The organism is Streptomyces sp. NPDC006743 (assembly GCF_040703815.1).
In the GTDB taxonomy this organism is placed as follows: Bacteria; Actinomycetota; Actinomycetes; order Streptomycetales; family Streptomycetaceae; genus Streptomyces.
In genome coordinates this window covers 115,344-157,043 of record NZ_JBEYJA010000016.1, presented here as the reverse complement: position 1 = coordinate 157,043, position 41,700 = coordinate 115,344, and the positions used below count along the sequence as shown (strand labels likewise).

Below are 41,700 nucleotides of genomic sequence, written 5' to 3'. Positions count from 1 at the left end.
GCCGACAGCCCCCACAGGGCCACGAGCAGTCCCGGCGCGGTGTGCCGGGGCTGGAGCAGCAGGACGGGCACCACGCACACCAGGTGTGCGGGCTCAGCCGTGCGTCTTGGCCAGGAGTTCGAGGACCTCGGCCGTGGTGCCCGTCTCGCCCAGCCGCGGGAAGATCCGCTGCACGCTGGAGCGGTGCGCCTCCGCGTCCAGGTCCGCCATGGCGTCCGTCGCCAGGGTGACATGGTAGCCGTGCTCGTGGGCGGCGCGCGCGGTGGACTCCACCCCGATGCTGGTGGCGATCCCGGTCAGCACGATCTGCGTCACCCCGCGGCGGCGCAGCTGCACATCGAGGTCCGTGCCGTGGAAGGCGCCCCAGTTGTGCTTGGTGACGGTGATGTCACCGGGGTGGCCGGCCAGTTCGGGCACGATCACGTCCCAGCCCTCGGGACGGCTGCCGCCGCCCGCGGCGGCCTCCGTACGGCCGGGCACGGCGTCCGCGAAGTCGGCGGCGAAGGAGACCCGGACGAGGACGACGGGCAGGTCACGGGCGCGGAACGCCTCGGCCAGCTCGACGCTGCGGGCGACCACTTCGGGTCCGGTGTGGGGCGCGGTCGGCGCGGCGGCGATGCCCGCCTGGAGGTCGATCACCACGAGGGCGGTACGGGGGTCGAGGGCGGTGAGTGCCATGGGGTGCGGGCCTTTCAGGGCTTGCGGAACTGTCAGGGCTTTCGGGAGGTCAGGCGGGACAGCGACCGGTCCGGCACGCTGCTCACCAGGAGCAGCACCGATCCGGCGACCATGAAGAGGGCCAGGCCGTGCAGCCCGCCCGTGTCGGCGCGGTGCGGGAAGTACCCCGCGGTGGCCGCGGAGGCCCCCAGCGCGCCGAGGTACATGAAGGTGCGCAGCAGCCCGGCGGCGGAGGCGATCCGGGCGGGATCGGCCTGCCGGTACAGCGCGTTCTGGTTGGCGAGCCCGATCAGGCCCTGGGGTATGCCCATCACGACCCCGGCGAGCAGCAGCAGCCACAGCGGGCTGCGGGCGCCGACGAGCAGCAGGACGGCACAGGCGGCGACCTGTACGGCCGCGCCGGCGACGAGCTTGGCGCGGACGGCCTCGCGGCGGCCGGTCAGGGTGGAGACGACGAGCGCGGTACCGGACAGCGGCAGCAGCACCAGCCCCGCCGTGGAGGCGCTGAGCCCGCGCCCCTCCTCCAGCCACTGCGTGTAGCCGTACATGAAGGCGTACGTGGTGGTGTAGCCCAGCAACTGGCGGACGTACGTGGTCAGCAGCGGCACGTTGCCGCCCAGCACCCGCAGGTCGACGAAGGGCTCGGCGGCCCGCAGCTCCCGCACCGCGAAGGCGGCACCGGCCGCGACGGCGAGCACCGGCAGGTACCAGTGGTCCGCCCGCGGCTGCATCAGGAACAGCATCAGCGACACGAGCGTGCCGGCGAACAGGACCATGCCGGGCAGGTCGACGTCCCGCCGCCTCCGCCCGCCGTGCGTGGTCCGCACGGCGCTGGTCTCCCGCGTCCGGCTGATCCCCGGCGCCCCGCTCGTCTCCCGCGTCCCGCCGGTCTTCTCCGCCCGGGCCGGCCCGGGTTCGCGGGGCAGGCGCAGGGCACCGAGGACCAGGCAGGCCGCGGACAGCGGCACGTTGACGGTGAATACGGTCCGCCAGCCGCCGGCGCCGATGAGCAGACCGCCGAGGGCCGGGCCGATCACGGCCACCGTCTGGTTGGCGACGGCGAGCGCGGTCAGGACGCCCGCCGGGCTGCCCCGCCCCGTGCGCTCGGCCTCGCGCCGGGTGAGCTGCATGGACGCCGGATACGCCGCGGAGGTGCCCAGACCGAGCAGCACCCGCGCCCCGACGAGCGCGCCGAGCGACGGCGCGAGCGCTCCCAGCAGGCCCGCCACCCCGACCAGGGCCGTACCGGCGAGGTAGAGGCGGCGGGGGCCGTACATGTCCACCAGCCGGCCGATGACGGGCTATCCGACGGCGGTCGCCAGGTAGAGCGCGGAGACCAGCCAGACGGTCCGCGCCGGGGGCGCCCCGAAGGCGGCGCCGATCGGGACCAGGGCCACCGCGATCATCGACGAGTTGACCGGGTTCAGCACCGAACCGAGGATCATCGGGGCGATCAGCCGGCGGTCGAAGGCGTCGGGGGCCGGGCCCGCCGTCGCGCGGTCGCCGCCCGGCCGGCCGACGAGTCTGGACCTCACGACCGCGTCAGCCGTTCCATCAGCGTGAACGCCTCGAGGAGGGTCTGCCGCTCGGATTCGGTGAACCGGTCCTCCATGGCGCGGGTGAGCCACTCCTCGCGGATCTGCCGGTCGCCCTCGATGCGCTCGCGGCCGCCCTCCGTCAGGGTGACGAGCTGGCGGCGGCCGTCGTCGGGGTCGGGGCGGCGCCGGATGAGCCCGCGCTGCTCCAGGGCGGCGAGCGTCGTGGCCATCGACTGCGGACGGACCCCCTCGGCGGAGGCGAGGGCGCTCGCCGTGGCGGCGCCGTGCTTGCCGACCAGGGTGAGCGCCGACACCTGGGACGGCGTCAGGTCCTCGTCCTGCGCGACCTCGCGGATCCGCCGCCGCAGCCGGCTGAACACCACCCGCAGGTCGCGTGCGGCCCGCGCGGCGGAGGCGGAGACGCCCGCGGGTACTTCTTCGCTGCGCTGCTGCTCCATGCCGCCACAGTAGAATCCAGCAGGTGGAACTGTCCAGTCTGGACTGAACAGTTCCACCTGTCGACCGGCTGGGGCGGGGCGGGCGGCCGGGGAGGGGGGAGGCCGGGCCGTGCGCAGTACGCTGACGAGGTGCGTCTGCTCCTGATGTCGGACACCCACCTCCCCAAGCGCGCCCGGGAGCTGCCCGGCGAGCTGCTCGCCGAACTCCCGCGCGCCGACGCCGTCCTGCACGCCGGGGACTGGGTCGACACCGCCACCCTCGACCTGCTGGAGAGCCGCAGCCGCCGGCTGATCGGTGTGTACGGCAACAACGACGGCCCCGAGCTGCGCGCGAGGCTTCCCGAGGTGGCCCGCGCCGAGCTGGGCGGGCTGCGGTTCGGCGCCGTCCACGAGACCGGGCCCGCCCAGGGCCGCGAGGCCCGCTGCGCCGCCCGCTTCCCCGACCTGGACGTGCTGGTCTTCGGGCACAGCCACATCCCCTGGGACACCACGGCGCCCTCCGGGCTGCGGCTGCTCAACCCGGGGTCCCCGACCGACCGGCGCCGCCAGCCCCACTGCACCTACATGACCGCCACGGTCGCCGACGGCCGCCTCACCGAGGTCGAGCTGCACCGCCTGCCGCCGCGCCGGACCGGGTGAGCGGGGCGGCGGCGCGGGACGGCGAAGGCACCGGGCCCGACAGCGGCCGCCGGACCGGGTGACGCGGGCCGCCCGAACGGCCCGTGCCGGGCCCCGGCCTGAGCGGAACGGCCCGCTCCGGGTGGTACTGGTGGCCCCATGGCCGACCTTCCGCCCGCACCGGTGCGCCGAGCCGTGCGGCCCGCCCGCCGGACGGGCTCACCGCGCACCGTCCTCCTCGTCATGTGCACCGGCTACTTCCTGGTGCTGCTCGACGTCACCGTGGTCAACGTGGCGCTGCCCCGGATCGGCGCGGCCCTGGGCACCGGCGTCGCCGGGCTCCAGTGGGTGGTGGACGGGTACGCGCTCGCGCTCGCCTGCCTGATGCTCACCAGTGGCACCGCGGGCGACCGCTACGGGCACCGGCGGGTCGTCCTCGCCGGGTTCGCCGTCTTCGGGGCCGGTTCCCTGGCCTGCGGCCTCGCCCCCGGCGTGCCGGTGCTCGTCGTGGCCCGGATCGTCCAGGGCGTGGGCGCCGCGCTGCTGCTGCCCGGCACGCTGGCCGTGGTCGGCCGTGCCTTTCCCGAGGACGCCGCCCGCGCGCGGGCGATCGGACTGTGGGCGGGCGTCGGCAGTCTCGCCCTGCCCGCCGGTCCGCTGCTCGGCGGCGTGCTCGTCGACGGCCTCGGCTGGCGCGCCGTCTTCCTGGTCAACGTGCCGATCGTGCTCGTGGCCCTGGTGCGGTCCGCCCGGGTCCTGGACGAGAGCCGCGAGAGCGCGGCCCCGCCGCTCGACCTGCCCGGCATGCTGCTCGGCGCTCTGCTGCTGTGCGCGACGACGTACGCGTTCATCCAGGGCGGCCGCTCCGGCCCCGGCGCGCCGCGGGTGGCCGCGGCCGCGGTGATCGCCCTGTTCGCCCTGGCCGCCCTCGGCATCGCCGAGACCCGGCGCGGTGAGAGCGCCATGCTCCCGACCGCCCTGCTGCGGCGGCCCGCCTTCGCCGCGGCCAACACCGCCGCCGGAATCATGAACCTGGGCACACTCGGCACCCTGTTCGTGCTGACGCTCTTCCTCCAGACCGTCCAGGGCCGCTCCGCCCTCCAGGCCGGGCTGGTCCTGCTCCCGCTGTTCGCGCCGCTCGCGGTGATCGCCCCCTTCGGCGGCCGGATCACCAGCCGGACCGGAGCGCGGCTGCCCGCGGCGGCCGGTCTGCTCTGCGCCGCCGTGGGGCTCGCGCTGCTGGCCCGTGCCGCACCGCACTCGTCCTTCCCGGTGCTGCTGCCGGCGCTGCTGCTGTGGGGCGTGGGCCTGGGCGTGCTGACCCTGGCCGTCGTGGCGGCCGCCGTCGCCTCCGTGCCGGGGGAGCGTTCCGGACTCGCCTCGGCCGTCAACAACACCGCCCGTCAGACCGGGGGCGCGATCGGTATCGCGGTGGCCGGGGCGGTCGCCGGGCAGCCCGACGACGCGGACCGTTTCCTGTCCGGCCTCCACGCGGTGGCGCTCGGCTCGGCGTGCCTGTACGCGGCGTCCGTCGTCCTCGTGCTGGCCCTGCTGCCCGGGGTGGCACACGGGAGGGCGGCCCCCTGAGAGGGGGGCCGCCCCGAGGTCACACTTCCCTTTCTCGTTTCCGAATTCTCGGCGAGATCCGGGCCGCTCCGTGCGCGAAAGCGGCCCGGCAGCTGCGAGTACGCGCTGTCACGGACCTCCTTCCAGAGGGGTGTGTGCAGCACATGTGCCACAGAGGCGTGCACGCCTCATCCGTTGTGAGCCGCCTACCCCGTTCGGCAGGGATGAACCCCGCAATCCAGAAAATTCCGGCTGTCCCGGAAATGACGGAAAAGGGGAGGCCAGGCATGGGTTGTGGGTGGCGCGTGTGTCCTGTCAGCAGCCGCGCCCGCGTCGCAGCCGCCGTACGCCCAGGACGAGCAGCGCCACGGCCACGGCCGCCCCGGCGGCGACCGGAGCGGCGCGCCTGGCGACCGGCAGGGCCGCCGCGCGCAGCAGGTCGACCGGCTCGTCGCCCGCCGCGGCCGGCGCGGGGGTGGCCGGCGGGACGCGGTCGCCGGGGGCGGTGCCGCCGCCGCTGTCCGGCGCGGCTGCGGCGTGGCCGGGCTCCGGTCCCGGGCCGCTGGGAGTGGGGCCGGGACCGGGGGGAGCGGGGCTGGGAGCGGTGGCGGGGAGGGGCCCGGCGTCCGCCGTCCCCGGCGGCGCCGCGGCCAGCCGTCCCGCCAGGCAGTCCGCGAACCGGCCCACGAGCCGGTCACCCACCTCCGCCAGCACCCCGCGCCCGAACTGCGCGGGCCGCCCGGTCACGGTCAGCTCCGTCCGGACGGAGACCTCCGTGACACCGTCGTGCTCGCGCAGCGTGCCCGTGACGGTGGCCCGCGCCGTGCCCTGCCCCCGGGTCTCCCGGCCGCCGGCGACCAGCACCAGGCGGTGGGCCGTCTCGTCCTGCTCCTCGAAGACCGCCGTCCCCTTGTACGTCACCGTGACCGGCCCCAGCCGCACCTTGACCGAGCCGGTGACGGTCCTGCCGTCGTACGCCTCCACCACCGCCCCCGGCAGGCACGGCGCGACGCGCTCGATGTCGAGGAGCGCCCGCCAGGCGTCGTCGACGGGGACGGGCACGGTGAACCCGTGGTGCAGTTCCATGTCTTCCTCCTCGTGTGCGGGTCCTGCGGGGCGCGTCCGGGCTCAGAGCCGCGAACAGAACGGGCGCCCCGGCTCGCGACGCCCGGCACGCCCGCCCGCGGCGTTGCCGGAAGGCCCCGACAGCTCCGCCGCAAGGACCGTCCGGCGCCTTGCGCTCGCTCGCGCCGGACGCCGCGAGCCGATCGGACTCCCCTTCTGTTCGCGGCTCTCAGGCGGAACCGTTCGTGTGGATGGCTCCCGCCGTCGCGGTCAGCGGGGTCCCGGTGCCGCCCCAGCGCAGCGAGATGATCTCGGCCGCGACGGACACCGCCACCTCCTCGGGTGTACGGGCCCCGAGGTCGAGGCCGACCGGGGAACGCAACCGGGCCAGCTCGGCCTCGGTCACACCGGCCTCCAGCAGACGCTGCACCCGGTCGTGGTGGGTGCGGCGGCTGCCCATGGCACCGATGTAGGCGGCGGGCCGGCGCAGTGCCTCCTCCAGCAGGGGCACGTCGAACTTCGGGTCGTGCGTCAGGACGCAGATCACCGTGCGCTCGTCGGTGCCGGTCGCGTGCAGGTAGCGGTGCGGCCAGTCCGCGACCACCTCGACGGCGTCGGGGAACCGCTTCGGCGTGGCGAAGACCGGGCGGGCGTCGCACACCGTGACCCGGTAGCCGAGGAAGGCACCGATCCGGGCGACCGCGGCCGCGTAGTCGATCGCGCCGAAGACCAGCATCCGCGGGGGCGGCGCGAAGGAGTGCAGGAACACCGAGACCGCGTCCTCGCGGCGCTCGCCGCGCGGCCCGTAGTGGCGCGTCCCCGTGGCACCGAGGGCGAGTTCGCCGCGGGCGTCGGCGGTGACCGCCACGTCCAGGCCGGGCTCGCCCAGCGTCCCCGCCACCGTGTCCGGCCACACGGCGAGGGTCGCCCCGCGCGGCGCTGGCCCGTCGGTCACGGTCGCCATGGTCACCGGCTCGCCCGCGGCGACCGACGCCGCGACGGCACCGAAGGCGGGGTCCGACTCGACCGTCACGGGCCTGACCAGCACACCGATCTCACCCCCGCAGGTGAGGCCGACCGCGAACGCGTCCTCGTCGCTGTAACCGAACGCCGCCAGGCGTGCCTCGCCGCTCGCGACGACCTCCTGCGCCAGGTCGAAGACCGCGCCCTCCACACAGCCGCCGGACACGCTTCCCACCACCTCGTCGTCCGGTCCCACGGCCATCGCCGCACCCGGATCGCGCGGAGCGCTGCGGCTCACCGTCACCACGGTGGCGAGTCCGAACGGCACGCGCGCCGCGTACCACCGTTCGAGCACCGGAAAGATGTCACGCACGCTTCCGTTCCTCCCTGTACCGGTGTTGCCCGCCGCCCCCCGGCCCTCGCGCGGGGCTGTCCGGCGCGCGGCCCGGCGCGGGACGTGCCGCACGGCCCACGGCGTCCGCGGCGGTCAGCGCCCCGCAGGACCGCGGGCCGTCGGCCGTCGCCTGATGGCCCGCCGGCCCGCGGGCACCGTCCGCGCCGTCCTCCGGGCCGCCCCCCGAAGCGTCCGCGCCGCCTGGTTCCGGGCCGCCCGGATCCGCGCCGCGCACCACCGCGGCCAGCCGTTCCAGGGCGGCCAGGCTGTGGCCCTCGACGAAGGCGTCCACGCTCGGCAGCGCCGCCGCCATGCCGGCGGCGAGGGGTGCGTAACCGGGGCGGCCCTTGCGCGGGTTGGCCCACACCACCCGGTGGGCCAGCCGGTGCAGGCGGCACATCTGCTCGGCGAGCAGGTGCGGATCACCCCGCTCCCAGCCGTCGGACAGGAGCACCACGACGGCCCCGCGGGCCATGCCGCGCCGGCCGAAGCGGTCCAGGAACTCCCGCAGCAGCTCGCCCAGCCGCGTGCCCCCGCGCCAGTCGGGCACCGCCTCGGCGACCGCCGCCATCGCCAGGTCCGGGTCGCGGTGCGACAGCTCCCGGGTCACCCGGGTCAGCCGGGTGCCGACGGTGAACACCTCCGTGCGCCGGCCCCGGGCCGCCGCGTGCGCGAACCGCAGCAGAGCGTCCGCGTACGGCGCCATGGAGCCGCTGACGTCGACGAGCAGCACCACCCGCCGGGGCCGCTCCACCCGTGCGTACCGGCGCAGCAGAGCGGGCTCGCCGCCGCGCCGCAGCATCTCCCGCACGGTGCGGTGCGGATCGACCGCCCCGTGGCGGGCCGGCCGCCGCCGGGCGGTGCGCCGTGACCGGCCGCGCAGCGCGAACGCCGCCAGCAGCCGGCGCACCTGCGCGCGTTCGGCGGCGTCGAGCCCGGCGAAGTCACGGTGGCGCAGCACCTCCGCGGAACTGGCGAGCGAGGCGACGGGCGGGCCGTGCCGCCGCTCGTCCGTGTCGTCCTCGCGCCGCCCGGCGGACGCCTGCCGCACCAGGGGGCGCAGCCGGGGCGGCGCAGCGGTCCGCACGGACCCGCGCGGCGGCTGCCCGTCGGCGGCGCCGAAGTACGCGCCGAACACCCGCTCGTACCGCTCCAGGTCGTCCAGGTCCCCGCACAGCGTCAGCCGGCCCGCCCAGTAGACGTCCGCCCGCATCCCCGGGCGCAGCGCGTCCACCGCCCGCAGGAAGGCGTGGACCCGTTCGCTGCTCACCGCCACCCCGGCCGCGCGCAGTGCCCGCGCGAAGCCGAGCAGCACCGCGTCCGCGCCCGGCGCCCCGGTCACCTCGCCGGCGCGGTCGCCGCCACCGGGACGGCCGTCACCGCCGGGCCGGCTCCCGCCGCCCGGGCCGGCTCCGCCCGCCCCCGCGCCCCTTGCGTTCCCCGTCACGCCGGCCCCGCTCCCCGGGGTCCCAGGATCGCCGCGAAGTCCAGGCCGCGCGCGCGGTGCGTGTCCTCGCGGTACTTCAGGACCGAGCCCAAGGTGGCCACCGCCAGTTCGGCGTCGACCTCGTCCGCGCCCAGCGCGTCCAGGGCACGCGCCCAGTCCAGGGTCTCCGCGACGCCCGGGGGTTTGAGGAGGTCCTCGGCGCGCAGCGCCTGCACCAGGGCGGTCACCTGCTCCGCGAGGCGTGCCGACACCCCCGGCAGCCGGCGGCGCACGATGGCCAGTTCACGGGCGAAGCCGGGATGGTCGAACCAGTGGTACAGGCAGCGCCGCTTGAGCGCGTCGTGCACCTCACGGGTGCGGTTGGACGTCAGGACCACCACCGGCGGCACCTCCGCCCGCAGCGTGCCCAGCTCGGGGATCGTCACCTGGTACTCCGACAGCACCTCCAGCAGGAACGCCTCGAACTCGTCGTCGGCCCGGTCGATCTCGTCGACCAGCAGCACCGACGGCTGGGTCTGCAGCGCCCGCAGCAGCGGCCGGGCGACCAGGAACCGCCGGTCGTACAGCTCGCGCTCCAGCCGGTCGGCGTCCCTGACACCGGCGGCCTCGGCCGCCCGCAGGTGCAGCAGCTGCCGGGGGAAGTCCCAGTCGTACAGGGCCTGTGAGGCGTCGATGCCCTCGTGGCACTGCAACCGGATCAGCGGCGCGTGGAGCGCTTGGGCGAGGGCGGTGGCGAGCGCGGTCTTGCCGACGCCCGCGTCCCCCTCGCAGAAGACCGGCCGGTGCAGGCGCAGCGCCAGGAAGCAGGCGACGGCGAGCCCGTCGTCGACGAGGTAGCCGGTCTGCTCCAGGCGGGCGCGCGCCTGCTCGGGGCTGTCGATGGGGGTGATCGGCGCTCACCTCGTCCCGGTGGCGGCCAGGACCGCCCGCTCGGTGAGGACCCGGGCCAGGTGCGCCCGGTACTCGGGTGAGGCGGAGGCGTCCCGGGAGGGCCGGGTGCCGTCGGCCGCCGACCGGGCCGCCCGCGCCACCGCGCCGGCGTCCCCGGCGCCCCTCAGCGCCTCCTCGGTGGCCGCGGCCCGCAGCGGGGTCGCGCCCATGTTGGTCAGAGCGATCCGTGCCTCGGCGATGTGCCCGCCGTCGCTGCGGACGAGCGCGGCCACGCCGACCATCGCCCAGGACTGGGCGACCCGGTGGAACTTCTCGTACCGGAAGCCCCAGCCCTCGCGCCCGGGCACCCGCACCTCGGCCAGCACCTCGTCGGGCGCGAGGGCGGTCTGCAGGTAGTCGGCGAAGAAGTCGCGCGCCGGGATCGTGCGCCGGCCGCCCGGCCCCACGGCGACGAGTTCGGCGTCCAGCGCCAGGGCCACCGCGGGCAGGTCGCCGGCCGGGTCGGCGTGGGCGAGGGAGCCGCCGAGGGTGCCCCGGTGGCGTACGGCGGGGTCGGCGACCGTCTCGGTGGCCTGGGCCAGCAGCCCGGCGTACCGGCGCACCAGCGGGTCGTGGGCCACCTCGTGATGGGTGGTCAGCGCGCCGATGACGAGCGTGCCGTCCTCCTCGCGGACCCCGCGCAGTCCCGGGATCCGTCCGACGTCGACGACCAGTTCGGGGAAGGCCAGGCGCAGTCTGAGCAGCGGCAGCAGGCTCTGCCCGCCCGCCAGGACCTTGGCGTCCTCGCCCGCGTCGGCGAGGACGCGCACGGCCTCGTCGAGCGTGGCGGGCCGGACGTAGTCGAACGCGGGGGGAATCATGCCGAGGCCTCCTCGTGCGCCGTCCCGGACGGCCGCGCGCCCCGGACCGCCTCCCAGACCCTCTCCGGTGTGCAGGGCATCGGCACGTCGTGCACGCCCAGCGGGCGCAGCGCGTCCACGATCGCGTTGACGACGGCCGGGGTGGACGCGATCGTGCCGGCCTCGCCGACGCCCTTGACACCCAGCGGGTTGGAGGCCGCGGGCGTCTCGGTGCGGTCGGTCACGAAGTCGGGCAGGTCCGCCGCCGAGGGGATCAGGTAGTCGGCCATGGTGCCGGAGACCAGGTTGCCCTCGGTGTCGTACACCGCCTCCTCGTACAGCGCCTGCGCGATGCCCTGGGCGAGGCCGCCGTGCACCTGGCCCTCGACGATCACCGGGTTGATCACCCGGCCGACGTCGTCGACGCAGACGTAGGACCGGATGCGGGTCCGCCCGGTCTCGGTGTCGACCTCGACCGCGCACAGGTGGGTGCCGTGCGGGTAGGAGAAGTTCTCCGGATCGAGCACGTGTTCGGCGTTCAGGGTGGGTTCCATGCCTTCGGGCACGTCGTGCGAGGTGAACGTCGCGAAGGCGACCTCCTGGATGGTGCGGCGCGCGTCCGGTGAGCCCTTCACCGAGAACACGCCGCCCCTGAACTCCAGGTCGCCCTCGTCGGCCTCCAGCAGGTGGGCGGCGACCCTGCGCGCCTTGTCCACCACCTTCTCGGCCGCCCGGTGCACGGCCGCCCCGCCCACGACCAGCGACCGCGAGCCGTAGGTGTCCATGCCCTGCGGGGCCACCAGCGTGTCGCCGTGCACCACCTCCACGTCCTCGAAGGGCACGCCCAGCACGTCCGCGGCGATCTGGCTCCAGCAGGTCACGTGCCCCTGCCCGTGCGGGCTGGTCCCGGTGACCACCTCGACCTTGCCGGTGGGCAGCATGCGGATGCTCGCCGCCTCCCAGCCGCCCGCCGAATAGTTCAGGTCGCGCAGCACCCGGCTCGGCGCCAGCCCGCACATCTCGGTGTACGTGGACACGCCGATGCCCAGGCGCACGGGGTCGCCGCGCCCGTGGCGCTCGGCCTGCTCCGCGCGCAGCTCCTCGTACCCGAACAGGGCGAGCGCCTTCTCGGTGGCCGCCTCGTAGTCGCCGCTGTCGTAGGTCAGACCCGCGATCGAGGTGTACGGGAACTCCTCGTGCCGGATCCAGTTGCGGCGGCGCACCTCGATCGGGTCCAGGCCGACCTCCGCGGCGAGTTCGTCCATGGCCCGCTCGATGGCGTACGTGGCCTCGGGGCGTCCGGCGCCCCGGTACGCGTCGGTCGGGGTGCGGGTGGTGAACACGCCGGTGCAGTCGAACGCGTAGGAGCCCACCTTGTAGATCGCCGGGTACATGAACGCGCCCAGGATGGGGATGCCGGGGGTGACCAGCATCAGGTAGGCGCCCATGTCGGCGAGGAGGCGGACCTTGAGGCCGAGCAGCCTGCCCTCGCGGGTCGCGGCGAGCTCGATGTCCTGGATCATGCCGCGGCCGTGGTGGGTGGCCAGGTAGCCCTCGGAACGCGACTCGGTCCACTTCACCGGCCGGCCCAGCTCGCGCGCGACGGCCAGCGCGACGGCCTCCTCGCCGTACACCTGGAGTTTGGAGCCGAAGCCGCCGCCCACGTCCGGGGCGACCACGCGCAGCTTGTGCTCGGGGACGCCGGTGACCACGGAGAGCATGATCCGCAGGATGTGCGGGATCTGGGTCGCGGAGTACACCGTGTACTCGCCGGTGGCGGCGAGCGGGGTGACGACGACGGCGCGCGGCTCCATGGCATTGGGGATGAGCCGCTGCTGGCGGTAGCGGCGCGCGAGGACCACGTCCGCGCGCTCGCGGACCGACTCGAAGTCCTCGCCCGCGCGCAGCGTCCAGTCGTAGGCGCGGTTGGTGCCCTCGCCGGCGTGGACCAGCGGGGCGCCCTCGGCGAGCGCGGCCTCCAGGTCCAGGACGGGCGGCAGCGGCTCGTAGTCCACCTCGACGGCCTCCAGCGCGTCGGCGGCCGCGTACCGGTCGCGGGCCACCACGACCGCCACCGGGTCACCGGCGTGCCGGACCTCGTCCAGGGCGAGCGGGGGGTGGTCGGGATGCACCATGTCCTCGGTGACCGGCCAGGCGCAGGGCAGCGAGCCCAGACCGCCGGCGAGGTCGCGGCCGGTGAACGCGGCCACCACGCCGGGGCGTTCGAGGGCGGCCGAGACGTCGACGCGTGCGATGCGCGCGTGGGCCATGGGGCTGCGCAGGAACGCCAGGTGCAGCAGCCCGGTGACGGAGATGTTGTCGGTCCAGGTGGTCTGGCCCGTGATCAGCCGCGCGTCCTCCTTGCGCAGCCGGGCCCGGCCGACCTCCCGCTCGACGGCCTGGCCGGTCATGCCGTCACCTCCCGCGCACGCGCGGAGCCGGCGTCCCCGGCCTCGGCGGCGGCGAGCACCGCGCGGACGATGTTCTGGTAGCCGGTGCACCGGCACAGGTTGCCCTCCAGCGCCTTGCGCACCTGCTCGCCCGTCGGGTGCGGGTTCTCACGCAGCAGATCACGCGCCGCCATGATCATTCCCGGGGTGCAGTAGCCGCACTGGAGGGCGTGCCGCTCGTGGAAGGCGCGCTGCAACGGCGTCCACTCGCCGTCCTTCGCCAGTCCCTGGACGGTGGTGACCTCGCCGCCGTCCGCCTGGACGGCCAGCACCGTGCAGCTCTTCACGCTCATGCCGTCCAGCTCGACCGTGCAGGCGCCGCAGTTCGAGGTGTCGCAGCCGATCGGCGTACCGGTCAGGCCGAGCCGGTCACGCAGGTGGTGCACCAGAAGCAGACGGGGTTCGACCTCGTCCTCGTACGTCGTGCCGTCCACCGTGACCGAGATGTGGGTCATGGGCCCTCCAGAGACCGAATGGGCGTACGTGAGGGAAATCAGCGACCAGCGTGATGTACGTCACTCTATGGCCGGGCTGCGGACAGGGCGAGTGCTGCGACGCGCTTCACCGGACGCCGCGACGGCGCCCGGGTCCTCCGCACGGCCCCAAAAGCCGTTGCCGCCACGCGCCCGTCTCTGCTGCACTGCCTGCGACCCGGTCCACCGAACCGTCACCAGCGAGGAGCACCGATGCGCGCTGCGTCCATGTCCACCCCGGAAACCGCCCGACCCCCTCACAAGGACATGACGCCCCGTGCACTTGCTCAACCTCGGCATCCTCGCGCACGTCGACGCGGGTAAGACCAGCCTCACCGAGCGGCTGCTGCACTCCGCCGGAGTGATCGACGAGATCGGCAGCGTCGACTCCGGCAGCACCCGGACCGACACCCTCGCGCTGGAGCGGCAGCGCGGCATCACCATCAGATCCGCCGTCGTCTCCTTCCCGCTCGACGACGTCACCGTCAACCTCATCGACACCCCCGGCCACCCCGACTTCATCGCCGAGGTCGAGCGGGTGCTCGGCGTGCTGGACGGAGCGGTCCTGGTCGTCTCCGCCGTCGAAGGCGTGCAGGCGCAGACCCGCGTACTGCTGCGCACCCTGCGGCGGCTGCGCATCCCGACCCTGCTCTTCGTCAACAAGATCGACCGCCGCGGCGCCCGCGAGGACGACGTGCTGCGGGCGATCGTGCGGCGCCTGACCCCGGCCGTCGTGCCCATGGGCCGCACCCGGCGGACCGGCACCCGCGAGGCCCGCTTCGTCCCCGGCATCGGCCCGGCCGCCGCCGACGTCCTCGCCGACCACGACGACGACCTGCTGGCCGCCTACGTCACGGACGGACTCGGCCCCGGCCGGGTGCGCGCGGCGCTCGCCGACCAGACCCGGCGGGCCCTCGTGCACCCCGTCTACTTCGGCTCCGCCATCACCGGCGCCGGCGTGGACGCGCTCATCGGCGGCATCAGGGAACTCCTGCCCGCCGCCGGCGGTGACCCCGACGGGCCGCTGTCAGCCACCGTGTTCAAGGTCGAGCGGGGACCCGCGGGGGAGCAGACGGCGTACGCGCGCGTGTTCTCCGGCACGCTCCGCGTCCGCGACCGCGTCCCCCACGGCGAGGCCCGCACCGAGGGCCGGATCACCGCACTCGCCGTCTTCGACCACGGCACCGACGTCCGCGTCGACGCCGTGCCCGCCGGCCGCATCGCACGGCTGTGGGGGCTGACCGGCATCCGCGTCGGCGACGCCGTCGGCGAACCCCGCGAGGCCCACGGCCGCTTCTTCGCGCCCCCGACCCTGGAGACCGTCGTCGTGCCGGCCCCCGGAACCGACCGCGGCACCCTGCACCTCGCGCTCACCCGGCTCGCCGAGCAGGACCCGCTGATCGGGCTGCGCCACGACGAGGCGCGGCGGGAGATCTCCGTGTCGCTGTACGGAGAGGTCCAGAAGGAGGTCGTGCAGGCCACTCTGGCCGCCGACTTCGGGCTGGACGTCACTTTCCGGGAGACCACACCGCTGTGCGTCGAACGTCCGGTGGGGACGGGAGCGGCGGTGGAGTACAACAAGAAGGACGCCAACCCCTTCCTCGCCACGGTCGGCCTGCGCGTGGACCCCGCGCCGGCCGGCTCCGGTGTGGACTTCCGCCTCGAGGTCGAGCTGGGCTCGATGCCGTACGCCTTCTTCAAGGCGGTCGAGGACACCGTGCGCGAGAGCCTCGGACAGGGCCCGCACGGCTGGCAGGTCACCGACTGCACGGTGACCATGACCCACTGCGGCTACTCGCCCCGGCAGAGCCACGCCCACCAGGGCTTCGACAAGAGCATGTCGAGCACCGGCGCCGACTTCCGCGGCCTGACCCCGCTGGTGCTCATGGCGGCCCTGCGCCGCGCCCGCACGCTCGTCCACGAACCGATGCACCGCTTCCGTGCCGAGGTACCCGCGGACACCCTCGGCGCTCTCCTGCCGGCGCTGGCCGCACTGCGCGCGGTGCCCCGCACCACCCGCACCCACGGTCCGCTCTGCGTCCTGGAGGGTGAGGTGCCCGCCGCCCGGGTGCACACGCTGGAGCAGCGGCTGCCCGGCCTGACCCGGGGCGAGGGCGAACTGGAGAGCGCCTTCGACCACTACGCCCCGGTGCGCGGGGACGCCGTTCCCGAGCGGCCGCGCACCGACCACAACCCGCTGGACCGCAAGGAGTACCTGCTGAACCTGACCCGCCGCGTCGGCGGCCGGGACCGTTGCTGACCCTCCCGGCGGGCGCGGCGCCGGCGGGCCGCCCTCGTGGCGGACACCGGGAGGCGGCCCGCCCTCGCGCAGAGACAGGGGGCCGCCCTCGCGCGACAACACGGAGGCCTGCCCGTGTGCGGGACGCGGAGTGGCGGCCCTGCCCGTGCGGCGGACACGGGACGGCGGCCCGCCCTCGCGCCGGGCGAGGGACGGTTGACCCTGCCCCTACGTCAGGCTTCAGTCTGTACGCCGACGAAAGGGCAGGTGAATGAGCTACTCCGTGGGCCAGGTGTCGGCGTTCGCCGGGGTGACGGTGCGCACGCTGCACCACTACGACCGGGCGGGGCTGCTGTCGCCGGGCGGCCGCAGCCACGCCGGATACCGGCTGTACGACGACGCCGACCTGGCACGACTCCAGCAGATCCTCTTCTACCGCGAACTCGGCTTCTCCCTCGACGAGATCGCCGACATCCTCAAGGACCCGCAGGCCAACGCGCTGGAGCACCTGCGCGCACGGCAGCGCGCGCTGGGTGAGGAGATCGCCCGGCTGCGGCGGCTGGCCGAGGTGGCCGAGCGCGCCATCGAGGTCCAGCAGACCGGCGTGTCCCTCACCCCCGAGGAACGCTTCGACGTCTTCGGCGAGATCACCTTCGACCTCAGCTACGCCACCGAGGCCCAGCTGAAGTGGGCCGACTCGGACGGACAGCGGGAGTCGATGGCCCGGGCCGCCGCGCACAGCAAGGAGGACTGGCGGCAGCTCATGCGCGAGGCCGCCGCCTGGCGCGCGGAACTGCTCGCCGCCTTCGACGACGGCGAGAGGGCCGACGGGGAACGGGCCATGGACCTCGCCGAGGAGCACCGCCTGCACATCTCCCGCTGGTTCACCTCGTGTCCGCCCGCCATGCACCGGCGCATCGCGGACGACATCGTCGCCGACCCGCGCGCCTTCGCCCTCGTCGTCCCGCCCTCCCAGCAGCGTCCCGGCCTCGCCGCCTACCTGGGCAAGGCCGTGCACGCCAACGCGGCCCGCCGCACCGGACCCGGGGAGAACCGATGAGGATCCTGATCGCCGCGGCCGGGTCGCGGGGCGACGTCGACCCCTACACGGGCCTGGGCGCCGCGCTGCGCCGGGCCGGACACGAGGTCGCCCTGGCCGCACCGGACCCCTTCGCGCCGCTGGTCCGCCGCGCCGGCCTGGAGTTCCGCGCTCTGCCCGCCCGCCCCGAGGCCCGGGGCGATGTCGCGGGCCGGCGGGGGCTGATGCGCAGCGCCGCCGCGTTCGTCACCGGGCTCGCGCGGGGCTTCGCCGACGTGGTGGACGACGGCACCGACCTGCTCGTGCTGTCCACCACCACCGCCCCGCTCGGCTGGCACCTCGCGGAAGCCGCGGGCATCCCGAGCCTCGACACGCACCTCCAGCCCACCACGCCGACCGGCGACTTCCCGCCCGTTGTCGGCGGCACCCGCTCCCTGGGCCGTCTCGGCAACCGCGCCGCGGGACGCGTCGGGCTGCGGGTGGCCGACCGCCTCTACACCGAGGCGGTCGCCGGGCTGCGGCGCGACCTCGGCCTGCCCCCGCTCGGCCCCGCCGCCGCGCGCCGCCGCCGGGAGGCCGCGGGCCTGGAGGTCCTGCACGGCTTCAGCGAGCACGTCGTCCCCCGCCCGGCCGACTGGCGCGCGGGCCTGGAGGTCGTCGGCAACTGGTGGCCGTACCTCGACCCGGAGGCGCGGCTGCCCGCGGACCTGGAGGACTTCCTCACGGCCGGGCCGCGACCGGTGTTCGTCGGGTTCGGCTCCATGGCGGGCGGTGACGGCCGGCGGCTGACCGAGCTGACCCTGCGCGCCCTGCGCCGAGCGGGGCTGCGCGGCGTCCTCCAGGCCGGCAGCGCGGGGCTCGACGCCGCCGGGGACGACGTCCTGACCGTCGGCGAGGTGCCGCACGCGCTGCTCTTCCCGCGCGTCGCCGCCGTGGTGCACCACGCGGGCGCGGGCACCTCGGCGGCGGCACTGCGTGCCGGGGTGCCCTCCGTTCCGGTGCCGGTGGCCGCCGACCAGCCCTTCTGGGCCGCCCGGCTGGCCGCGCTCGGCGCCGCCCCCCGGCCCGTGCCGTACGCGGCGCTGACCGCCGAACGACTGGCCGACGCCCTCGGCCGCGCCGTGGGTGACCCGGGGCACGCACGCGCCGCGGCCACCGTCGCCCGCCACCTCGCGGCCGAGGACGCGGTGCCCCGCACCGTCCGGACGATCGAACACCTGGCCGCCCACGCGGGCCGGTGACCAGGCGGGCCCGGCGCCACGTCCGGGCTGCCGTCTGCGCGGGTCGCTGGGCGGACGCTTCGCACCTGTGCCGTCGGTGGCCGTCGGCGTCCTGGCGGTTGCGGTGCCGCGGCGCTTGGGCTGCCGTCTGTGGGGGCCGGTGGGCGGACCTGCGACGTCTGTGCCGCCGGCGTCCCGGCGGTCCCGGTGATCCCTCCGATCGTCGGGTGTGCCGGCCGGTCGTCAGGGGGCGGGCCCGTCAGCGTGCCAGCCGGTCGACCGCCTCCAGGACCGGGCCGACGCCGTCCTCCGCGCGGATGCGGGCGCCCAGGCGCTCCGCGCGCCGCCGGTGCGCGGTCTCCCGGGTGGCCCGGGTGAGGGCCGCGGCCAGGCCGTCCGCGGTGACGGCGCGCAGCGGGACCGCGCACGGGGCCACCCCGAGGGAGACGAGGCGCTCGGCCCAGAAGCCCTCGTCGAACTGGACCGGCAGCGGCACCGCCGGAACCCCGGCGCGCAGCCCGGCCGCGGTCGTGCCCGCTCCCGCGTGGTGCACCACGGCGGCCGTCCGCGGGAACAGCGCCGCGTGCGGCACCTCACCGATCGTCAGCATGTCCTCGCCCGCCGCCGCGAGCCCGCCCCAGCCCCGCTGCACCACCCCGCGCAGCCCGGCCAGGCGCAGCGCCCGCACGATGGTCGCGCTCAGCCGGGCGGGGTCGGGCACGGTGGCGCTGCCCAGCCCGACGAAGACCGGCGGCGGCCCCGCGTCCAGGAACTCCCGCACCCGCGCCGGAAGCCGGTCGTCGCGGTCGTACGGCCACCAGTAGCCGCACACCCGCAGCCCGGGCCGCCAGTCACGCGGCCGGGGCACCACCAGCGGGCTGAAACCGTGGAACACCGGCAGCCGCAGCCCCGCCCGGATCCGGCGGGTGGTGCCCAGACGGGCGGGCGGCAGCCCCAGCCGGGCCCGGACGGTCGGCACGGCCGCCGAGAAGACCCGTTCCATCGCGAGGTTCACCCCGTGGCCCGCGAGGCGGTTCACCGCCGCCCCCCACTGGCCGCCGCCGAGCAGCGGCGGCGCGAACTCGCGGGTCGGGGAGAGCGGTTGCAGGTGCGTGCCCATGCTGGGCAGGCCCAGCGCCTCGGCGATGGCGTGCCCGACCGGCCCCAGCGACCCCGACAGCAGCAGGACGTCGCTCTTCTCCGCGGCGGCGACCAGGTCGTCCGTCATCCGGGCGAGCGCCGCCCGGACCAGACCCACGGCCCGCAGCATCTTGCCCGCGTCCGTCGCGCTGCGGTGCAGCCCCCGCCCGCGCGTGGACTCCAGTTCGGCCCGCGGGTCCACCGGAAGCGGGTGGAAACCGAGGCCCGAGCCCGCGACCAGCGGCTCGAAGCACGCGTGGGTGACCACCGTGACCGCATGGCCCGCGCGGGCCAGGCCGTGCCCCAGTCCGGTGAAGGGGGCCACGTCTCCCCGGGAACCCGCCGTCATGATCGTTACGCGCACGTCGGCCAGTATGGCCGCGCGGCCGCCCGCCACCGGCGAACGACCCGTCCATGTCGGCGCGCCCACCCGCGCAGCCGCAGGGGCACCACCGGCGCGCTCGGGCGCCCGGCCGTCCCCCGTGAGCCCCCCGAGCCGTCGGGCGGCGGCCCGGCGTCTCGGGACGCCCGGACGACCGCTCAGACCCCGAGCTGCCGGGCTCAGACCCCGAGCTGCCGGGCGGCGGCGTCCACGGTCTGCTCCAGGAGCGTCGCGATGGTCATCGGGCCGACCCCGCCCGGCACCGGCGTGATCAGCGAGGCGCGCTCCGCCGCGGAGTCGAAGTCCACGTCCCCGACGTTGCCCGCGTTGTAGCCCGCGTCGATGACCACCGCGCCCGGCTTGACGTCCTCGCCGCGCACCAGCCGCGGCCTGCCCACCGCCGCCACGACGATGTCCGCCTCCCGCACCACCGACGACAGTTCCCGGGTCCGCGAGTGGCAGTACGTCACCGTCGCGTCCCGGGCCAGCAGCAGCATGCCCACCGGCTTGCCGAGGATCGCGCTGCGCCCGACCACCACCGCCCGCTTCCCGGCCGGATCCACCTCGTAGGCGTCCAGCAGCCGCAGGATCCCGCCGGGAGTGCAGGAGACGAACCCGGGCAGCCCGAAGCTCATCGTGGCGAACGAGGCGAAGGTGACGCCGTCGACGTCCTTCTCGGGCGCGACGGCCTCGAACGCGGCCCGCTCGTCGATGTGGTCGCCGACGGGGTGCTGCAGCAGGATGCCGTGCACCGACGGGTCCGCCGACAGCGACCTCAGCGTGCCGACCAGCTCGTCGGTGCCGGTCGTCGCGGGCAGCTCCACGTGCCGGGAGGCGATGCCCGCCGTGCGGCACCGGTTCTGCTTCATCCGGACGTAGGTGACGGAGGCGGGGTCCTCGCCCACCAGCACCGTCGCCAGACACGGCGGGGTGCCCGTGCGGGAGGTGATCTCGGCGGCCTTCCGCGCGCTCTCGCCGACGATGCGCCGGGCGAGCGCGGTGCCGTCCATGAGGCGGGCCTGGGACATGTCCACTCCTGAGCGTGCGACGGATCGCCCAGGCGCGCGGCTGTGACTTCGGCTGGGGCCGCTCCCCGGTGGTGCTCCACCTCAGCGCCAGTCACGGCCCGGCCCCACCCTATGCCAGGAGGGACCGGGAGACGGCGGGGGAGGCCGGGCGGCGCCGCCGACCGCACCGGGGGCGCGGACCCTCACCGGCGGCGGCCGTGGCGAGCGCGCGGGGTACGCGGGGTACGACGCGGAGCGCGCGCCACCGGCGTACGGGTACGGTGCCGGGCCGCGCGCAGCAGCGACCGCAGCAGGACCGCCGGCACGGACCTGGCCGCCGTGCCGGCCGTGCCGGCCGGGCCCGCCCGGCGAAGCAGCGGGGAACGCGCCTGCCCCAGTCCGCCCCGGGCCGAAAAGGACCAGGTCAGCCGGGAGCTGACCTGGAACCTCGCGGTCCTCCTCGTCACTCGTCCCATGCCTGGATCATGATCTGGTCGGTGATCTTGCCGTCGCGCAGCGAGACCATGGACTCGGCGAGCACCCGGACGCCGTCCGGATACGCGCAGGACTCGGCGTACGCCGCGCGGTCGCCCTGGACGACGCACTGCTCCAGCCGGTGCGTCATGTCGCGGCCGTAGACGTCCTCCAGCATCGAGCCGATCTCCGCACGCCCTCTGAGGACCTTGGGGTGGCTCGGCTGGGAGTCGCGGTCCACGATGCGGATCTCGGCGTCGTCCGCGTAGAGCGACAGCAGAGTGGACGCCGTGTGCCCTTCGATGCCCCGGCGCAGCGCACCGGTGTCGAAGACGGGACCTGCCGTGGTCGCCATGGTGGCCTCCTAGGAGGAGCCCCGGGGCTCCGGGGGCCCCGGAACAGCGGCCCTTCACGGGCCTCTCCTTCGAGCGTCCTCCGGCCCGCCGCCCCCGGCAAGCGCGGCCGCCCACGCGAGGCCGGTCACTTTGCCCGCCCCGGCATCACCGCGCGCGGACGGCCGCTCGCCCTGACGGGTGAGCGGTGGCCGGGGCCCGTGTCCGGCCGGGGCCCGGCGGCGTTGCTGAGGGCATGATCTCCACTCGACGTATCGTCGCCGTCGCCTCTCTCGCCGTCTCGGTCGCGGGACTCGCCGCCCTGCCCGCGAGCGCCGCCGACTCGGCCGTACCGGTGGTCGGCCGGGCGGTCCCCACCGGTCTGCTCGACTCCCTCGGCCGTACCGGCATCCCCGCCGGCCGGCAGGACGAGGTGCCCCCGGTCTCCGAGCAGCTCTCCTCGCTCCACCACGTCAAGGACCTCAACCAGCTCAGCCGGCTGAACGCGGTCACCGGTCTCGTCTCCCCGCTGTTCGGACTGGTCCCCGCGGTCCAGTACTGAGCCACGGCACTGGGCCACGCGCCCGGTGTGCGGCGACCGGGTGGCGGCGGCACCGGACCGTGTGCCGCCGCCGACCGCGCACGGCGTAGGGTCGCAGGGACGGACGACGGCCGACGGAAGGGACCACCACCATGGCGCAGGAAGTGCGCGGCGTGATCGCACCCGGGAAGAACGAACCCGTACGGGTCGAGACGATCGTCGTGCCGGACCCCGGGCCCCAGGAGGCCGTCGTACGGGTCCAGGCCTGCGGCGTGTGCCACACCGACCTGCACTACAAACAGGGCGGCATCAACGACGAGTTCCCCTTCCTGCTCGGCCACGAGGCCGCGGGCATCGTGGAGTCGGTGGGCGAGGGCGTCACCGATGTCGCACCCGGCGACTTCGTCGTCCTCAACTGGCGTGCCGTGTGCGGCGCCTGCCGTGCCTGTCTGCGCGGGCGGCCCTGGTACTGCTTCGACACCCACAACGCGCGCCAGCGGATGACCCTCACCGACGGCACCGAACTCTCCCCGGCCCTCGGCATCGGCGCCTTCGCGGAGAAGACCCTGGTGGCGGCGGGACAGTGCACCAAGGTGGACCCGGCCGTCTCCCCGGCGGTGGCCGGACTGCTCGGCTGCGGGGTGATGGCCGGCATCGGCGCCGCCATCAACACCGGCAACGTCGGCCGCGGCGACTCGGTGGCCGTGATCGGCTGCGGCGGCGTCGGGGACGCGGCCGTCGCCGGGGCCCGCCTGGCGGGGGCCGCGAAGGTGATCGCCGTCGACATCGACGACCGCAAGCTGGAGACCGCCCGCACCATGGGCGCCACGCACACCGTCAACTCCGAGGACCACGACCCGGTCGCCGCGATCCGCGACCTCACCGGCGGTTTCGGCGCCGACGTCGTCATCGAGGCGGTCGGCCGCCCGGAGACCTACCGGCAGGCGTTCTACGCCCGCGACCTGGCCGGCACCGTCGTCCTGGTCGGCGTGCCCACCCCGGAGATGAAGCTGAAGCTGCCGCTGCTCGACGTCTTCGGGCGCGGCGGCGCGCTGAAGTCGAGCTGGTACGGCGACTGCCTGCCCTCCCGGGACTTCCCGATGCTCATCGACCTGCACCTGCAAGGGCGCCTGCCGCTGGACAAGTTCGTCTCCGAGACCATCCGGCTCGACGAGGTGGAGCAGGCGTTCGAGCGGATGCACCGCGGCGACGTGCTGCGCTCGGTGGTGGTGTTCTGATGACGGCCCGTATCGAACGCCTCGTCACCAGCGGGCAGTTCACCCTCGACGGCGGCACCTGGGACGTCGAGAACAACGTGTGGATCGTCGGCGACGACCACGAGGCGATCGTCATCGACGCAGCCCACGACGCCGAGGCCATCGCCGCCGCCCTCGGCGAGCGCCGGCTCACCGCGATCGTCTGCACCCACGCCCACAACGACCACGTGAACGCCGCCCCGGCCCTCGCGGACCTCACCGGCGCGATGATCTGGCTGCACCGCGACGACCTGCCGCTGTGGAGGATGACCCACCCCGGCCGGGAGCCCGACGAGCACCTGCTCGACGGGCAGGTCATCGAGACGGCCGGAGCCGATCTGAAGGTCCTGCACACGCCCGGCCACGCGCCGGGCGCGGTCTGCCTCCACGACCCGGGTCTCGGCGTCGTCTTCACCGGCGACACCCTCTTCCAGGGCGGCCCGGGCGCCACCGGCCGGTCCTACTCCCACTTCCCGACGATCATCGACTCCATCCGCGACCGCCTCCTCACGCTGCCGCCCGGGACGAAGGTCCTCACCGGCCACGGCGAGGGCACCACCATCGGCGCGGAGGTCCCGCACCTGCAGGAGTGGATCGACCGCGGGCACTGACACGCCCGGCACCGCCCCGGGTGAACCCGCGCCGAATGGCGACAGGAGATGTCCGGCTTCCACGCGACCCTCGACGAGCACACCGCACACGAGAGTCACGAGAAACACAGGAGGCCGGACATGTCACGTCCACTGGAGGGCAGGGTCGCGCTCGTCGCGGGCGCCACCCGGGGAGCGGGCCGCGGCATCGCGGTGGAACTCGGCGCCGCCGGGGCCACCGTCTACGTCAGCGGGCGCACCACCCGCGCCCACCGCTCGGAGTACGACCGCCCCGAGACCGTCGAGGACACCGCCGACCTGGTCACCGAGGCCGGCGGGCACGGCATCGCCGTCCCCACCGACCACCTGGACCACGGCCGGGTGCGCGCCCTCGTCGACCGCATCGCCCGCGAACAGGGCCGCCTCGACGTCCTCGTCAACGACATCTGGGGCGGCGAGAAACTCTTCGAGTGGGACACCCCCGTGTGGGAGCACGACCTGGACAACGGCCTCAGACTGCTCCGGCTCGCCGTGGAGACGCACGCCGTCACCAGCCACCACGCCCTGCCGCTGCTGCTGCGCCGGCCCGGCGGCCTCGTCGTCGAGATGACCGACGGCACCGCCGAGTACAACCGGGACACCTACCGGGTCAACTTCTTCTACGACCTCGCCAAGGCGTCCGTCCTGCGGATGGCCTTCGCCCTCGGTCACGAACTCGGGCCGCGCGGCGCCACCGCGGTCGCGCTGACGCCCGGCTGGATGCGCTCGGAACTGATGCTCGACCAGTTCAAGGTGTCCGAGGAGAACTGGCGCGACGCCCTGGAGCACGTGCCGCACTTCGCCATCTCCGAGACGCCGCGTTACGTGGGCCGCGCCGTCGCCGCCCTGGCCGCCGATCCCGGCGTGGCCCGCTGGAACGGACGGTCCCTGTCCAGCGGGGCCCTCGCCCGGGAGTACGGCTTCACCGACCTGGACGGCAGCCGCCCCGACGCCTGGCGCTACCTCGCGGAGGTCCAGGACGCGGGCAGACCGGCGGACCCGACCGGCTACCGCTGACCTGCGGCGGGCCGCCCCGTCACCGGCCGCCGGCCGTCGCCGGCGGCTGCGCCGCGGTCACCGGCCAGCGGGCCGAGTGACCCGGCGGCAGCGCGAGATCGGCCCGTACGGACGCGTAGTACTCCTGGCGCGCGGCGCGCTGGCGCTCCAGCAGTTCCTGCCACGCCTCGGGTTCGCGCCGCTCCTCGCGCAGGAACCGTTCCATCTCCATGACCACCAGGACCCAGCCCCGCGCCTTCTCCACGACCTGCGGGCTGCCCAGCATGATCAGTGCCTCACCGGCGGGATCGCGGGCGAGGACGGCCTCCGTCAGCAGCGGCTCGGCGTCGGAGAGGGGCAGCGGATGCGGGTGCGGGTCGTTGCCGAGGTGGGAGGCCACCCGGTAGGTCAGCGTGACCGACGTCTTCAGCGACCGGGCGTAGTCCGAGTACACCGCCAGGCGCCGCTCCTCCCAGCGCGTCGCGCGCTCCCGTTCGGACCGGACGCGGTCGCTGCGCACGACCGCCAGGTACGAGCCGAGCGCGCCGATCACGACGCCTATGAGTGCGGGGAGTTGCTGCATGAACGCGGACATGCGGTGCACGCTATCTGCCGGGCCGGGCGTGGGGGCAGTAGGTTCTGGCCCATGACGGACACGAGGCGTTTCGAGGGGCACGGGGTGCTCGTCACCGGTGCGGCGCGCGGCATCGGCGCGGCCGTCGCGCGGCGGCTGGCGCAGGAGGGGGCGCGGGTCCTGGCCACCGACGCGGACGGGGCCGGGGCGGAGAGGACCGCGGCGGCCCTGGGTGAACAGGGGCTCACCGTCCGGGCGTCGGCGTGCGACGTGGCGGACCGGGCCGCGGTGGAGGCGGCCGTGGCCCACGCGGTGGACGCCTTCGGAGCGCTCGACGTCCTCGTGACCTGCGCGGCCCGCTGCACGCCCGACACCCCGCTCTTCGAGGACGGCACGGACGAGGCGTGGGAGCGCGACCTCGACGTCACCCTGAGCGGCGTCCACCGCTGCTGGCGCGCCGCGCTGCCCCACCTGGCCGCCTCCGGCCGGGGCGCGATCGTGGGCATCGGCTCGGTCAACAGCCTCCAGGACTTCGGCAATCACGCCTACAGCGCGGCCAAGGCGGGCCTGGTCTCGCTCACCCGCACCCTCGCCGGGCACGCCGCCGGGCGCGGGGTCCGCGTCAACCTGGTGGTGCCCGGCACCGTCCGCACCTCGGCCTGGGAGGGCCGGGAGGACGAGCTGGAGCGGGTCCGCGGCCTGTACCCGCTGGGCCGGGTCGGTGAACCGGAGGACATCGCCGCCGCCGTCGCCTTCCTCGCCTCGCGCGACGCGGCCTGGATCACCGGCACCACCCTGACCGTCGACGGCGGCCTCACCGCGGTCAACACCGGCTTCCACACGGCACTGCGCGCACCCCGCCGCACCGGCTGATCCCCCGTCGAGTGTCACCGTTTCGTCTCGAAGTGAGCCGCTTCACAACCGGAACGTCCGCCCGGCGGTCTAGGTGTCCGACACCACGGACACACAAGAACCGAGGGGGAAGCCCGCCATGAGGCACATGGCCAGACGAGGAGCCGTCGTGCTCGGCGTCACCGGACTGGTGGCGCCGCTCGCGCTCGCGCTCGGCACGGCTCCGGCACAGGCGGCGACGAGCTGCACGACGTCGACCGGGCCGTACCAGAAGAAGGTCGAGAAGTTCCTCGGCCGTCCCGTCGACGGCCGGCAGTCGGCCGCCGACTGCAAGGCGATCAAGGCCTTCCAGAGCAAGCACGGCATCACTCCCACCATCGGGTACGCGGGCCCGGTCACCTGGGGCGTGATGGATCTCATGAACAAGCAGAAGGCCGTCGGGAAGAACCCGAACAAGGACGGCAGGTGCCCGACCGACAAGGGCCGCATAGCCTGCGTGAACCTCACGCTCCAGCTCAGCTGGATCCAGGACGGCAAGCGGCTCGTGTACGGTCCCGTGCCGGTGCGCACCGGACGGGACAAGTACGAGACCCGCACCGGCCTGAAGAAGATCTACTGGCGGCACATCGACCACGTCTCGACGCTCTACCACGTGAAGATGCCCTACAGCCAGTTCTTCGACGGCGGCCAGGCGTTCCACTCGGTGGGCGTGAGCATGTGGAACCCGCCGGGCTCGCACGGCTGCGTCAACATGACGTCGAAGGACGCCAAGAAGTACTGGTCGCTGCTGCGGAAGGGCGACGACGTCTTCGTCTACGGCCGCAAGCCCGGCACCTGAGAAACGGTGCGGGACGGGCGGGCCGGCTCCGGCCGACGTGATGAGCAACACGGTCCGGTATGTCCGAATCGATCCCGCTTACTCACAACGCCTTCACGTCCAGCGGCATATGCTTCACAGCATGTCCACCACTGTTGAAGCCGCCTCCGAGCGATCGGCCGCGGAGGTCAACGAGGAGATCCGTGCCCTGTGGCGCCGGTCGGGCGGGACACTGACCACCGAGCAGCGCGAGGAGTACCAGCGCCTCGTCCTGGAGTGGGCCATGGCCGCTCCGGACTCGGACCAGGCGGCCTGACCCGCCGCCCGTCCCGGCCGGTGCCCTCGGGCCCACCGGGCACCGGCCCCCCTCCGCGACCTGCCTTTCCGTCCCTCCCCGCCCCGGCCGTCCGCGCCGGGGCGCCTCTGTCTCACCTCCCGCCCCGGCCGCCGTGCCGGGGCGCTCTGTCCTGCCTCCGCTCCCGGCGCGGGCGCGCTGCACGCGCCAGGCGCCGTGGCGCCCCCCCGAGGACGCGGCGCCGCCCTCACCCGCCTGCGACCGCGCCGGCCCGAGCGGCCGCCCGCCCGGTGCGGACGGCCGGCCTGGGCCACCGCCGGCAGAAGGCGGTCCCGCCGCCCGCGCGGTCGTCCGGCGTCCCCCGGAGCACCGGACGCTCCGGTGCTCCGGGGGAGGCGGGCGGGGCCCCGCGCGGGGGTTCGGCGGCGCGGTGTGCGCCTGGGCGTGTTCCGAAAGCAGCGCCGTCCGCCCGCGGGGCAGGCGGGACTTTCGCAACACGCCCTAGGATGCCGCGCATGGACGAGAACCTGGTGGCGCGGCTCGGGGCCGGCAAGTACGTGCTGATCACCAGCTACCGCGGGAACGGAACGCCCGTGGCCACCCCGGTGTGGGTCGTGCGGGACGGTGCCGCGCTCGGCGTGTGGACGGCCGCCGGCTCCTGGAAGGTCAAGCGGATCCGCAACCGCGCCGACGTGCTCGTCGGGCCGTGCGACGTGCGCGGGAACCCGACCGGTGACCAGGTGCCGGCGACCGCCGAGATCTGCGACCGGGCCACCACCGCGCGCTACCGGGTCCTCATCGCCCGCAAGTACGGCCTGATCGGCCGGCTCACCCTGTTCGGCAGTCGGCTGCGCCGGGGCGAGCGGGGGACCGTCGGGATCCGGGTGACCCCCACGCGCTGACCCGCGCGCGGGAGCCACCCGGTGTGGCGGACCCGACGGCCCCTCGGAGCCGTCGGGGATCCGCCCTACGAGGCGTCGAGGACCGTGCCCGTCAGCACCGGGGCGCCCTCGTGCACCTTCCCGTCGTCGTCGGTCAGCTGGAAGCGGACCTTCTCGGGCTGCTCCTTCACCTGGTCCCCGACCGTGGGCACGCTCACCTCGGCGCTTTGTTCGCCCGCCGGTACGGCGACCCACAAATACAGATTCTCCAGTGCGGACAGCGGACGCTCCGGGTCGGCCGCCTCACCCGTGGTCTCCTCCAGCCACTTCGGGTCGACGTCCTTGGTGGACAGCTCCGGGCCGTCCGTCACGGGGCGGACGACGAACACGGCCCCGATGTCGGAGTCGGCCACCGCGGACAGGTTCACCCGCCACCGCAGCGGCTCGCCCTCGGTGACCCGGTCGGCCACGGGCGTCACCGTGACCGTCGGCTGCGGGTCGTCGTTCTCGACCGTCACCCCGCCCCGGTGGGCGCCGACCACCGCGCCGTGCACCGCCTTGACGACGATGTCGTTCGGCAGGTCCTGGCCGTAGCGGGTGTTGCCCCGCACCCGGACCGGTACGTCGATGTCGTGCCCGCCGGGCCGCACCGTCACCAGCCGGTCCGTCGCCTTGTACGTCACCGGGTCGATGACGTACACCCGGACCTGCCCGCTGCCGTGGCCGGACACGCGCACCGGCACCCGGTAGGTGCGCACGCCCGAGTCGCCCTCCTTGACGGCGAGCCGGCCGATGTCGACGCGGGGCAGCGCGGCCGGGCGGACCGGTGCCGTGCCCGGCCGCCAGGCCCACGCGTCCATGAGCCAGGCCTGCCCCGCACGGGTGCGCGGGGTCAGTTCCAGCGTCGTGATCCGCCGCAGGTCCAGCTTGCCCCGGACGGCCGCGGTCAGCGGGACGCGCACCTCGCGGGCCCAGAAGGAGGCCGTGCGGTCGGTGCCGGGCAGACCGTCGACGCGGACCCGGCCGAGCGCCGCCCGGTGCCCGGAGGCGTCGGTCACGGCCACGTCCAGCTGGGTGCCGGTGGTGTTCGGCGGCACGAACACGCGCAGCGCGAGCTGCTCGGCGCCCTTCAGCGACACGGGTGAGCCGGGCCGGATCCGCACGGCCGAACCGGCGGCGGACCAGCGCAGCGCCACCGCGCGGCGACCGCTCTCGCGCTCGGTCTCCCACTGCGCGAAGTGCGGGGAGCCACCGGGCGTGTTCTCGGGGAGACAGGCGGCGGACGGGGAGGGGTCCACCGCGGAGCACAGCCGGCCGGCGCCGATCACCGTGACCGGGCCGTCGGGCAGCACACCGCCGGTGCGGCGGGCGCCCACGGCGTGCGTGAGCACCCGCGCCGGGTCGGCGGACGGCGCCCGGACGCCGGTGCCGTCCAGCAGCGGACGCACCCGGTCGTCCCCGGCGACGAACAGCCGGGCCGCCGCGGCGATGTAGGTCGCGCCGGCCCGGTGCTGCTGGTCCGCGGTCAGGCGGGTGGCGGTACCGGGGGAGCAGACCGCGTCACGCTGGTCGGGGTCGTCGTAGAAGTCGTCCTCGGCGGGCGCCTGCGCCTTGCCGGGGGTCCACTCGGTGTTGAAGAAGTTGTGGTCGGCGCCGACCACGTACACGGCGCTGTGCAGGGCGGTGCCGCGGCTGACACCGCGGGTGCCGTCGACGTACACCTCGCCCTGCAGGTCGGAGACGTCACCGTCGCAGCCGGGCAGGATCGTCGTGGACGGGACGTCGGCGACCGGATTCTGGCCGAAGATCGTCGGGCCGATCAGCACGGTGCCGCTGATGTGCCACCGGGTCCTGCCGTGGTAGCCGTCCTGGTCGGCGGGTGGCGGGTAGAGGCTGTCCATCGCGGCCCGGTTGACGCCCTCGCCGCCGCGCGAGTGCCCGACGAGCAGTACGCGCGACAGGTCGGCACGCGGTCCACGGCGTACGGCGTCCGGGGCCGAGGCCGGCTGCGCGGCCCACTGCGCCCAGCGCGCCAGGTGCTGCCGCACCAGCGAGGAACGGGCCTGGGCGCCACCGTCCTCGGCCGCCCAGTCCTGCCCGTTGATGCCGTTGGCCGAGATCGACACGGTGACATAGCCCTGGGAGGCCAGCAGCTTCTGGTCCTGGAGATAGCCGCGGTGGCTCGGGATGGGCAGCATGCCGGCCGGGCAGGGCCAGGCACCGCCGACCTCGTCGCTGTGCGGCTTGTAGCACGGCGCGTGACGGCCGTGCAGGAACAGCGCCAGCGGGCGGCGGCCGGTGGCCCCCTGGGGCGAGACCACCACGGCCCGCATCTCCACGGGGGCGGGGAAGCCGGGCAGTGCGACCGGCTTGAGCTGGTACTCACCGCTCGTGGTGCGGTACGGCCCCGGTCTGCCCGGGTCCACCTTGCCTGCGGGGAGCGGGGCGGGGGGCCGCGCCGCGGTCAGGGCGCCGCGCCCGGGCGCGTGCGCGGTGCCCGGGGAGTCCTGGGCGTCCAGTCTGCGTCCGGCCGCGCGGACCTGAAGGTCCTTCAGAGCACGGGCCGGCACGTCCTCCAGGCCGAGACGGAACGTGCGGCCGTCGCCGCCGGGCCGCGGGTGGCCGAGGAGCCGGCCGCCCGCGTAGAACTCGACGCGCGCGTCCCCCATGGGCACCGTGCTGCGCGAGTGCCACTCCAACTGCCGTGCCGCGCCACCGCCGGTGACGCGCCATCCGGGCGGGAGCCCGGTGTCGCTGTCACCGGCGGCCGTGAACGGCCGTGCCGCGGACGGCTGCCGGGCCGGTGCCGCTCCGGCCGCCGCGGGCGCGGCCCCCGCCAGGGCGAGCAACGCCACGGCGGTGATTCCTATTCGCCGGGCACGGATCAATGGTCCCCTCCTCGGAACACGGACTTCCTCCGGTACATGAACTCGGGCGCCCCGTCGGTCCCGGGGGCCACTGGTGTCCCGGAGGACGGGGCCGGCCGGCTGTGGGTTGCCTGTGCGGCGCGACCGGCCGGCGGCAGCGACGTGATCACGCCAGCCGGGGCACCGCGCGGTGACGTCCGCGCCCGCCGGTCGTTCCTGGGAGGAGACGGAAGAGTGAAGCCGGGACCGGGCGGGACGGGGCTGATGCCGTGAAGGAACTGGCGGGCCGGGCGGCGGGGAAGGGGGACGCGGACCGCGGCCGGGCGGCGGGGAAGAGGTTCGCGGACCGCGGCCGGGCGGCGGGGGAGTGGCTGACCGTCCGCGCGGGCCGCTGCCTGGCCGGGTCCCTGGCGCTGTACGTGCTGACCGCCCTCGTGCGTCCGGCCGAGCCGCTGGACCTGAGCGTCTACCGCCGGCTCGCACCGTACGTGCTCTCGGGCGGGCTCTACGACCACGTGGTGCGCACCGGGCCGCCCATCCCCGAACTGCCCTTCACCTACCCGCCGTTCGCCGCGCTGGTCCTGCTGCCGCTGGCGCACCTGCCCTGGACGGCGGTGATCGTGCTCTGGCGGGCGGCGTCCCTGGCCGCCGTGCCCGTCATCACGGCGGGCGCCCTGCGGCTGCTGTTCCCGCGCCCGGGGGGCCGTGTCCGCGAGCGCGCACTGCTGTGGGCGGCCGCCGCACCCTGGCTGGAACCGGTGCGCCACACCCTGGACCAGGGCCAGATCAACCTGCTGCTGGGCGCGGTCGTCGTCGGCGGACTCGTGCACTGCCGCCGTGCGGCGGCCCGGGGAGGCGCCGTCGCCCTGGCGGCGTCGCTGAAGCTGACCCCGGCCGTCGGCGGCCTGTACCTGCTGGCGACCCGGCAGTGGCGGGCCGCCGCGTGGGCGGCCGCCACCGGGGCCGCGGCCGCCGGGCTCGCCTGGTGCCTCGCCCCGGGCGAGTCGGTGCGCTACTGGTCGGCGCTCGTGACGGACACCCGGCGCGTCGGACCGGTGTGGTCGGTGCGCAACCAGTCCCTGCGGGGCGCACTGACCAGGCTGCTCGGACCGGATGTGACCGCCTCCGCGCTGTGGTGGGCGGCGCTCGCCCTCGTCAGCCTGGCCGCGGCCGGCGCCCTGCGCGCCGCCCTGCGGCGGGACGACCCGCTCGGCGTCCTCGTGACGGTGGAGCTGTACGGGCTGCTGGTGTGTCCCGTCTCCTGGAGCCACCACTGGATCTGGTGCCTGCCCGCCATGATCTGGCTGGCGCACGGACCGCACCGCAGGCGGACGCTGAGCCGGCTCACGCTCGTCCTGTGGGCGGCCGCCACGGGGGCCCGCCTGGTGCCGCGCCTGACCGGCGTCGAGGACCGGCTGGCCCTGCCCGGCCCGTACCCCTGGCCGCTGGCCTGGCCCGGATGCGTCTACGTCGTCTGCGCGCTGCTCACGCTCCTCGCGCTCGCCCGCACGGCCCGGGGCACCGGGCCCCCGGAGCGACCGGAGCCCGCCCGGGCCGACGGGCGGCCCCCGGCCCGGGCCGACGGCTCGCCGCTGCCCTGACCGGGCGGGAGGGACGGTGGGCGGGGGAGGTGGGGCAGGGCGCGGCGGTGCCACCGGGGCGCAGGAGGCGCGGGGCGCTGCCGGCGGCGGTCAGCTCCAGGCCCGGAACGGCTCGTCCAGCAGCTGGAACACCGGCTCGCCGCGGACCGGATCCTGCGCGGTGGTCAGCCGGACCCGGTCACCGCCGTGGACGCCGATGAGGGGACCCATGACCCTGCCGCGCACGACGAACCCCTCACTCATCTCTATCAGCGACACGTTGCGCGCGGCGGGTGTGTTGCGGTGCACCACCGTGGCGTGCCGTACCGTGCCGGTGCCCGCACTGCGCTCGGTGCGCAGGTCGCTGCCCCGGCACACCGGACACAGCAGCCGCTGGTACATGGCCGTGCCGCACCAGGTGCAGCGCTGGAAGCAGAGCGCTTCCCGATCCCCGGCCCCCGGTTCGAGGAGGCCGGTCGCGGAACCGGCTGCCGGACGCGTCGCGTTTCCTGAAGCGTGGTACACGCTGCTCAACTCCCTGCACTGGGCCGGAATCCGGCGCGCGCGGGGAACCCGTGCACGCCCGTGCGCGGTCCGCGGTGCCACCGTGCACGGCGACAGGTTATGGCACTCAGTGCCAGACGTAAAGGCACTGCGTACCATCATCTCCGGCGGGCCCGGCCCGGGGGGTCTTCGGCGAACGCCGTCTCGATCTCCCGCACCACCTGCCACAGCGGAGTCCCCCGTCGTGTCACGACGACGACCACCTCCCCTCCCCGCGTCGCCCGCCCGCCGGTTGCGGCCGAGATCCCCTCCTCGTCCGGGTCCGCATCCCCCGCCTTCCCCGGACCGGCGGCCGTCGCGTGGGCGAGGGAGGCGGCGGGTTCCCCGGGGGCGGCGGGTGCCGCCGGGGCGGAGGAGGCGGGCCCGAACACCTCCCGCACATGGTCCAGCGCCCGGTCCACCGCCGCGCGCGCGTCACCGCGTCCGTCCGAACGCAGCCAGGAGCGCAGGGCGTTGTTGTGCGCGGCGACCACCGCCGCGGCGATCACGTCCGCCCGCAGCGTGCCGTCGTCCCGCCCGGCGAACCGGTCGCGCAGATACCCGGCGAGGGCCCGTTCGTAGCGCCACACCACCGACAGCTCGTACGCCCGCAGCCCGGGCACCTGCTTGGTCAGCCGGTACCGCTGGACCGAGAAGAGGGGGTTCTCCGCGTACATCAGCAGCACCAGCCGGGCCGCGTCGCAGACCCGGCGGACCGGGTCGCCGTGCTGGTCCGGGGCGGCGAGGAAGGCGGTCATGTCGGCCAGGCACCGCTCGTGGTCGGGGAAGACCACGTCCTCCTTGGACGGGAAGTAGCGGAAGAAGGACCGCCGCCCGACCCCGGCGAGGGCCACGATGTCGTCGACGGTGGTCTGCTCGTACCCCCGCTCCAGGAACAGGTGGAACGCCGCCGCCACCAGGGCGTCCCTCATGGGCGTCCTGGCGCCCGCCGCCGAGGCCTTCTCGCCGCGGCCGGGCGCCGCGCTCCTGGAGGTCATGGAGGGGAACGTAGCACCCGCGACCGGCGGAAAGGCACTCCGTGCAGTGACGGGAGGGAACTGAGTACCCTTCCGGCGCCTCCCGTCCTCCTGGCACCTCCCGCCCTCCCGGCGCCTCCCCTTCCCCTTTGCCCCTCCCGCCCTCCCGACGCCTCCCGTCCCCCCGGCCCGCGCGTCGCCCCGGGCGCGCGGGCCCGAGGTGTGCTGAGCTGGTGCCCTCGCAGGCGAGGACGGACGCGCGGTGGCGGTGGCGGCGCGGGGTAGGGGTGAGGGATGAAGGGATTGGACGCGTTCACCGACCGGCTGGACCCCGACATGTACGTGGTGACGGCCGCCGCGGACGGAGAACGGGCGGGCTGCCTGGTCGGCTTCGCCTCGCAGTGTTCCATCGCCCCGCCCCGGTTCGTGGTGTGGCTGTCCAAGGAGAACCGGACCTTCCGCGTGGCGGAACGGGCGGACCGGCTCGCCGTGCATGTGCTGACCCCCGGGCAGCACCCGCTGGCCGAGTTGTTCGGCGGGAGCACGGGCGACGACGGCGTGGACAAGTTCGCCCACGTCCGCTGCACGGTGCGGCCGGACGGCGCCGTCGTCCTGGACGAGGCGCCCGCCTGGTTCGTCGGACGTGTCGTGCTGCGCGCCGACGGGGGCGACCACGTGGGCTTCGTACTCGACCCGGAGGACTCGGGCGGCCGGGGCGGTCCCGAGGGCCCGCTGCTGCGCCTGTCGGACGCGCTGGACATCTCCCCGGGCCACCCGGCCGACTGAGCCTCGGCGCACCGGCCCGCCACCCCGCCGAAGGAGCCCTCAGCGGATGCCGTCAGCCGTCAACGATCGGCGGCCGTCTGCGCCGACCGGGCCGGGAGCGGTCGGCAGGCGCCTGCGCCGGGCCGGCGAGAGCGGCGGTGGCGCTTCACGCCGGGTCTCCCGGCGCGCGGATCTCCAGGACGCAGACGTCGTCGCGCCGTTCGGTCTCCAGCATCTCGGTCAGCAGCGGCACGAGGGAGCCGGGCCCGTGGCAGGGGAAGGTGCCCGCGGTACGGGCGAGGCGCTCCAGGCCCCGGTGGATGTCCTCGCCGGGCCGCTCGACGAGGCCGTCGGTGTAGAACAGCAGCCGGTCGCCGGGCTCCAGCACGATCTCGGCCTCCTCGTAGACCGGTGACTCCGTGGCGCCGAGCAGCACTCCGGACGGACGCTGCAGGTAACGCGGTTCGCCACCGCGCAGCAGCAGCGGCGGCAGGTGGCCGGCCTGGGCCCACAGGAGCCGGCGATCGGCCGCCCGGTAGCGCGCCAGGACGACGGTGGCGGTGCCCTTGGTGTCCCGGGAGTGCAGCAGCAGCGTGTTGAGGCGTTCCAGCGCGCCGGTCAGGGACGAGCCGGTGAAGATCATGCCCTTGGCGGTGAACCGGAGCTGGGCCATGGTGGCCACCGCGTCGATGCCGTGCCCGGCGACGTCACCGACCACGAACAGCGCGTCCCCGTCCGGCAGTTCGATCGCGCTGAACCAGTCGCCGCCGACGTGGGTCCCCGCCTCCGCGGGCAGGTAGGCGACGTCGACCCGGAGCCCGGCCAGGCGCACCGGGCGGCGCGGCAGCGGCAGCAGCGCGTGCTGCAGCCGTCCCGCCAGCGTCCGCTCGGCCCGCAGGACGCCGTCCTGCGCGAGCATCGTCCGTTCGCTCTCCACCAGGGCCAGCTCCGCGCTGCGCTGCGCGGTGAGGTCCTGGAGGAAGCCGTGGACCTCGACCGGCGCCCCTCTCGTGTCCAGGACGGCCTCGGCCACGGCCCGCACATGCCGCGGTCCGGCCGTCGCCACGGCCCGGAACGTCACGTCGAACGGGGTGCCCCGGGCGACCAGATCGCGTACGGCCTGCCCGAGCACGGGCCTGTCCTCGGGCAGGGCGAGGTCCGCCAGCCGCTCCAGCGGGACCGGTCCGAGCCCCGGGTCGCGGTCGCACAGCTGGTAGGCCTGCGGGGACCAGGCCGCCTCGTGGGTGACCAGGTTCCAGGTGGCCCAGCCCAGGCGGCCCAGGCGCTGCAGCTCGGCGAGACGCTGTTCCTGCCGGTCCGAGGTGTCGTGCCGCAGCCAGGACACCACCAGGCCGTCGCCCAGCCGGGCGGCCCGCACCGCGTACGGGGACGGCCCCTGACCGCGCGGCCCCGCCTCCGGCCAGGCGAACGGTTCGCTCTCGTACGGCTCCCCGGTCTCCAGCACGCTCAGCCAGCCGCGTCGCAGCGGTTCCTCCGCGGCGGCCGGCCAGCACTCCAGGAGCCGCCGCCCGACCAGATCGCTCCGGTCGCGGCCGAGGACGCCGGCGATCTGCTGGGTGGCGGCGTCGACGCGGTAGTCCTCGACGTCGCCCGCGGGCGAGCGGAGCGGGGTGAGCAGCAGCGTCGCGCCGGGCAGCGCCTCCAGCAGGGCGCGCACCGCTTCGGGCGCCAGGTCCGGCGCCGGCCGCGGCCGGGGGGTGACAGCGCGCAGCCGGGCCGCGCAGAGCCAGGAGACGTCGTGCAGGAGTTCGCGGTCGTGCCGGGTGAACGGGCCCGGCCGGGCGCGCAGGACGCCGATGGCGGCGTCCGCGGGGCCCGCACCGGTCACCGGCAGCCAGGCGCGGGAGGGCCAGCGCCCGGCCGGGTCACCGGACAGCGGGTACGGCCTGCCGTCCTCGGCGGTGTTCTCCAGCCAGCGGGGTTCCCGGGCCGTGAGGGCGTCCAGTGCGGCGCTCCGGCTTCCCGGGGGCAGGTGCCGCCAGGAGGGGTCGGCCGGTGCCCCGTCCGAGCCGGCGTACCCGATCAGCCTGAGCCCGCCCGCCGGCAGCGGCCGGTAGATCAGCACGGCGTCGGCGCCGACGGGAGCCGCGAGGTGCTCCAGCAGGCACGCGGCGAGGTCCTGCGGGGACTCCACCTGGACGAGGGACCGGCCGAGCGCGGCGAGGACGGCGGCGCCGTCCGCCTCGCCGGCGCCCGTGGCGTGGCTCAGCGGGGGCACCAGCGTGCCCAGGGTGATCCGGCACTCCTCCACCAGGGTGCGGCGCGCGGCCTTGGCGCGGCGCACCAGATCCTCGTGCGCGGCCTGGGCGGAGCAGCCGGTCAGCGCCATCAGGGCGCCCTTGGCCCGCTCGACGACGGCCGTGTCCTCCGCCGCCTCCTGCCGCGGGCCGGGTTCGCCCTGCCGCCGGGACGCACCACCGGCCGGCGCCGCCGTGCCGGGTACGGCGCCGGGGTCCCTGGGCCAAACGGAATCGCCGGTCACGCGACGAGCATCGCACATGTGGCCCAGTCCGATCCCGGTCCGATCAAGAACTTGACGGACTCCCCGGCATCCGCCGCCGTACCGCCGTGAGCACAGCGCCGCGGACAGGAGCGGGCCCCGGCGGCCGGCGCCCGGCCCGCCCCCTCGCCGCGCTGCCGGAAGGCCCTGCAGCTCCGCCGCGAGGACCTTCCGGCGCCTTGCGATCGCACGCACCGGACACCGCCCGCTGATCGGACCCCATCACTTCTGTCCGCAGCGCTCAGCGGGCCGTGCCACGCTCCATCAGGGCCTCGGTCACGGCCCGTACGCTGCGCGCGATGTGCTGGAGCTGGAGCACCTCCGCGGCGTACAGCTTGATCGTGTGTTCGATGACGGACTCGGGCAGTCCCAGCCGGGGCAGGTCGGCGCGCGCGGTCTGCAGGGCGGTGCGGGCCACCCGGACCTCCTGCTGGACCTGGATCTGCGCGTGCCGGGCGAGGAGCACGGGGTGGCGCAGCAGCACGGGGTAACTGGCGTAGCGGGAGGGCACCAGTTCGCGCAGCCACCTGGCCGCCGAACGCTCCCAGTCGTAGCTGCCGGGGGGTTTGACCTGGCAGGGCCAGTCCGGGCTGACGCGCGTGGTCGTCACAGGCATGGATCTATCGCTTCCGGGTGTGCGGCGTCGTGGAGGGCGGGCGACGGAGGAGCCGGCGGGCCGCGATCCGTGAGCAGTATTTATATATGCCATCCGCTTGGCAAGACGTATGAAAACATTCATGTCCGGATTGCGATGCCTGGTCCGCTTGCTTCCGACCACTGCGCGCGGGTGCCGTGCGGGTGGCCGCCAGGTCACTCCTTGAGGAAGAACTGGTGCTGGTCGGCGATCTGCTCGTACTCCTCCAGGCGGGCCTGGGTCCGCTCCGGGTCGGCGTCCGTCATGGCCTGCAGCAGGGCGGCGCAGACGATGCCGGGCGCGGCGTAGGAGTCGAAGACCAGCCGGGAGCCGGTGCCGGTGGCGAAGGTGACGTCGGCCTCGTCTGCGACCGGGCCCAGTGCCAGGTCGGTGATCAGGGCGACCTTGAGCCCGGCGCTGCGGGCGACCCGGACCGCGGTCAGGGTCTCCTGCGCGTGCCGGGGCATGGAGAAGGCCAGCACCCACGTGCCGCCGGCCTCACGGGACTGCAGGAGGGCGTCGTAGGCGACGCTGCCGCCGAGGGTCACCAGCCGTACGTCGGGGTGGATGCGCCGGGCCGCGTAGGCGAAGTACTCGGCGAGCGAGACCGAGATGCGCAGTCCGAGCACGGTCAGCGGCGCCGAACGCGACAGCTCGCGCCCGACCGCGATCACCTGTCCGGGGTCGGCGAGGTCCCGGCGCAGGTTCTCCAGGTTCTCGATCTCGGCGTCGACCGCGGCCTGGAGTTCGTTGCCCCGATCCTCCTCGACCGTGCCGGGGCCGCCCGCGAGGGTCCTGAGCGCGATGGACTGGAGCTTCTCCCGCAGCGCCGGATACCCGCTGAAGCCGACCGCGCCGGCGAACCGCGTCACCGAGGGCTGGCTGACACCCACCCGGTCGGCCAGTTCGGTGATCGGCAGGAACGCCGCCTCCGCGAGGTTCTCGATCAGGTACTGGGCGATGCGGCGCTGCCCGGGAGACAGCTGGGGCCGGTCGAAGAGCGCCCTGAGCTGCGAGGCCGGAGCGGCCTCGGCCCCCGTGGCGGGCTTGCCCGAGGTGATGGCGGACGCCTGGGCGCGAGCCTGCTGCGGCGATGGCACCGAGGCGCCTGCTTTGTCTCCCACAGCGTTTCAACATAGCTCACTCACTGTCATGAGCAGGGTGCGCGGGAGCGGATCCGGACACGGTGCGGCCCGCGGCAGGCGGCGGGGCGGAGGGCGGCGGCAGGAGCGGGGAGCGGACGGGCGGGGCGGTCGCCGGGACGATCAGATCCGCGCGGTGCCGGGTCTCCGCCACCAGGTCCGCGTTGCGCTGGTCGGTGCCCAGAGTCCAGGCGACGGCCTGGTCGTGGCCCTTGCCGAACTCCTCGTGCCGGGCGACGAGACGGCGCACGCGCTCCTGCTCGGGCAGGTCGCAGAACCACACCTCGTCCAGGTGCGGGCGCACCCGCGCCCAGGCGCCGGTGTCCAGCAGCAGGTAGTTGCCCTCCGTCACGACCAGCCGGGCCGACGGCGGCACCGGGACCGCGCCCGCCAGCGGCTGTTCGAGGGCGCGTTCGAAGCCGGGGGCGTAGACCGTCTCCTCGCTGCCGGCCGCGTACTCCTCGCGCAGCCGGCGCAGCAGGGCCGCGTACCCCGCCGCGTCGAAGGTGTCCGGCGCGCCCTTGCACAAGCGGCGGCCGAGGCGGTCGAGTTCGGCGTCGGCGAGGTGGAAGCCGTCCATCGGGACGTGGGCGACCCACGGGTCGCCCGCGCCGTTCAGGGCCCGCACCAGGTGCTCGGCCAGCGTGGACTTGCCGGCGCCGGGGCTGCCCGCGATGCCGAGGATCGCGCGGTGTCCGTCGCGGGGGAGGGCCCGGGCACGGTCGAGGAGGTCGTCGAAGGTCGGCGGCACAGGCGCCAGTGTGCCACCCGGCCGACGGCGCCGGCCGGCGGCCGGAACGCCTCGGCCTCCCCGGCCCGGAAGGGCCGGGGAGGGAAAGGCGTACGGAGATCCGGCGAAGTACGCCCGATGTGGCGTGCGCCACCCCCTCAACGCCCCGTCGTGGGGAAGGGTGCCTGTATGACACAGCTCGGTCTGCCCGAAGAAATCCTGGCCTGCCTCTTCGATCTCGACGGGGTCGTCACCAAGACGGCGGTGGTGCACGCGGCCGCCTGGAAGGAGACGTTCGACGCGTTCCTGCGCGAGCGGGAAGGCGCCGGCTACCGTCCCTTCGACGCGGTCGCCGACTACGACGAGTACGTCGACGGGCGGCCCCGTGCCGACGGAGTGCGCACCTTCCTCGCCTCGCGGGACATCGAACTGCCCGAGGGCACCCCGGACGACCCGCCGGACGCGCCGACGGTCAACGGGGTGGGCAACCGCAAGAATGAACTCGTCCTGGAGAAAATCCGTACAGACGGCGTGGAACCCTACGACGGCACCCTGCGCTACATCGCGGCGGTCCGGGCGGCGGGCCTGAAGACCGCGATCGTGTCCTCCAGCGCCAACACCCTCGACGTGCTGCGCTCCATCGACGCCGAGCAGTTGTTCGACGTACGGGTGGACGGTGTGGTCGCCCGCGAGCGCGGGCTGCCCGGCAAACCGCACCCGGACACCTTCCTCGCCGCCGCCCACGACCTCGGGGTGGAACCCGGGCGGGCCACCGTCTTCGAGGACGCCCTGGCCGGCATGGACGCGGGCCGCTCGGGCCGTTTCGGATACGTCGTCGGCGTCGACCGCGTCGGGCAGCGGGACGCCCTGTACGCCCACGGCGCCGACGTCGTCGTCAAGGACCTCGCCGAACTCCTCACCGGGGCCGGCCCCGGACCCAGCCGCCAGGGAGGCGCCGCGTGATCACCCACCGTTCCTACGCCGTCGAGCCGTGGACCGTGCGCGAGACGGAGCTGAGCCTGGACGTGCTCGCCCAGAGCGAGTCGGTCTTCGCCCTCTCCAACGGCCACGTCGGCTGGCGCGGCAACCTCGACGAGGGGGAACCGCACGGTCTGCCGGGCTCCTACCTCAACGGCGTGTACGAGGTGCACCCGCTGCCGTACGCGGAGGCGGGCTACGGATATCCCGAGTCCGGCCAGACCGTCATCAACATCACCAACGGCAAGGTGCTGCGGCTGCTCGTCGACGACGAACCGTTCGACCTGCGCTACGGCAGGCTCGTCTCCCACGAGCGCGTCCTGGACCTGCGCCGGGGCGTGATGGAGCGGACCTGCGAGTGGATCTCGCCGGCCGGCACCCGGGTCCGCGTGCGCGCCACGCGGATGGTCTCCCTCACCCAGCGCTCCATCGGCGCGGTCGCCTACGAGGTGGAACCGGTCGAGTGCCAGGCGCGCGTCGTCATCCAGTCGGAACTCGTCGCCAACGAGCAGCTGCCGCAGGCGAACGGCGACCCGCGCGCGGCGATGGCCCTGCAGGCCCCGCTGGAACCGGAGGAGGACTTCGCCTCCGGCCACCGGCTGCGCCTGGTGCACCGCACCCGGCGCAGCGGTCTGCGCGTGGCCGTCGCCGCCGACCACGTCGTGACGGGCCCCGAGCGGACCACCACCAGCAGCGAGAGCCATCCGGACCTGGCCCGGCTGACGGTCGCCGCCGTCCTGGAGGCGGGGCAGAAGCTGCGCGTGGAGAAGCTCGTCGCGCACGGCTGGTCGGGGGCCCGCTCGCTGCCCGCGATGAGCGACCAGGTCGACGCCGCCCTGGCGGCCGCGGCCCACGGCGGCTGGTCCGGCCTGGTCGGCGAGCAGCGGTCCTACCTCGACGACTTCTGGG

At 75.2% G+C, this 41,700-nt stretch carries 36 protein-coding genes, 2 pseudogenes and 1 riboswitch (1 of these 39 cut by a window edge); of the genes and pseudogenes, 17 read left to right on the top strand and 21 right to left on the bottom strand.

What is annotated here, in order from left to right; translation table 11 throughout:
- Positions 1-93 precede the first annotated feature (93 nt).
- From ABZ719_RS16620 to ABZ719_RS16610, 3 genes and pseudogenes are all read right to left on the bottom strand, one after another.
- A complete protein-coding gene (locus tag ABZ719_RS16620; RefSeq protein ID WP_366725887.1) occupies positions 94-678 on the bottom strand; it encodes a hydrolase in 585 nt (194 codons plus the stop codon).
- 32 nt (positions 679-710) lie between these two features.
- A pseudogene (locus ABZ719_RS16615) lies at positions 711-2,213 on the bottom strand (MFS transporter).
- Complete coding sequence (locus tag ABZ719_RS16610; protein WP_366725886.1) at positions 2,210-2,674, bottom strand: MarR family transcriptional regulator; 465 nt, start codon at positions 2,672-2,674, stop codon at positions 2,210-2,212. The pseudogene ABZ719_RS16615 and the gene ABZ719_RS16610 overlap by 4 nt, the downstream one beginning before the upstream one ends.
- Before the next feature lie 129 nt (positions 2,675-2,803).
- Between ABZ719_RS16610 and ABZ719_RS16605 the strand changes: the two genes are divergently transcribed.
- Together ABZ719_RS16605 and ABZ719_RS16600 are read left to right on the top strand one after the other, a co-directional pair.
- Complete coding sequence (locus ABZ719_RS16605; protein WP_366725885.1) at positions 2,804-3,313, top strand: metallophosphoesterase; 510 nt, start codon at positions 2,804-2,806, stop codon at positions 3,311-3,313.
- A gap of 138 nt (positions 3,314-3,451) precedes the next feature.
- Entirely contained in the window at positions 3,452-4,879 is a 1,428-nt protein-coding gene (locus ABZ719_RS16600) for an MFS transporter (RefSeq protein ID WP_366725884.1), read from the top strand.
- A gap of 294 nt (positions 4,880-5,173) precedes the next feature.
- Here the strand turns inward: ABZ719_RS16600 and ABZ719_RS16595 are convergent, their stop codons facing one another.
- The 7 genes and pseudogenes from ABZ719_RS16595 to ABZ719_RS16565 form a co-directional block, all read right to left on the bottom strand.
- Positions 5,174-5,944 (bottom strand): SRPBCC family protein, encoded by a 771-nt coding sequence (locus tag ABZ719_RS16595; RefSeq protein ID WP_366725883.1) that lies wholly within the window; start codon positions 5,942-5,944, stop codon positions 5,174-5,176.
- Between the two features lie 208 nt (positions 5,945-6,152).
- On the bottom strand, positions 6,153-7,259 hold the full coding sequence (locus tag ABZ719_RS16590) for an XdhC/CoxI family protein (protein WP_366725882.1): 1,107 nt from the start codon (positions 7,257-7,259) through the stop codon (positions 6,153-6,155).
- A 244-nt stretch (positions 7,260-7,503) separates the two neighbouring features.
- Positions 7,504-8,622 (bottom strand): annotated as a pseudogene (locus ABZ719_RS16585) (VWA domain-containing protein); the annotation flags it as partial.
- Between the two features lie 101 nt (positions 8,623-8,723).
- Positions 8,724-9,617: a MoxR family ATPase gene (locus tag ABZ719_RS16580; RefSeq protein ID WP_366725898.1), complete on the bottom strand. Its 894-nt coding sequence runs from the start codon at positions 9,615-9,617 to the stop codon at positions 8,724-8,726.
- A 6-nt stretch (positions 9,618-9,623) separates the two neighbouring features.
- A complete protein-coding gene (locus tag ABZ719_RS16575; RefSeq protein WP_366725881.1) occupies positions 9,624-10,478 on the bottom strand; it encodes a xanthine dehydrogenase family protein subunit M in 855 nt (284 codons plus the stop codon).
- Positions 10,475-12,868 carry a molybdopterin cofactor-binding domain-containing protein gene (locus tag ABZ719_RS16570; RefSeq protein WP_366725880.1) on the bottom strand — a complete coding sequence of 798 codons (2,394 nt, stop codon included), beginning with the start codon at positions 12,866-12,868 and terminating at the stop codon, positions 10,475-10,477. Before ABZ719_RS16570 ends, ABZ719_RS16575 begins: the two co-directional genes overlap by 4 nt.
- On the bottom strand, positions 12,865-13,362 hold the full coding sequence (locus ABZ719_RS16565; protein WP_366725879.1) for a (2Fe-2S)-binding protein: 498 nt from the start codon (positions 13,360-13,362) through the stop codon (positions 12,865-12,867). Before ABZ719_RS16565 ends, ABZ719_RS16570 begins: the two co-directional genes overlap by 4 nt.
- A gap of 295 nt (positions 13,363-13,657) precedes the next feature.
- Between ABZ719_RS16565 and ABZ719_RS16560 the strand changes: the two genes are divergently transcribed.
- The 3 genes from ABZ719_RS16560 to ABZ719_RS16550 all read left to right on the top strand — a co-directional run bounded on the left by ABZ719_RS16560 (position 13,658) and on the right by ABZ719_RS16550 (position 17,899).
- Positions 13,658-15,640 carry a translation factor GTPase family protein gene (locus ABZ719_RS16560; protein WP_366725878.1) on the top strand — a complete coding sequence of 661 codons (1,983 nt, stop codon included), beginning with the start codon at positions 13,658-13,660 and terminating at the stop codon, positions 15,638-15,640.
- Between the two features lie 250 nt (positions 15,641-15,890).
- The gene (locus tag ABZ719_RS16555; protein ID WP_366725877.1) at positions 15,891-16,679 is read left to right on the top strand and encodes a MerR family transcriptional regulator; all 789 of its coding nucleotides are present in this window, start codon (positions 15,891-15,893) and stop codon (positions 16,677-16,679) included.
- Positions 16,676-17,899 carry a glycosyltransferase gene (locus tag ABZ719_RS16550; protein ID WP_366725876.1) on the top strand — a complete coding sequence of 408 codons (1,224 nt, stop codon included), beginning with the start codon at positions 16,676-16,678 and terminating at the stop codon, positions 17,897-17,899. Before ABZ719_RS16555 ends, ABZ719_RS16550 begins: the two co-directional genes overlap by 4 nt.
- 238 nt (positions 17,900-18,137) lie before the next feature.
- Here ABZ719_RS16550 and ABZ719_RS16545 read toward each other — a convergent pair whose 3' ends face one another.
- The 3 genes from ABZ719_RS16545 to ABZ719_RS16535 form a co-directional block, all read right to left on the bottom strand.
- Positions 18,138-19,367, bottom strand: a complete 1,230-nt coding sequence (locus ABZ719_RS16545; RefSeq protein ID WP_366725897.1) for a glycosyltransferase — start codon at positions 19,365-19,367, stop codon at positions 18,138-18,140.
- Positions 19,368-19,579: 212 nt separating this feature from the next.
- Positions 19,580-20,428: a bifunctional 5,10-methylenetetrahydrofolate dehydrogenase/5,10-methenyltetrahydrofolate cyclohydrolase gene (locus ABZ719_RS16540; protein WP_366725875.1), complete on the bottom strand. Its 849-nt coding sequence runs from the start codon at positions 20,426-20,428 to the stop codon at positions 19,580-19,582.
- Between the two features lie 19 nt (positions 20,429-20,447).
- Positions 20,448-20,533: riboswitch (ZMP/ZTP riboswitch) on the bottom strand.
- A gap of 337 nt (positions 20,534-20,870) precedes the next feature.
- Entirely contained in the window at positions 20,871-21,236 is a 366-nt protein-coding gene (locus ABZ719_RS16535) for a nuclear transport factor 2 family protein (protein ID WP_366725874.1), read from the bottom strand.
- A 233-nt stretch (positions 21,237-21,469) separates the two neighbouring features.
- On the opposite strand from ABZ719_RS16535, the gene ABZ719_RS16530 reads away from it, so the two are divergent.
- The 4 genes from ABZ719_RS16530 to ABZ719_RS16515 all read left to right on the top strand — a co-directional run bounded on the left by ABZ719_RS16530 (position 21,470) and on the right by ABZ719_RS16515 (position 24,656).
- Positions 21,470-21,775 carry a hypothetical protein gene (locus ABZ719_RS16530; protein ID WP_366725873.1) on the top strand — a complete coding sequence of 102 codons (306 nt, stop codon included), beginning with the start codon at positions 21,470-21,472 and terminating at the stop codon, positions 21,773-21,775.
- Between the two features lie 131 nt (positions 21,776-21,906).
- Positions 21,907-22,992, top strand: a complete 1,086-nt coding sequence (locus tag ABZ719_RS16525) for an S-(hydroxymethyl)mycothiol dehydrogenase (protein WP_366725872.1) — start codon at positions 21,907-21,909, stop codon at positions 22,990-22,992.
- Positions 22,992-23,621, top strand: a complete 630-nt coding sequence (locus ABZ719_RS16520) for an MBL fold metallo-hydrolase (RefSeq protein ID WP_366725871.1) — start codon at positions 22,992-22,994, stop codon at positions 23,619-23,621. Before ABZ719_RS16525 ends, ABZ719_RS16520 begins: the two co-directional genes overlap by 1 nt.
- Positions 23,622-23,741: 120 nt before the next feature.
- A complete protein-coding gene (locus ABZ719_RS16515) occupies positions 23,742-24,656 on the top strand; it encodes an SDR family oxidoreductase (RefSeq protein ID WP_366725870.1) in 915 nt (304 codons plus the stop codon).
- A 19-nt stretch (positions 24,657-24,675) separates the two neighbouring features.
- Here the strand turns inward: ABZ719_RS16515 and ABZ719_RS16510 are convergent, their stop codons facing one another.
- The gene (locus tag ABZ719_RS16510; RefSeq protein WP_366725869.1) at positions 24,676-25,230 is read right to left on the bottom strand and encodes a hypothetical protein; all 555 of its coding nucleotides are present in this window, start codon (positions 25,228-25,230) and stop codon (positions 24,676-24,678) included.
- Between the two features lie 51 nt (positions 25,231-25,281).
- Between ABZ719_RS16510 and ABZ719_RS16505 the strand changes: the two genes are divergently transcribed.
- The 4 genes from ABZ719_RS16505 to ABZ719_RS16490 all read left to right on the top strand — a co-directional run bounded on the left by ABZ719_RS16505 (position 25,282) and on the right by ABZ719_RS16490 (position 28,075).
- Positions 25,282-26,082, top strand: a complete 801-nt coding sequence (locus tag ABZ719_RS16505) for an SDR family NAD(P)-dependent oxidoreductase (protein WP_366725868.1) — start codon at positions 25,282-25,284, stop codon at positions 26,080-26,082.
- Positions 26,083-26,200: 118 nt separating this feature from the next.
- The gene (locus tag ABZ719_RS16500) at positions 26,201-26,899 is read left to right on the top strand and encodes a L,D-transpeptidase family protein (protein WP_037851072.1); all 699 of its coding nucleotides are present in this window, start codon (positions 26,201-26,203) and stop codon (positions 26,897-26,899) included.
- A gap of 109 nt (positions 26,900-27,008) precedes the next feature.
- Positions 27,009-27,194, top strand: a complete 186-nt coding sequence (locus tag ABZ719_RS16495) for a hypothetical protein (RefSeq protein ID WP_366725867.1) — start codon at positions 27,009-27,011, stop codon at positions 27,192-27,194.
- 494 nt (positions 27,195-27,688) lie between these two features.
- Positions 27,689-28,075, top strand: a complete 387-nt coding sequence (locus ABZ719_RS16490) for a PPOX class F420-dependent oxidoreductase (protein WP_366725866.1) — start codon at positions 27,689-27,691, stop codon at positions 28,073-28,075.
- A gap of 65 nt (positions 28,076-28,140) precedes the next feature.
- Here ABZ719_RS16490 and ABZ719_RS16485 read toward each other — a convergent pair whose 3' ends face one another.
- Positions 28,141-30,942: a hypothetical protein gene (locus tag ABZ719_RS16485; RefSeq protein WP_366725865.1), complete on the bottom strand. Its 2,802-nt coding sequence runs from the start codon at positions 30,940-30,942 to the stop codon at positions 28,141-28,143.
- A 248-nt stretch (positions 30,943-31,190) separates the two neighbouring features.
- Between ABZ719_RS16485 and ABZ719_RS16480 the strand changes: the two genes are divergently transcribed.
- A complete protein-coding gene (locus tag ABZ719_RS16480; RefSeq protein WP_366725864.1) occupies positions 31,191-32,522 on the top strand; it encodes a glycosyltransferase 87 family protein in 1,332 nt (443 codons plus the stop codon).
- A gap of 90 nt (positions 32,523-32,612) precedes the next feature.
- On the opposite strand, the gene ABZ719_RS16475 is transcribed toward ABZ719_RS16480, so the two are convergent.
- On the bottom strand, positions 32,613-33,026 hold the full coding sequence (locus ABZ719_RS16475) for a hypothetical protein (protein ID WP_366725863.1): 414 nt from the start codon (positions 33,024-33,026) through the stop codon (positions 32,613-32,615).
- 137 nt (positions 33,027-33,163) lie between these two features.
- Positions 33,164-34,042 carry a TetR family transcriptional regulator gene (locus ABZ719_RS16470; RefSeq protein ID WP_366725862.1) on the bottom strand — a complete coding sequence of 293 codons (879 nt, stop codon included), beginning with the start codon at positions 34,040-34,042 and terminating at the stop codon, positions 33,164-33,166.
- A gap of 273 nt (positions 34,043-34,315) precedes the next feature.
- Between ABZ719_RS16470 and ABZ719_RS16465 the strand changes: the two genes are divergently transcribed.
- Positions 34,316-34,807: a flavin reductase family protein gene (locus ABZ719_RS16465; RefSeq protein WP_366725861.1), complete on the top strand. Its 492-nt coding sequence runs from the start codon at positions 34,316-34,318 to the stop codon at positions 34,805-34,807.
- 145 nt (positions 34,808-34,952) lie between these two features.
- On the opposite strand, the gene ABZ719_RS16460 is transcribed toward ABZ719_RS16465, so the two are convergent.
- From ABZ719_RS16460 to ABZ719_RS16445, 4 genes are all read right to left on the bottom strand, one after another.
- On the bottom strand, positions 34,953-37,289 hold the full coding sequence (locus tag ABZ719_RS16460) for a SpoIIE family protein phosphatase (RefSeq protein WP_366725860.1): 2,337 nt from the start codon (positions 37,287-37,289) through the stop codon (positions 34,953-34,955).
- A gap of 259 nt (positions 37,290-37,548) precedes the next feature.
- Positions 37,549-37,923 carry a hypothetical protein gene (locus ABZ719_RS16455; protein WP_366725859.1) on the bottom strand — a complete coding sequence of 125 codons (375 nt, stop codon included), beginning with the start codon at positions 37,921-37,923 and terminating at the stop codon, positions 37,549-37,551.
- Between the two features lie 194 nt (positions 37,924-38,117).
- Positions 38,118-39,041, bottom strand: coding sequence for a MurR/RpiR family transcriptional regulator (locus ABZ719_RS16450; protein ID WP_366725896.1), 924 nt, complete (start codon positions 39,039-39,041; stop codon positions 38,118-38,120).
- Between the two features lie 40 nt (positions 39,042-39,081).
- Positions 39,082-39,834, bottom strand: coding sequence for a nucleoside/nucleotide kinase family protein (locus ABZ719_RS16445; protein ID WP_366725858.1), 753 nt, complete (start codon positions 39,832-39,834; stop codon positions 39,082-39,084).
- Between the two features lie 168 nt (positions 39,835-40,002).
- On the opposite strand from ABZ719_RS16445, the gene ABZ719_RS16440 reads away from it, so the two are divergent.
- Positions 40,003-40,776, top strand: a complete 774-nt coding sequence (locus ABZ719_RS16440) for a beta-phosphoglucomutase family hydrolase (protein ID WP_366725857.1) — start codon at positions 40,003-40,005, stop codon at positions 40,774-40,776.
- Positions 40,773-41,700, top strand: the start of a protein-coding gene (locus tag ABZ719_RS16435) for a glycosyl hydrolase family 65 protein (protein ID WP_366725856.1). The gene runs 1,415 nt beyond the window's last position; the window shows 928 of its 2,343 coding nt (coding positions 1-928); it begins with the start codon at positions 40,773-40,775; its stop codon lies off the right edge, out of view. The genes ABZ719_RS16440 and ABZ719_RS16435 overlap by 4 nt, the downstream gene beginning before the upstream one ends.

Bases quoted from the DNA above. Each gene is read 5' to 3' on its own strand.
- ABZ719_RS16620 (WP_366725887.1), bottom strand. From the start codon at position 678: ATGGCACTCACCGCCCTCGACCCCCGTACCGCCCTCGTGGTGATCGAC.
- ABZ719_RS16610 (WP_366725886.1), bottom strand. From the start codon at position 2,674: ATGGAGCAGCAGCGCAGCGAAGAAGTACCCGCGGGCGTCTCCGCCTCC.
- ABZ719_RS16600 (WP_366725884.1), top strand. From the start codon at position 3,452: ATGGCCGACCTTCCGCCCGCACCGGTGCGCCGAGCCGTGCGGCCCGCC.
- ABZ719_RS16595 (WP_366725883.1), bottom strand. From the start codon at position 5,944: ATGGAACTGCACCACGGGTTCACCGTGCCCGTCCCCGTCGACGACGCC.
- ABZ719_RS16575 (WP_366725881.1), bottom strand. From the start codon at position 10,478: ATGATTCCCCCCGCGTTCGACTACGTCCGGCCCGCCACGCTCGACGAG.
- ABZ719_RS16570 (WP_366725880.1), bottom strand. From the start codon at position 12,868: ATGACCGGCCAGGCCGTCGAGCGGGAGGTCGGCCGGGCCCGGCTGCGC.
- ABZ719_RS16565 (WP_366725879.1), bottom strand. From the start codon at position 13,362: ATGACCCACATCTCGGTCACGGTGGACGGCACGACGTACGAGGACGAG.
- ABZ719_RS16555 (WP_366725877.1), top strand. From the start codon at position 15,891: ATGAGCTACTCCGTGGGCCAGGTGTCGGCGTTCGCCGGGGTGACGGTG.
- ABZ719_RS16550 (WP_366725876.1), top strand. From the start codon at position 16,676: ATGAGGATCCTGATCGCCGCGGCCGGGTCGCGGGGCGACGTCGACCCC.
- ABZ719_RS16545 (WP_366725897.1), bottom strand. From the start codon at position 19,367: ATGACGGCGGGTTCCCGGGGAGACGTGGCCCCCTTCACCGGACTGGGG.
- ABZ719_RS16540 (WP_366725875.1), bottom strand. From the start codon at position 20,428: ATGTCCCAGGCCCGCCTCATGGACGGCACCGCGCTCGCCCGGCGCATC.
- ABZ719_RS16535 (WP_366725874.1), bottom strand. From the start codon at position 21,236: ATGGCGACCACGGCAGGTCCCGTCTTCGACACCGGTGCGCTGCGCCGG.
- ABZ719_RS16530 (WP_366725873.1), top strand. From the start codon at position 21,470: ATGATCTCCACTCGACGTATCGTCGCCGTCGCCTCTCTCGCCGTCTCG.
- ABZ719_RS16525 (WP_366725872.1), top strand. From the start codon at position 21,907: ATGGCGCAGGAAGTGCGCGGCGTGATCGCACCCGGGAAGAACGAACCC.
- ABZ719_RS16520 (WP_366725871.1), top strand. From the start codon at position 22,992: ATGACGGCCCGTATCGAACGCCTCGTCACCAGCGGGCAGTTCACCCTC.
- ABZ719_RS16515 (WP_366725870.1), top strand. From the start codon at position 23,742: ATGTCACGTCCACTGGAGGGCAGGGTCGCGCTCGTCGCGGGCGCCACC.
- ABZ719_RS16510 (WP_366725869.1), bottom strand. From the start codon at position 25,230: ATGTCCGCGTTCATGCAGCAACTCCCCGCACTCATAGGCGTCGTGATC.
- ABZ719_RS16505 (WP_366725868.1), top strand. From the start codon at position 25,282: ATGACGGACACGAGGCGTTTCGAGGGGCACGGGGTGCTCGTCACCGGT.
- ABZ719_RS16500 (WP_037851072.1), top strand. From the start codon at position 26,201: ATGAGGCACATGGCCAGACGAGGAGCCGTCGTGCTCGGCGTCACCGGA.
- ABZ719_RS16495 (WP_366725867.1), top strand. From the start codon at position 27,009: ATGCTTCACAGCATGTCCACCACTGTTGAAGCCGCCTCCGAGCGATCG.
- ABZ719_RS16490 (WP_366725866.1), top strand. From the start codon at position 27,689: ATGGACGAGAACCTGGTGGCGCGGCTCGGGGCCGGCAAGTACGTGCTG.
- ABZ719_RS16470 (WP_366725862.1), bottom strand. From the start codon at position 34,042: ATGACCTCCAGGAGCGCGGCGCCCGGCCGCGGCGAGAAGGCCTCGGCG.
- ABZ719_RS16465 (WP_366725861.1), top strand. From the start codon at position 34,316: ATGAAGGGATTGGACGCGTTCACCGACCGGCTGGACCCCGACATGTAC.
- ABZ719_RS16455 (WP_366725859.1), bottom strand. From the start codon at position 37,923: ATGCCTGTGACGACCACGCGCGTCAGCCCGGACTGGCCCTGCCAGGTC.
- ABZ719_RS16440 (WP_366725857.1), top strand. From the start codon at position 40,003: ATGACACAGCTCGGTCTGCCCGAAGAAATCCTGGCCTGCCTCTTCGAT.